The sequence below is a fragment of the Streptomyces sp. Tue6028 genome (assembly GCF_002300165.1).
GTDB lineage: Bacteria > Actinomycetota > Actinomycetes > Streptomycetales > Streptomycetaceae > Streptomyces > Streptomyces siamensis.
In genome coordinates, this window is the sequence record NZ_MLCE01000019.1 from 173015 (window position 1) to 229015 (window position 56001).

The following is a 56001-nucleotide window of genomic DNA, read 5'->3' on the forward strand; positions in this document are numbered from 1 at the left end:
CTCGCCCCCACCGTCCTGGCCGCCCAGGCCGATCCCGCGACGCTCCTCGAAGGCCTGCGGTCCATGGGGTTCGCGCCCGCCGCCGAGTCCGCGGAGGGCGATGTCGTGATCACCCGGGCGCACGCCCACCGCACCCCACCGCGCACCGCGCCCGAGCCCGTCCCGGATGGTCCCCCGGTCCCGGACGCCACGCTGATCGGCGCCGCGATCCGCGCGATCCGCGCCGGCGACATGGCGTCCACGGCCCCGCGCAAGCAGACCGACCCGGCCGCCGACCACGCTGGCGGCGACCTGCCGCGCACCGGCTCCGCCGAGACCCTCGCGACCATGCAGGCAGCGGTCCTGACCGGCGAGTCCCTGTGGATCGGCTACGTCAACGCCGAGGGCGCGGCCAGCCAGCGCGTCATCGCCCCGATCCGGGTCGAGGGCGGCTTCGTGACGGCGTACGACCACACGGCCGACGAGGTGCGCACCTACCCGCTGCACCGGGTGACGGGCGTGGCGGAGCTGGCGGACGAGGAGGCCTGAGAGACGGCCCGGCATGATCGCCCGGAGGTGCGGCACACTGGACGTTTGGCCGGTCGTCCGCGCGGGACGCCGGCACGCAGAAAGGGACGGGCGTGAACGGACCCCTCATCGTCCAGAGCGACAAGACACTGCTGCTCGAAGTCGATCACGAACTGGCGGACGCCTGCCGCCGGGCCATCGCGCCGTTCGCCGAGCTGGAGCGCGCGCCCGAGCACATCCACACCTACCGGGTGACGCCGCTCGGTCTGTGGAACGCACGCGCCGCCGGGCACGACGCCGAGCAGGTCGTCGACGCGCTCGTGGAGTTCAGCCGCTACCCCGTGCCGCACGCCCTGCTGGTGGACATCGCGGAGACGATGGACCGCTACGGGCGGCTCACCCTGAGCAAGCACCCCGCCCACGGTCTCGTCCTGACCACCACCGACCGGCCGGTGCTGGAAGAGATCCTGCGGTCCAAGCGGATCATCCCGCTCGTCGGCGCCCGGATCGACCCGGACACCGTCGCCGTGCACCCCTCGGAGCGCGGGCAGATCAAGCAGACGCTGCTGAAGCTGGGCTGGCCGGCCGAGGACCTCGCCGGGTACGTCGACGGCGAGGCGCACCCCATCGAGCTCGCCGAGGACGGCTGGGCGCTGCGGCCCTACCAGAAGCAGGCCGTGGAGAACTTCTGGCACGGCGGCAGCGGCGTGGTCGTCCTGCCCTGCGGTGCCGGAAAGACGCTGGTCGGCGCCGGGTCCATGGCGCAGGCCAAGGCCACCACCCTCATCCTCGTGACCAACACGGTCTCCGCCCGCCAGTGGAAGCACGAACTGGTCAAGCGGACCTCGCTGACGGAGGACGAGATCGGCGAGTACAGCGGTACGCGCAAGGAGATCCGGCCGGTCACCATCGCGACGTACCAGGTGCTGACGACGAAGCGGAAGGGTGTCTACCCGCACCTCGAACTCTTCGACTCCCGCGACTGGGGCCTCATCGTCTACGACGAGGTGCACCTGCTGCCCGCGCCCGTCTTCAAGTTCACCGCCGACCTCCAGGCCCGGCGGCGCCTCGGTCTGACCGCGACGCTGGTGCGCGAAGACGGCCGCGAGTCGGACGTCTTCTCGCTGATCGGGCCCAAGCGGTTCGACGCGCCGTGGAAGGAGATCGAGGCGCAGGGGTACATCGCCCCGGCGGACTGTGTGGAGGTGCGGGTCAACCTCACCGAGTCGGAGCGGCTCGCGTACGCCACCGCCGAGACCGAGGAGAAGTACCGCTTCTGCGCGACGACGGCGACCAAGCGGAAGGTGACCGAGGCGCTGGTGCGCCGCTTCGCCGGGCAGCAGATCCTCGTCATCGGCCAGTACATCGACCAGCTCGACGAACTGGGCGAGCACCTGAACGCGCCGGTCATCAAGGGCGAGACGAGCAACGCGCAGCGGGAGAAGCTGTTCGACGCCTTCCGTGAGGGCGAGATCAGCGTGCTCGTCGTGTCGAAGGTCGCGAACTTCTCCATCGACCTGCCGGAGGCGACCGTCGCCATCCAGGTGTCCGGGACGTTCGGGTCGCGCCAGGAGGAGGCCCAGCGGCTGGGCCGCGTCCTGCGGCCGAAGGCCGACGGCCACCAGGCGCACTTCTACTCGGTCGTCGCCCGCGACACCATCGACCAGGACTTCGCCGCGCACCGGCAGCGGTTCCTGGCGGAGCAGGGGTACGCCTACCGGATCGTCGACGCGGACGAACTGCTCGCGGAGGGCTGAGCCGCCGCCGGCCGCGCCAGCAGGGCCAGCAGGGCCAGAGCGAGCAGCGGGTAGGGCGAGGCGAGCGGCTGCTGCCACCAGGGGAGCCGGAGGTCCAGGTCCCCCTGGTGCGGCACCAGCCAGAGCGTGCGCGCCGTGAAGACGGCGGCGACCGCGCCCGCCGCACGCGGCCCGTGCCCCGCGTACAGCACGGCGATCAGCGGGACGCACCACACCCAGTGGTGCGACCAGCTGATCGGGCAGATCAGCAGGGCGGTGAGCGCGGTGACGAGGACGCCGCGGCGGTCGTCGCGCGCCCGGCGGGCCAGCCACAGTCCCGCCAGGGCGACCGCCAGCGCGGGCACCGCCCACAGCGGGCCGGGCGCCGGGTCCCCGAGGGCGCGGGCGATCATCCCCTGGAGCGACTGGTTGTCGACGATCCACGCCCTGCCCACGCGGCCCGTCTCGAACAGGCGCCGGGTCCAGAAGCCGACGCTCGCGTCGGGCAGCACCAGCGCGCCGAGCAGGACCGTGCCGGCGAAGGCCGTCGCGGCGGTGGCCGCCTCCCGGTGGCGGCGGGTGAGCAGCAGGTGGACGACGAAGACGGCCGGGGTCAGTTTCACCCCGGCCGCGACGCCGAGCGCGATGCCCTTGCCCCGGGCGCCGGGGGGCCGTGTCAGGTCCCACAGGATCAGGCAGACGACGGCGAGGTTGACCTGCCCGAAGAGGACCGTCTGGAAGACGGGTTCCAGCCACAGGGCGAGCGCGGTGGCCGCGCCGAGCAGGGGCAGCCGCGCCGGCAGCCCCGCGAGCCGGCAGGAGAGCCGCACCAGCACGGTCAGCAGCGCGAGGTTCCCGGCGACGAAGACCGCCTTCAGGACGCCGACGGGGAGCAGGGCGGCCGGGACGAACAGGAGCGCCGCGAAGGGCGGGTAGGTGGCGGGCAGCCGCCACTCGGTGACGGCGAACCCGTAGAGGTCCCGGCCGCCCAGCACGGCCGCGCCCTCGGCCCGGTAGACCAGCACGTCGGCCATGGGGGCGTGCGAGCCGACGCACAGCAGACAGAAGGCGAGGACCGAGCAGCCGGCGAGAAGGCCGGCGAGGGGACCGGCGGGCAGGTGCGGGACGCGCCGGGCGCGCGGCTCCGTCCGCGGAGACCCGGCGCCCACGGCCGTGCGAGCGGGCTCGGTGCCCTGCTCACGCACCTCGGACGAGCGGGCGGGCACGGCGCCGGGGTGCGGGCGCGGGGGGACGGGACGCACGGGAGCGGGGCTCGGGTGCGTGGGTACGGGCTCGGGGGCCGCGGCGGCGGCTCCGAACGGTCGTCGGGCGGTCACTTTCCGTAGCGGCACGAAGTGACCCTAGTGGGCCGAAGTCCCCGCCCCCGCCCGCGGCTCACCGCATCGGGCCACCCGCCCCGGCACGACCCCCTCACCGAAGCCGACGGGCGGCCCAGGGCCTCGGCTCACGGGCGCCGGGACACTCGCCCCGCCACCTCGGGCCACGCAAGCCCTCACGGGGCTCCCCACCGAAAACACGACCGGCACACGCCGGACGCCCGGCCGCGCGGCTCACCACGTCGGAACGCTCAGGCCCGGCGGCGGCTCACGCGCGCCGGGACACTCGGCCCGACGCCCGACTCACCGCGCGGGACCGCCCAAGCCCTCGCGGTGCTCCCCACCGGCACGCGCCCGCCGCGCCGGGCCGTCGGGCCCGCGGGCGGCTCACCGAGCCGCAGGCTCGGGCCGGCGCGCGCGGGTCATCGCACCGCAAGCACGAGCCCGCAGGCACGAAACCGCACCGCGGGCACGAGTCCGCGGGCACGAGTCCGCGGGCACGAGTCCGCGTGCAGGTCACCACACCGCAGGCAAGCCCCGCGTGCGGTTCACGTGCCGGGGGGCACGGGTCCGCGCGGCGGGTCACCGCCGTCGTACGCCCGCTTCCTCGCCGTACTCGCCGAGGAGCACCACTCCGAACGCCGCCTCCGCGAACACCTTCACGGCGCGCAGGGCGTCGCCGAGGCGGTGGCGGTGGTGTGTGCCGGAGGAGAGGGCGGTCGCGCCGCGGTGCGGACCGTGAGGGCCGGAGGCTGGGTTGAAGGTCGCTGCGCTCATGTATCCATGGTGGGTTCCCGGGCCCCGGATGGCCTCGGCCCATGGACCGAACCTGAACACTCCCCAGGTACACCCCCGGGGTACCCCTCGTACGCCTCGCGACGGACCCCGACCCCTAGGGACCCGGGGCCGGCGCCCCTGAGGCCGCGGCGACCGGCCCCGCCGCCGTGCACGCCGGGCCCCGAAAAAGCATTGGCCCAGGCCGCGCCCCCTCGCCTACAATCTCCGCTCTTGCCCGCCTCCCGTCGTGGAGTGCCGCCGCCCGGCCGGAAACCGGACGGCATCCAGGAGTCACCCACGAGGTACCACTCACGCAGCAGGTTTCCGGAGGCATCGCCTTGTCCACCCCGTCCGACCATCCGCTCGGCTCCGACGACCCCCTCTCCCGCGAGCGAAGCCACCTGACCCGGTCCCGTGCCGCGCTGCGCGCGATGCGCGAGGACGTGGAGAACCTCGACATCAGCGACGTCACCGCGAACTGGGTGAACGCCGAGGTTCTGCACCGGCAGATCGACGAACGCATCAAGGCCCTGGCCGATCTCAGTCACACACCCCTGTTCTTCGGGCGGCTCGACTACCTGCACGCCCCGGGCGCCGACCGGGCGGAGGGCGCCGAGGGCGAGCGCTTCTACATCGGGCGACGGCACGTGCACGACGCCGACGGCGACCCGATGGTGATCGACTGGCGCGCGCCGGTGTCGCAGCCGTTCTACCGCGCCTCGAAGAACGACCCGATGGACGTCGGCCTGCGCCGTCGTTTCGGCTACACCGCCGGCGACCTCACGGCGTACGAGGACGAGCACCTCTCCGACCCGGCCGAGGCCGCGACCACCAGCAAGCTGCTCCAGCAGGAGATCGAGCGCCCGCGCGTCGGCCCGATGCGCGACATCGTGGCGACCATCCAGCCCGAGCAGGACGAGATCGTCCGCAGCGGGCTGTCCGGGTCGGTCTGCGTGCAAGGAGGTCCCGGCACCGGGAAGACCGCCGTGGGCCTGCACCGGGTCGCCTACCTGCTGTACGCCCACCGGGAGCGGCTGGCCCGCACCGGCACCCTCGTCATCGGGCCGAACAAGTCCTTCCTGCACTACATCGAGCAGGTCCTGCCGGCCCTGGGTGAGCTGGAGGCGCGGCAGGCGACGGTCGACGACCTCGTCGCGCATGTCGAGGTGCGCGGGAGCGACGGCGCGGCGGCCGCCGTGATCAAGGGCGACGCCCGGATGGCCGAGGTGCTGCGCCGGGCCGTCCGCTCCCACGTGACCCTGCCGACGGAGCCGGTCGTGGTGGTGCGCGGCTCCCGGCGCTGGCGCCTGCCCGCGTACGAACTGGAGGAGATCGTCCGGGAGTTGCTGGACCGGGACATCCGGTACGGCGCCGCGCGGGACGCCCTTCCGCAGCGGATCGCGCACGCCGTGCTCGTCCAGATGGAGCGCTCGGGCGAGGCGCCGGACGACCGGGTGCAGGACGCGGTCGCCCGCAACACCGCGGTGAAGGCCGCGGTCAAGGCGGTGTGGCCGCCGGTCGACCCGGCCAAGCTGGTGCTGCGGCTGCTGTCGGACGCCGACTTCCTCGCCGCGCACGCGGAGGGGCTCCTCGACGAGGCCGAGCAGAAGGAGATCCTCTGGGAGAAGCCGGCGCGGAGCGTGAAGTCGGCCAAGTGGTCCCCGGCGGACGCGGTGCTGGTCGACGAGGCCACCGACCTCGTCGAGCGGACGCACTCCCTGGGGCATGTGGTGCTCGACGAGGCGCAGGACCTCTCCCCGATGCAGTACCGGGCCGTGGGGCGCCGCTGCACGACCGGTTCGGCGACGGTGCTCGGTGACCTCGCGCAGGGCACGACCCCCTGGGCGACGCGGAGTTGGGACGAGGCGCTGCGCCACCTCGGCAAGCAGGAGGCCGTGATCGAGGAGCTGACGGCGGGCTTCCGTGTGCCGACGGAGGTCATCACCTACGCGTCCCGGCTGCTGCCGCACATCGCGCCCGGGCTGGCGCCGGTGGCGTCGGTGCGTGAGAACCCGGGCTTCTTCGAGGTGCGGGCGAGTTCGGGGGACCCCGACGTCGTCCGTGCCGTCCGGGAGCTGCTCGGCCACGAGGGCTCGATCGGGCTGATCGCCGCCGACGCCCGGATCCCCTTCCTGGCCGAGGAGTTGGTGGCGGCGGGACTCACGTATCTCGGCCCGGGCGAGGAGACGACCGCCGAGACCCGGCTGACCTTGGTGCCGGCCTCGCTGGCCAAGGGCCTGGAGTACGACTACGTGGTGCTGGACGAGCCGCGGGCCGTCGTCGACGGGGAGCCGGACGAGCGGACGGGGCTGCGCCGGCTGTACGTGGCGCTGACCCGTGCGGTCTCGGGCCTGATCGTCACCCACGCCGCACCGCTGCCGCAGCAGCTGGGCTAGGGGGTTTCGTTCGGATCAGTCCGGGTCCGCCCTGATCCGAACGAAACCCCCTGGACACCGGTGGCCCCCGGCGCGTCGCGCCGGGGGCCACCGAGACCTGTGCGGGTGCCGCTACTTGAACTTGCGGCTGGTCGCCAGATAGACCTGCTTGGCGTTCTTGCCGAGGCGCGGTCCGGTGATGAACGACTTGCGGTCGCTGAGCGAGTTGTTGGAGACCAGATAGGTCCGGCCGTTGTGCGACATGAACCAGGGGCCGCCCGAGGCACCGCCGTTCATCGTGCAGCCGATCATGAACTGGGCGGGGACGTTGCGCGCCAGCACGAAGCGCTTGGTCGCGCCCCGGCAGTCGTACATCTTCGACCCGTCGTACGGCGCCTCGGCGGGGTAGCCGCGGACCTTCATGTTCTTGACCTTGTTGGCCGCCGGGGCGTTGAACCACACCGGCAGCGCCGAACCGAGGCGCTCCTGGAGGGACTTGCCGCCGTTCTCGGGCTTCACGTGCAGCACGGCGTAGTCGTAGCCGGCGGCCGCGTTGCCCTGGTGTCCGCCACCGGCGATCCACTGGGAGGACGTGGTCGCCCAGTTCGCCCACCAGATGCCGTACGGGGACACGGACTTGGCGCGCGGGTCGGTGATCTGCCGGTTGCTCAGCTTCGCGCCGTTGTTGAAGGAGGGGACGAAGGCGATGTTGCGGTACCAGCCGCCGCCCTTGCCGGCGTGCACACAGTGACCCGCGGTCCACACCATGTTCGACTTGCCCGGGTGCGCCGGGTCGGTGACGACCGCGGCGGAGCACACCATGCTGCCCTGGGGCGAGGTGAAGAACAGCTTGCCGACCGGCGGGGCGTAGTGGTGGTAGGTCGCCTTCACCTTGGTGGCGGCCTTCCGCTTCACCTTGCCGTCGGGCAGGTACGAGGTGGCGCTGCTGCCGGAACCGGAACTGGTGCTGCCCGCCTCGGCGACCGGCATGCCGGCCTTCGCCTGCGCCATCCGCTCCGGCGTCCAGAAGTCCTTGATGTACGGGTTGGCGAAGTCCTCGGCCTTGGAGGCCCAATCGCCGAAGTCCTTCCAGCCGCCGTTCTTCCACTTGTCCAGGGCGTCGCCGCTCAGGTCGGTGGGGATACCGGCGGGCAGCTTGTAGCCGCCGAGCGAGGTGGAACCGTCGTCGTCACCGGTGTCGACGTTCTTGTCCGCCTGGGCGGACGACGTGGGCTGCGAACCGGCCGCATCGTCGTCCTTCTTGCTGTCACAGGCCGTGGTGGTGACCATGATGGCCGCGATCACGGCTGCGGCGGCCGCGAGCGAGCGGCTGCGTATGGATGGCATGGAGCCTTTTCCCCCTGTTGCTGCGTGCGTCGTGCCGCGCGCACCCGTCCGGGCCGCGCGCCCCACGTACGTATTGTCATGACCCGGATCAGACCGGGGCGTCTTTACTATGCACGCACGGGGCCGCGCGGAGATCGCCGGGGAGCACTCAGCACACAACAACTACGCGGCGGATATGGATCCGTGACCTCGCACCGCCCGCCGGGGGACGACGAGGGCAGTGCCCTCGCCCGGGCCCGCTACGCGTCCAGGACCGTCCGCCACTGCCGGACCGCGTCCACCGAGACGGGTCCGCTCCAGCCGCCCGGACGCGCGGCGCCGCCGATGTGGAAGGCGTCGATGCCGGCGGCGCGCAGCCTCGGCACATGGTCGAGGCGCAGCCCGCCACCGACCATGATCCGCGGCTCGTAGCCCGGTTCGCCGCTCCGCGCGGCCTCGGCGACGAGGGTGGACAGCCCGTCGTCCACGCCCGCCGCGGAACCGGCGGTCAGATAGGCGTCCAGGCCCGGCAGGTCCGCGAGCTGCTTGCGCAGGGCGTCGCGGTCGGCGGCGCGGTCGATGGCGCGGTGGAAGGTCCAGTGGCAGCCGTCGAGTTCGGCGACGATCCGCTCCACGGCGGCCAGGTCGGCACCGCCGTGCTCGTCGAGGAAGCCGAGCACGAACTCGTCGGCCCCCGCGGAGCGCATCTCACCGGCGACGCGTACGAGCGTGTCGACGTCGCCCGCCGCGAAGCCGTCCGCCAGGCGGAGCATCACGCGCAGCGAGATGTCGACGGAGGCGCGAATGCCGGCGAAGGTCTTCACCGGCGGGGTGAGTCCGTCGGCGGCCATGTCGGTGACCAGCTCCAGCCGGTCCGCGCCTCCCGTCTGGGCGGCGACCGCGTCCTCCACGCCGAGGGCGATCACCTCCAGGACTGCGCTCTTGCGCTCGCTCATCGGACCTCTTCCCTCAGGCGGCTACAGGTCTAGTCCAATCCCAGAGTACGCGTCCGCGATGTTCTTCGTCCCCTCCGCCCCTGCCGAACCCCGGACCGGCCCGGGACCGGACGCGCAGCGGGAACGGCGGGGGCGGAGCCCGTTAGGCCCGGTCCGGGACCGGAACCCCGGCGGGCCCGGCCGCGACGGCCGCCGGGGTCAGCCGAAGAGGTTCAGTTCCTCCTCCTTCGCGCCCGCAAGCTCGTACCGCGCCCCGTCGACCGGCCGCCCGGAGCACAGCCGTACGAGCGTGGCGGAGTCGCCGAGATACCGGGCCGGCGGCCGGTCCCCCGGCACGCTCCCCAGCCGCAGCGGCTCGTCGACGTCGTCGAGGTCGGCGTGCAGCGGCACGCGCTCCTTCTCACGGCTGATCCGCACGAGCAGCGTCAGCGCGTACGGCAGCCCGGCGCCCCCGTAGGCCCCGGGCGCGCCGAACGTCTCGCGCACGTCCCCGGCGTGCACCCACTCGCCGAGCGCGATGCCGTCGAGGACGCCCCCGGCCTCGGCGATCACCGGTCCGGCCTCGGTCATGCCCCGTTCCAGTTCGTCGACGACCTCGCCCGTGGACCAGCCGGCGCGGTCGGCGATGTCGCGGTCGTTGGACTCGGGGCTGAACACCCCGGGCTCGAAGCGGCTCTCGACCACCCGCATCAGCGCGGCCGAGCAGTGCGCCAGCAGGTCCCGCACGCTCCAGCCCGGACACGCGGCCGTCGGCAGCGCGAAGTCCGCGTCCGGGCGGGCGCGCAGCAGCGGCAGCAGCGCGTCGCGCTCGGCGAGCAGGAGCCGTCCGGGAAGTTCGGGGTCCCTCACGTCGTACGCATCTTCAGAAACCATGGCTCCACGCTAGGCACCGCACCCGCACGACGGCGAGGACAATGACGACACGAACGGGCCGCGCCGGGACCGGCGAGGACCGGTGTGACGGACAGGACCGAGGAGTGGGGCGGGTTGGACGCGATGGACGAGACGGCGGCCGACGGGCGGCGGCACCCGGCCCACGAGGACCTGGAGAAGCGCTGGGAGGCGACGGTCCGGGCCGCCCGCGACACCGGGGGGCACGACCCCCTCGCCGGTGCCGCGCCCTCTCCGCACCCCTACGCGGCGAACCTGCTGGCCCGCTGGGCGGAACCCCAGCGCCGCTACCACACCACCGATCACCTCGTCGCGGTCCTCGGCCACATCGACGTCCTGGAGGAGTACGCCGAGGACCCGGCCGCAGTGCGGCTGGCGGCCTGGTTCCACGACGCCGTCTACCTCCCCGACCGCTCGGAGAACGAGGAGCGGTCCGCCCGGCTCGCCGAGCGCGCCCTGCGCGAACTGGGCGTCGGCCCGGCCCGCACGGACGAGGTCGTCCGGCTCGTCCGGCTCACCGTCACCCACTCCCCCGCGCCCGACGACGCCGACGGCGCCGTGCTGTGCGACGCCGACCTGGCCGTCCTGGCCGCTCCGCCGGAGGCGTACGCCGCGTACGCGGCGGCCGTGCGCGAGGAGTACGGATTCGTCCCGGACGACGCGTTCCGCGCGGGCCGCTCCGACGTCCTGCGGCAGCTCCTGGCGCTCCCGAAGCTGTTCAGGACGCCCTACGGGGAACGCGAGTGGGAGGAGCGGGCGCGCCGGAACATCGGCGCCGAGCTGGAACGCCTCGGCGCGTGACCGCCCGCCCCACCGGGTCCGGCGGGCCCGGTCCGGCGGACCCGACAGGACGGGCAGCGGAAAACCGGTTCGACGGCGAGCCCCGGACGACGTACGAAGGGGGCATGCCCCCGATACCCCGCCCGTCGGACCCCGAGCGAGCCGCCACCCCCGCTCCCGTCCCCGCGTCCGGCCCGGCTCCCGCCGCCCGCCGGCCTCGCATGCCGCTGGCCGTGTACGTCCTCGGTCTCTCCGTCTTCGCCCTCGGCACCAGCGAGTTCATGCTCTCCGGTCTGCTGCCGCCGATCGCGGACGATCTGCACGTCACGATCCCGCGGGCGGGCCTGCTGATCTCCGCGTTCGCGATCGGCATGGTCGTGGGGGCGCCGCTGCTCGCGGTGGCGACGCTGCGGCTGCCCCGCCGCACCACCCTCGTCGGTCTGCTCGCGCTCTTCGGGCTGGGCCAGGTCGCGGGCGCGCTCGCACCGACGTACGCGACGCTGTTCGTGTCGCGTGTCGTCAGCGCGCTCGCCTGCGCGGGGTTCTGGGCGGTCGGGGCGGCGGTGGCCGTCGCGATGGTCCCGCCGGGCAGCCGGGCCCGCGCGCTCTCCGTGATGATCGGCGGGCTGTCCATAGCCAACGTGCTGGGTGTGCCGGCCGGCGCGTTCCTCGGGGGCGGTCTGGGCTGGCGGGCCGCCTTCTGGGCCGTCGCCGCCGCTTCGGCGGTCGCCCTCGTCGGGGTCGTCACCCTCGTCCCGCGCATCCCGCTCCCCGAGAAGAGGCCGCGCCTGAGGCGGGAACTGCGGATCTTCCGCGACCGCCAGGTCTGGTTGTCCATCTGCGTGATCGCGCTCGCCGCGGCGGCGGTCTTCTGCGCGTTCAGCTATCTCGCCCCGCTCCTCACCGATGTCGCCGGGCTGGACGACGGCTGGGTGCCGACCGTGCTGGCCCTCTTCGGGGTCGGCGCGTTCATCGGTACGGCGATCGGGGGCCGCCTCGCCGACGCGCACCTCTTCGGCGTCCTGCTCGGCGGCCTCGCGGCCGACACGGTCGTCCTCGTCGCGCTCGCCCTCCTCGGACGGTGGGCGGTCGGCGCCGTCGTGCTCTCCTTCCTCCTCGGCATCGCCTGCTTCTGCACGGCGCCCGCGCTCAACGCCCGCATGTTCAACGTGGCCACGGCGGCCCCCACCCTGGCCGGTGCCACGACCACGGCCGCCTTCAACCTGGGCAACACCGGCGGTCCCTGGATCGGCGGCACGGTCATCGACGCGGGGTTCGGGTACGCGTCGACGGCGTGGGCGGGAGCGGCCCTGGCCGCGGCCGCCATCGGCGTGACCGCGCTCTCGCTGCGCCTGCACCGCCGCGCGGGGAACGGGAACTCACGGGTCGTGACCGCTGCCGGCACGGCGAACAATTCGGTACGTACGAAGGCGTGAGGGGACCTATCCTCGCCCGCATGGCAGACATGGGCGGGGATCAGGTGTCGGAGGCCGTCGAGGGAAGCGTGGCCGTGCTGCGCGCCGCGGCCGGGCTGGACTGGGAGGGGACCCCGGCGGGCCGTCTCGCATGGAACTGCCGACGGACGGCGGAGCACATCGCCGGTGACCTGATCGCGTACGCGGGGCAGTTGGCCGGGCGGGCCACCGAGGCGTACGTCCCGTTCGAGATCGTGATGGAGGACGGCACCGACCACGCGGGGGTCGTCGACGTGATCGGGACGACGGGCGCGCTGCTGGCCGCCGCCGTGCGCACCACGCCGCGCGAGGTGCGCGCGTTCCACCCGTACCCGTTCCGCAGCGCGAACCGCGAGGGCTTCGCCGCGATGGGCGTCGCCGAGGTCCTCCTGCACACCCATGACATCGCCGAGGGCCTCGGACTCGCCTACGAGCCCCCGGCCGCGCTCTGCGAGGCCGTGCTGACCCGGATCTTCCCGCACGTCCGGCCCGGTCCCGACCACTGGCGCACCCTGCTGTGGGCGACCGGCCGGGGTGACCTGCCCGGCCGCGCCCCGGTCACCGACTGGCGCTGGAGCAACAATCTGGTGATCGGCACCGAGCGGCTCACCCTCCAGGGGGTCACCCCGGCCGCCGCGGCCGATCTGAGCACGGGCGGCACGGGCGGCTTCGCGTGGATCGAGGGCGGCCCGTTCGAAGGCACCCGGGAGGCCGCCGGGATGGTCGTGAAGGCGTACGAGGGCGGGGTGCACCGGCCGGAGTGGGGCCTGTTCGTCCTGGTGCGCCGGGAGGACGGCCGTGCGGTCGGCGGGATGGGCTTCCACGGCGCACCCGACGAGGACGGCCGTGCGGAGGTCGGCTACGACCTCGCGGAGCACGCCCGCGGCCACGGCTACGCGACCGAGGCGCTGCGCGCCCTGGCCGCCGAGGCCCTGGCCCGCGACGACGTCACGACCCTCTTCGCCGCCATCGACCGGGCCAACGCCCCCTCCCAGGGCGTGATCTCCCGCGCCGGGTTCACGCGGGTGAGCGAGGATGTGGAGCAGTACGCGTACGAACTGCGCGGCCTGGACCGTTCCTTGCGGCTCTACGCCCGCGAGAGCTGACCCGGCCCCGCCCCGGGCCGGTGCCGCCCGGAGCCGCCCGCCGGGTCTGCGTCCATCGGCGCAGTCCCGTCCAGCGGGGTGGCGTACCTCAGGCGGATCCGTGGCGTTCCGCACCCCCCGCACCCGCGCCCGCTCCCGATAATGCCTTCACCGCGGCGTGCGCGCCGCGCCGTTGTCGTGGATCGGGGGAACACGATGAGCCGGCACGACCCACAGCCGCAACCGCAGCCGCCCGGACCGCCCGCGCCCCCGGACCCCGGCCATCTGCTGGCCCGCACAGGGGTGCGGTGGACCATCATCGGCGTACTGGTCAGCACCCTGCTGACGGTCGTCGGTCTGGTGGTGCAGGCGCGGCAGGGCCATGACGACACCGCCCGCGGGGGTTCGAGCGCGGGCGCCTCCGGCACGAACGGCGGCCCCGGCCCGTCCGAGGTGACACAGCCGGTGACGGCGCCGGCGACGGCGCCGGTGACCTCACCGCCCGACGACGGCAGCGGTCTGACGGCCGCCGAGCGCGCGCTGCGCGACTCGCTCAACAGCGACCAGTGGCGGCGCGAGAGCTGCGAGCGCGAGACGGCACCGGGCGCGACGGCCGCGCTGAAGTGCACGGTGACGACGTCCGACGCCGGCGCGGGGACCGTCACCACGAAGGCGGACATCGCGCTGTACCCGTCGAGGAGCAAGCTCCAGGAGGTGTACCGGAGTTATGCCGCGAACCTCCCGGAGGGCAACTGCGACCAGACCATGAACGTCCGCGGCACGTGGCACGAGAACGGCTCCTCCGCCCCCGCCGGGGACATGGCCTGCTACACCGCCGACACCACCCGGTACGTCATCTTCTGCACGTACTACGACCGCCCGGCCCTGTTCCAGGTCACCGGGGCGGACCCCGCCGCGCTGACCAGCTGGTGGCACACCCTCGACCCGGTGTTCACGGACTGAGGCTCCGGCGGGCCCGGTCCGCCCCGGACTCCCCGGTCACGTGCGCCGCTTGCGCCGGCGCAGCCCCGCCGCGTGCAGCAGCCGCACCACCTCGCGGCTGCTGACCTGCACCGCACCGGCCGCGACGGCGTCCGCGTAGCGGTGTTCGGGGATGTCGTAGTGGTCGCGCTCGAAGGCCCGCCGGGGTGCGCCCAACCCGTCCGCGAACGCGTGCAGTTCGTCGTAGGAGACGTCGCTGATCAGGTGGGACCACCATCGACCGTGCCCGGGCCAGGTGGGCGGGTCGATGTAGACCGTCACGAGGAGGGGCCTCCACCCGTCGCCGAGCCCAGCGAGCCCACCGAGGCCACCTTCACGCCCACCTTGTGGCACACCCAGTGCGGGTCGGGCCCCAACTCGGGCTCCACGTCGAGGGCGTGCGGATCGCCGGAGCCGCACACCGGGCACAGCGGCCACCGCCCGTACTTCTCCAGCAGCGCGTCCTGCACGTCCTGGGCGACCAGCCCCGCGACATAGCCCGCGCCCTCCGGCCACTGCTCGACCCACCAGCGGCGCTGCACCACCGACTCCTCCACGAGGCTGACGACGTCCGCCTCGGCGACCTCACCTGCGACCAGGTCGGCGAGTACGAGGGAGCGCGCGGCATGCAGGGCCTGCTCCAGGGGGCTGATGGGGTCCATGTCCCCATTGTGCGCACCCTTGACCGTATGCCCCAAAGGAAAATATCTTTCATCATGTGACCAATGACGTGAAGGAAATTTTCGCGGGAGAGGCACCGCCCGCCCCCGCCGCCCTCGCGGCCAAGGTGCGGACGCTCGCCCCCTCGATGACCCGCTCCATGCAGCGCGTCGCCGAGGCCGTCGCCGGCGACCCCGCCGGCTGCGCGGCCCTCACGGTCACGGGCCTCGCCGAGCTCACCGGCACCAGCGAGGCCACCGTCGTCCGCACCGCCCGTCTCCTGGGCTACCCCGGGTACCGCGACCTGCGGCTGGCACTCGCCGGGCTCGCCGCCCAGCAGCAGTCGGGCCGCGCGCCCGCCGTCACCGCCGACATCGCGGTCGACGACCCGATCGCCGACGTCGTCGCGAAACTGGCGTACGACGAGCAGCAGACCCTCGCCGACACCGCCGCCGGACTCGACACCGTCCAGCTCGGCGCCGCCGTCACCGCGCTCGCCGCGGCCCGCCGCGTCGACATCTACGGCGTCGGCGCCTCCGGCCTGGTCGCCCAGGACCTCGCCCAGAAGCTGCTGCGCATCGGACTCATAGCCCACTCGCACAGCGATCCGCACCTCGCCGTCACCAACGCGGTGCAACTGCGGGCCAAGGACGTGGCGATCGCCATCACGCACTCCGGCTCGACCGGCGACGTCATAGAGCCGCTCCGGGTCGCCTTCGAGCACGGGGCGACGACGGTCGCCGTCACCGGCCGGCCGGGCGGACCCGTCACGCAGTACGCGGACCACATCCTCACCACGTCCACCGCCCGCGAGAGCGAACTGCGTCCGGCGGCGATGTCGTCGCGCACCAGCCAGCTCCTCGTGGTGGACTGCCTGTTCGTGGGCGTCGCACAACGGACGTACGAGAAGGCGGCACCGGCACTGTCCGCCTCGTACGAGGCGCTGGCGCACCGCCACACCCCTCGCGGCGGCGGATCCCGCTAGCCGGGGAGGGCCGGCGCACCGGCGCCCGGCCGCCTCACCGCGCCTCTTGACCGACGGGGCCCTTCTTCACACAGCACCAGAAGTCGTCGTACCGCACTGGAAAGAGCCGCCCTCCATGACCTCAACCGCCGACGCCTCCTCCAACTACCGTGACCTGCGGGACCAGTTGGACTCGATGACCACCGAGGCGTTCCGCCCCGAACTCGCCGAGATCGACCAGCTGGCCACGCTGGAGATCGCCCGGATCATGAACGGTGAGGACGCGACGGTGCCGACGGCCGTCGCGGCTCAGCTGCCGCTCATCGCCGCCGCCATCGACGACATCGCGGACCGCATGTCCCGCGGCGGCCGTCTCGTCTACGCGGGCGCGGGCACCGCGGGGCGCCTCGGCGTCCTGGACGCCTCCGAGTGCCCGCCCACCTTCAACACCGACCCGTCCGAGGTGGTGGGCCTGATCGCGGGCGGCCCGACCGCCATGGTGACCTCGATCGAGGGTGCGGAGGACTCCAGGGAGCTGGCCGCGGCCGACCTGGAGGCACTGTCGCTGACCTCCGACGACACGGTGGTCGGCGTCTCCGCCTCCGGCCGCACCCCGTACGCCGTCGGTGCGGTCGAGCACGCCCGCGCGCGGGGCGCCCTGACGGTCGGCCTGTCCTGCAACGCGGGCAGCCCGCTCGCGGCGGCCGCGGACCACGGCATCGAGGTCGTGGTGGGCCCCGAACTGCTGACCGGTTCGACACGCCTGAAGTCGGGCACGGCCCAGAAGATCGTCCTCAACATGCTCTCGACGATCACGATGATCCGCCTGGGCAAGACCTACGGGAATCTGATGGTCGACGTACGCGCGTCGAACGAGAAGCTCCGGGCCCGCTCCCGCCGCATCGTCGCGCTGGCGACGGGCGCCCCGGACGAGGACATCGAGCGGGCGCTCGCCGCCACGGACGGCGAGGTGAAGAACGCGATCCTCACGATCCTCGGCGAGGTGGACGCTCCCACGGCCGCCCGCCTTCTGAAGGAGAGCAGCGGCCACCTGCGCGCCGCGCTGGCGACCGCGGCCGACTGACCAGCACTCTCGGAGGGTGCGCACACCGGACAGCCTCACCGCCGAAGCGATCCTGCCCCTCGTGGGCGGCCCCGCGAACGTCGTCTCCGTCGCCCACTGCATGACCCGCCTCCGGCTGGGCCTGCGGGACCGGAGCCTGGTCCAGGAGGCGGCGCTGCGGGCGCTGCCCGCCGTGCTCGGCGTCGTCGCCGACGACGCCACCTACCAGATCGTCCTGGGCCCGGGGACGGTCGCCCGGGTCACCCCCGAGTTCGAGGCCCTGCTGACCGCGGCGCCGGCCGGCGCCGCGAAGAGGCCGGCAGCCGGCGCACCCGGCCTCCTGGCCACCGCCCCGCCCGGCCCTCCGGCGGACAGCACCGCCGAACGGCTGGCGGCCAGGGGCGCGGAGCTGAAGGCCGACCGGCGCCGACGCAACTCCACACCCGTGCGGATCATGCTGCGCCGGATCGCGGACATCTTCGTCCCGCTGATCCCGGCCCTGATCGGCTGCGGAGTGGTCGCCGGCCTCAACGGCCTGCTGATCAACCTCGGATGGCTCCCGGGCATCACCCCGGCGCTGACCGCGATCGCCTCCGGCTTCATGGCGCTGATCCCCGTCTTCGTCGGTTACAACACGGCGAAGGAGTTCGGCGGGACGCCCGTCCTCGGCGGCGCGGTGGCGGCGATCGTGGTGTACGCGGGGGTGGCCAAGGTGACGGTGTCCGGCACGGCGCTGTCCCCCGGCCAGGGCGGCGTCCTGGGCGCCCTGGCCGCGGCGCTGCTGGGCACCTACGTGGAGAAGTGGATCCGCGGCCGGGTCCCGGACGCGCTGGACGTCCTCGTCACCCCGACGCTCACCGTCCTGATCACCGGCCTGGTGACGCTCTACGGCCTGATGTACGCGGCCGGTGAACTGGCCACGGCCATCGGCACGGCGGCGAACTGGCTCCTCGACCACACGGGCGCCCTCGCGGGCCTGGTCCTGGGCGGCCTGTTCCTCCCCCTGGTGATGCTGGGCCTGCACCAGGCGCTGATCCCCATCCACACCACCCTCATCGAACAGCAGGGCTACACGGTCCTGCTGCCCATCCTGGCGATGGCGGGCGCGGGCCAGGTCGGCGCCGCCCTCGCGGTCTACGTCCGGCTGCGCCACGACACGTCGCTGCGCACGACGATCAGGTCGGCCCTGCCCGCCGGCCTCCTCGGCGTCGGCGAACCCCTCATCTACGGCGTCTCCCTGCCGCTCGGCCGCCCCTTCGTCACCGCCTGCGCGGGCGGAGCCGCGGGCGGCGCCTTCGTCGGCTTCTTCTCGATGCTGGGCGACAAGGTCGGCTCCACGGCCATCGGCCCCTCGGGCTGGGCACTGTTCCCGCTCCTGAACGGCAGCCGGGGCCCGGTCCTCGCCGCGGCGGTCTACGCGGGCGGCCTGCTCACGGGGTACGTCGTCGGCTTCGCGGCCACCTATTTCTACGGCCTCGCCGGATTGTCGGTGACGCGTGCGAGGGTGGAGCCATGAACCACGCACAGCTGACCGCCCTCGGCCGGGCCCTTCGCCTGCTCGGTGAGCACGGCGACGCGCTCACCGCCGACACGCCCGACGCGAAGCTGCACGAGGTCAAGGCGGACCTGAAGCGGGCGCTGGACCTGCTCGACGAGACGGTGACGACCGCGGCACCCGCGACACGCTGCTCCGAGCATCCGAACGGGCCGGTGGACGAGGGCGCCCCCGATCTGTGCCTGCTCTGCGAGACCCGGCGCCGCACCGCCCGCCGCACCGAGGTCAACGACGCGTACGGACGCGCCCGCCGCCCGGACGAGTCCCCCGAGCGCGCCACGTCGCGTTACGGCGTGCGCGGCGACCGCCCCCAGCCCCAGCAGCGCTGGCTCCCGGAAGTGTGGAACGGCCAGGAATGGCAGCTGTGCGGCACCCCGCGCCGCGACCGCCACGAGGCCGAGCGCTATCTCGCCGCCGAGCGCAGGACGCCCCACCCGGGCATGGCCTACCGCCTGGTCCACGAGTTCACCGACTACGAGGTCCTGCGCATCTGGGGCACGCCCGTCCGGGTCGACATCGAGCCGATGGGGAATCTGTAACCCGCGCCCGGCGGCACTGCTTTTCCTCACTCCGAGTATCGGCGTTCACCACACAGCGTGGCCGACCGCTCTCTAACCTGGCCGAAGACGGCACCTCAACAACCCCTCCTGCGCGACAGGGAGTTGCCATGCCAGGACGCCCCAAGGACCTCGACCCGTCCTCGTCGCCCCGGGCCATGATCGGCGCGGAGCTGCGGCACGCCCGCGAGAACGCCGGCCTCAGCCAGGCCGAGCTGGGCGAACCGCTCTTCGTCAGCGGCTCGTTCATCGGCCAGCTGGAGGCCGGGACCCGCCGCCTCCACCTCGAATACGCCGTCCAGATGGACGAGATCCTGGGCACGAAGGGCTTCTTCGCCCGCAACTGCCGGGCGCTGGCCAAGTCCAAGTACCCCGACCACTTCGCGGAGGCGGCGGAGGCCGAGGCGATCGCCACGGCGATCAGGCAGTACGCGCAGTTGCTCATCCCCGGCCTGCTGCAGACCAAGGCCTATGCGGAAGCCGTCTTCCGCGCATACAGGCCGACGTCGACGGACGAAGAGATCGAGTCCCTGGTGGCCGCCCGCCTCGAACGGGCCCGCCTCCTCGACGATCCGACAACGCCACTGGTGTGGGCGGTCTTCGACGAGGCGGCACTGCGGAGGGAGGTCGGCGGCGGGGCGGTGATGGCGGAGGCACTGCGGCATGTGGCGGACTTGGCGCGCAAGCACCGGATCATCGTGCAGGTGGTCCCGTTCCCTGCGGGAGCACACGCGGCGATGGACGGTCCGCTGAAGCTCATGGAGTTCGCCGACGCACCACCGCTCTCCTTCGTCGAGGCCCCGGACATGGGGAAACTTCTCGACGACCCGGCCACCGTGGCCCGCCACGCACTGATGTTCAACTTCCTCCAGGCGGCGGCACTTTCACCCCAGGATTCACTGGCCCTGCTGGAGACGCTGGCGCAGGATTACGAGCATGGAGAACAGCACCCGTGAGGACGACCTGAGCACGGCCACCTGGTTCAAGTCCAGCTACAGCGGTGGCGAGGGCGGCGACTGCCTGGAGGCCGCCCGGTGGCGCAAGTCGACGTACAGCGGAGGGCAGGGCGGCGACTGCCTGGAGGTGGCCGACGGTCACCCCACCCTCGTACCGGTCCGGGACTCCAAGAACCCCCTCGGTCCGGCACTCCTCTTCCGGACCGAGGCGTGGACGGCCTTCGTCGAGAACCTGAAGCACTGACCGCCGGGATCAGCCGAACAGCGGGTCCCGCTTCAGCTCACGGAGTTCACCCGCACACGTCGGGGCGGCACCCGCGGCTCACGCGACGGGTGCCGCCCCTGGCGGCGCAGGGTCAGCTCAGCGAGCGCAGCGCCGACGCGTCGTACGGCGCCAGCTCCCCGAACCGTCCGTCGAGGACCTTCGCCGCCCACTCCGGGTCCTGGAGCAGCGCACGGCCGACGGCGACGAGGTCGAACTCGTCGCGCTCCAGGCGGTCCAGCAGGTTGTCGAGGCCGGCCACCGGGGCGCCCTCGCCCTGGAACGCCTTGATGAAGTCGCCGTCCAGGCCCACCGAGCCGACGGTGATGGTGGGCTTGCCGGTGAGCTTCTTCGTCCAGCCGGCCAGGTTCAGGTCGGAGCCGTCGAACTCCGGGAGCCAGTAACGGCGGGTGGAGGCGTGGAAGGCGTCCACGCCGGCCGCGGCGAGCGGCGTGAGGATCGCGTCCAGCTCCTCCGGCGTCTCGGCGAGACGCGCGTCGTACGCCTGCTGCTTCCACTGCGAGTAGCGGAAGATGACCGGGAAGTCCGGCGAGACGGCCGCGCGGACTGCGGCCACGATCTCGGCCGCGAACTTGGCGCGCGCCACCGGGTCGCCGCCGTACGCGTCCGTGCGGCGGTTGGTGCCCTCCCACAGGAACTGGTCGATGAGGTAGCCATGGGCGCCGTGCAGTTCGACACCGTCGAAGCCGATGCGCTCCGCGGCGGCGGCGGACTCGGCGAACGCCTCGACGACGTCGTCGAGGTCCTGCTGGGTCATGGCCTTGCCGGTGACGTCCGCGCCGGCCGAGGTGAGTCCGGAGGGGCCGACCGCGGGGGCGTCGGCGAACGGCGGCTCGCCCGCGTTGCGGACCATGCCGATGTGCCACAGCTGGGGCACGATCGTGCCACCCGCCGCGTGCACGGCGTCGGCGACCTTCGTCCAGCCCTCCAGCTGCTCCGCGCCGTGGAAGCGCGGCACCCGGTCGCTCTGCCCGGCCGAGTCGTGGCCCACGTAGGTGCCCTCGGTGACGATGAGGCCGACACCCGCGGCGGCGCGGCGGGCGTAGTAGCCGATGACGTCCTCGCCCGGGACTCCACCGGGGGAGAACATGCGGGTCATCGGGGCCATCACGATCCGGTTGGGGACGGTCAGCCCGTTCAGGGAAACGGGCCGGGACAGGATCTCTGCGGCGCGGGAGGCGGCGGTGTCGCTCACGGAGCGGTCTCCTCGGGTGGGGTCGGAGAGGCGTCACTCTGACGCCGAGCGGGACATTCCGGGTGGTATGTGCACATGCATCAACCACCCCTCCGGATCAACCCGTGAACCCCGGCCCCGCATTCCGCCGCACCCGCACGACACCTGTGATCCCGACCACGCCCCACCGGGGACACAGCCGGACCGCGCACCCGAAAACGCCCGAGGGCGGCACCCTGGAAAGGGTGCCGCCCTCGGTACGAAGGACGGTGATCGACCGGGGTCGATCAGAAGTCCATGTCACCGCCCGGCATGCCGCCCGGAGCGGCCGCGGCGGCCTTCTCCGGCTTGTCGGCGATGACGGCCTCGGTGGTGAGGAACAGCGCGGCGATGGAGGCGGCGTTCTGCAGGGCAGAGCGCGTCACCTTCGCCGGGTCGATGATGCCCTCGGCGATCATGTCGACGTACTCGCCGGTCGCGGCGTTCAGACCGTGGCCGACGGCCAGGTTGCGCACCTTCTCGACGACGACGCCGCCCTCGAGGCCGCCGTTGACGGCGATCTGCTTGAGCGGGGCCTCCAGCGCGAGCTTCACGGCGTTGGCGCCGGTCGCCTCGTCACCGTCGAGCTCCAGCTTCTCGAACACCTGGGAGGCCTGGAGCAGGGCCACGCCACCACCGGCGACGATGCCCTCCTCGACGGCCGCCTTCGCGTTGCGAACGGCGTCCTCGATGCGGTGCTTGCGCTCCTTGAGCTCGACCTCGGTGGCGGCACCGGCCTTGATGACGGCCACGCCGCCGGCCAGCTTCGCCAGACGCTCCTGGAGCTTCTCGCGGTCGTAGTCCGAGTCGGAGTTCTCGATCTCGGCACGGATCTGGTTGACCCGGCCGGCGACCTGGTCGGCAGAGCCGGCGCCGTCGACGATCGTGGTCTCGTCCTTGGTGATGACGACCTTGCGGGCGCGGCCCAGCAGGTCCAGACCCGCGTTCTCCAGCTTGAGGCCGACCTCCTCGGAGATGACCTCGCCGCCCGTGAGGATGGCGATGTCGCCGAGCATGGCCTTGCGGCGGTCACCGAAGCCCGGAGCCTTGACGGCGACGGACTTGAAGGTGCCACGGATCTTGTTGACGACCAGGGTCGACAGAGCCTCGCCCTCGACGTCCTCGGCGATGATCAGCAGCGGCTTGCCGCCCTGCATGACCTTCTCGAGGAGCGGGAGCAGGTCCTTGACGTTGCTGATCTTCGAGTTGGCGATCAGGATGTACGGGTCGTCGAGGACGGCCTCCATACGCTCCATGTCGGTGGCGAAGTACGCCGAGATGTAGCCCTTGTCGAAGCGCATACCCTCGGTGAGCTCCAGCTCCAGACCGAAGGTCTGGGACTCCTCGACGGTGATGACGCCTTCCTTGCCGACCTTGTCCATCGCCTCGGCGATGAGCTCGCCGATCTGGGTGTCGGCGGCGGAGATGGAGGCCGTGGAAGCGATCTGCTCCTTGGTCTCGACATCCTTCGCCTGCTCCAGCAGCGCGCCGGAGACGGCCTCGACGGCCTTCTCGATGCCGCGCTTGAGGGCCATCGGGTTGGCGCCGGCGGCGACATTGCGCAGGCCCTCGCGGACCAGGGCCTGGGCGAGGACGGTCGCGGTCGTCGTACCGTCACCGGCGACGTCGTCGGTCTTCTTCGCGACTTCCTTGACCAGCTCGGCGCCGATCTTCTCGTACGGGTCCTCCAGCTCGATCTCCTTGGCGATGGACACACCATCGTTGGTGATCGTGGGGGCGCCCCACTTCTTCTCAAGGACGACGTTGCGGCCCTTGGGGCCGAGGGTCACCTTGACGGCGTCGGCGAGCTGGTTCATACCGCGCTCAAGGCCGCGCCGTGCCTCCTCGTCGAACGCGATGATCTTGGCCATGTGAAGTGGTCCTCCCGGACTGGGGTGGAAAGCTCACAGGACCGCGCTGGCGCCCGCGACGGACGGCCTGCCTGCCTCGTGGTTCCTTGCCCCACCCGGCCTGCGGGCCTCACCGACCCGGTCCTTCATTGTCACTCTCACCTTCAGAGTGCTAACGCCAATGATTAGCACTCGCCCCTGTCGAGTGCAAGCGGCTCCAGCGGATCCCCAGGTGAACACAGGGGCGCACGGGAGCGGACCACGCGACGGCCCCGGACCGCGGACAGACCGAAGGGCTCGTACCCCATGGGGATACGAGCCCTTCGTCACGTCGAACAATCAGTCGGCGCGTGCTTCAGCCGGCAGCCAAACGGACCATGTCCGCCTGCGGCCCCTTCTGACCCTGCGAGATCTCGAACTCGACCCGCTGGCCCTCTTCAAGGGTGCGGTAGCCGTCCATCTGAATCGCGCTGTAGTGGACGAATACATCCGCACCACCGTCGACCGCGATGAAGCCGTACCCCTTCTCCGCGTTGAACCACTTGACGGTGCCCTGAGCCATGCCTAACTCCCCTATTACTGGCCCTTGCACAGATCCACACTTCGCGGATCCGGGTCAGACCTCACCCCCCAACGGTTGGGGGTGTGCGCCGGAACGCGTCGACCGCGGCTGAATGTATCTGCCCAACTGCCGTCTGCAACAGGTCAATCGGACGAGAATTCTGGGCATGGCCGATCGGGAATATGCGGAGAATGTGCGAAGATTCAGGGCAAGTCGGGCCCCGTAAATGCCATAAACGGCTCAAAAAGGCGGGGCACTTTGGCTACTTCTTGTCGGGTGCCGCACAGGTACTCATATGCGTCCGGCATGAAATGCCAAGCGGGTTCCCCAACTGTACCGTGCTCAACCATGCAGAATTGCCCCCTCCGTTTCTCTCACGGAGGGGGCAATTCGATGAACTCTCGGTGATGGGCATTACCCTCGGTAACGATCTCACTCCCGGTGACGGCCGTCCGCGGGCCTCGCGCCCGGCGGCCGGCACGTCACCGCTCGGGTGTCAGCCTCCGGCGACGGCCGGGATGATCGAGACGCCCGCACCGTCCGGCGTCGCCGTCTCGAGACCCTGCTCGAACCGCACGTCGTCGTCGTTGACATAGACGTTGACGAAGCGGCGCAGCTTGCCCTGGTCGTCCAGGACGCGCGCGGAGATGCCCGTGTGGTTCTTCTCCAGGTCGGCGATGACCTCGGCGAGGGTCGCGCCCTCGGCGCTCACCTCGGCCAGGCCGCCGGTGTAGGTGCGCAGGATGGTGGGGATGCGGACGTTGACGCTCATGATGCGAGGCCAGCCTCTCGGAAGGAGTCCAGGTTCGGGCGGATGGTCGCGGTCAGGCCGGTGTCCGAGGCCACCGCGTCCAGGGTCTTGAGGCCGTCGCCGGTGTTCAGCACGACCGTGGTCAGGGCCGGGTCGAGCAGACCGTTCTCGATCAGCTTGCGGGTGACGCCGACGGTCACACCACCGGCCGTCTCCGCGAAGATGCCCTCGGTGCGCGCCAGCAGCTTGATCGCGTCGACGATCTGCTCGTCGTTCACGTCCTCCACCGCACCACCGGTGCGCCGCGCGATGTCGAGCACGTACGGGCCGTCGGCCGGGTTGCCGATGGCCAGCGACTTGGCGATGGTGTCCGGCTTCTGCGGGCGGACGACGTCCTGCCCGGCCTTGTAGGCGACGGAGACCGGCGAGCAGCCCTCGGCCTGGGCGCCGAAGATCTTGTACGGCTTGTCCTCGACGAGGCCGAGCTTGATCAGCTCCTGGAGACCCTTGTCGATCTTCGTGAGCTGGGAGCCGGAGGCGATCGGGACGACCAGCTGGTCCGGGAGCTTCCAGCCGAGCTGCTCGCAGATCTCGTACGCGAGGGTCTTGGAGCCCTCCGCGTAGTACGGGCGCAGGTTGACGTTGACGAAGCCCCAACCCTCGCCGGCCGGGTCGCCGATCAGCTCGGAGCAGAAGCGGTTCACGTCGTCGTAGTTGCCCTGGATGCCGACGAGTTCGCCGCCGTAGACCGCGGCCATGACGACCTTGCCCTGCTCCAGGTCGTGCGGGATGAACACGCAGGAGCGGAAGCCGGCACGGGCCGCGGCGGCGCCGACGGCGCCGGCGAGGTTGCCGGTGGAGGAGCAGGACAGGGTGGTGAAGCCGAAGGCGCGGGCGGCCTCCAGGGCCTGCGCGACGACGCGGTCCTTGAAGGAGTGCGTCGGGTTGCCGGAGTCGTCCTTCACGTAGAGGCCGCCGGTCACGCCCAGTTCGCGGGCGAGGTTGTCGGCCTTGACGAGCTTGGTCCAGCCGGGGTTGATGTTCGGCTTCTCGGCGACGTCCGCGGGGACGGGCAGCAGGGGGGCGTAGCGCCAGATGTTCGCGGGGCCCGCTTCGATGCGCTTGCGGAGTTCTTCGGTGTCGTAGGCCGAGTAGTCGTACGCGATCTCCAGCGGGCCGAAACACTCCTCGCAGGCGAAGACCGGGCCGAGGGGCACGCGGTGGCCGCACTCCCGGCACGAGAGGGCGGCGGCGGGACCGAGGTCGACGGAGTTCGTGGTGGTTGCAACTGTCTGCGCAGCCATGGAGGCGAGGCCCTTTCTCCTCATCTTCCTCACGACGCATCTCGCCGTGAGACGGATTTGGCACCTTCCCAAGCCGGGAGCCTCGCGGTGCGATCGAGACGTCGATCGGTACGAGACCGGCTGGAGGGTTGCCGGGGCTTCATCGGGCCGTATCCCTCTGCCCCTCTGGATGAGCGGTATTTGATTGTTTGACTGTTGAACTGCTTACGCGCCGACGATCCAGGACATGCGATGGTCATGCGCGTTGTTCAAGACTGTAACCGACGGCCAGGACAGTTGAACCAGTCGTCCGAACCGCGAGACGGCCCTAGCCGATCAGCCGCTGCCACGGCGGGCATGCCGATGAGAGCATGTGATCAAACAGTGAGGAGCCGCAGACTGTGCTGGAAGAAGTTGAGCGCTGGCTGGGCACACGCTCCTGGTCCGTGTCCGATCGCCCGCTCCACAAGCTCATGGCCGCGAAACGCGCCACCGGTTCGACGGTCAGCGTGGTCCTGCCCGCCCTCGACGAGGAGGAGACGGTCGGCGACATCGTCGCGATCATCCGCCACGACCTGATGGAACAGGTCCCCCTCGTCGACGAGATCGTCGTCGTCGACTCGGGCTCCACGGACCGCACCTCCGAGGTCGCCGCCGCCGCGGGCGCGCGGGTCGTGCACCGCGACGACATCCTGCCGCGCATCCCGGCCGTGCCCGGCAAGGGCGAGGTGCTGTGGCGGTCGCTGCTCGTGACGAGCGGGGACATCATCTGCTTCATCGACGCCGATCTGAAGGAGTTCTCCTCGGACTTCGTCACCGGAATCGTCGGCCCGCTGCTCACCGAACCGGGTGTGGACCTCGTCAAGGCCATGTACGACCGGCCGCTGACCGTGTCCGACGGTTCCGCGTCCGGCGCGACGGCGGCCGGCCAGGGCGGCCGTGTCACCGAGCTCATGGCCCGCCCCCTGCTCAACATGCACTGGCCGCAGCTCGCGGGCTTCGTCCAGCCGCTGGGCGGCGAGTACGCGGCCCGCCGCTCCCTGCTCGAACAGCTGCCGTTCCCCGTCGGGTACGGCGTCGAACTGGGCATGCTCGTCGACGCGCTGCACCTGGTGGGCCTGGACGCCCTGGCCCAGGTCGACGTCGGCGTCCGCAAGCACCGCCACCAGGACGGCCAGGCGCTCGGCCGGATGGCCGCCGCCATCTACCGCACCGCACAGCTCCGGCTGGCCCGCGGGCACCTCGTCCGCCCGGCCCTCACCCAGTTCGAGCGGGGCGAGGACGGCTTCGAGCCGCGCACCTACTCCGTCGACACCGAGGAGCGGCCACCGATGGCGGACATCGCCGAATACCAGTCACGCAAAGTGGCATAGCCCCGGTCTGCGAAAACACGGAGTGACCGACTCCGCCGGTCGTATACGGCCTGTTCGTACCGTCGTCCGTACGTTTGAGCGTTTCCGGGCCGGGCTAGGTTGAGGCGTATGGCTTCCACGGCTTCTGCGCAGGGCGCTGCCCACCGCATTCTCGTCGCGTCCAACCGCGGCCCGGTCTCGTACGAGGTGCGCGAGGACGGTTCGCTGCACGCCCGGCGGGGAGGCGGCGGGCTGGTCTCCGGCCTCTCCGCGATCGGTCCGGACGCGGGCGCCCTGTGGGTGTGCTCGGCGCTCGGCGACGGCGACCGCGAGGCGGTGCGCCGCGGGGTCGCCGAGGAGGGCGTGCGCATGCTCGACATCGACGCCGAGGTGCACGCCGACGCCTACAACGGCATCGCGAACTCGGTCCTCTGGTTCGTGCACCACATGCTCTACCAGACGCCCCTGGAGCCGGTCTTCGACGCGGAGTTCCGGCGCCGGTGGGCCGCCTACGAGACGTACAACCGCGCGTTCGCCGAGGCCCTGGCCGACGACGCGGCCGAGGGTGCCGTGGTGATCGTGCAGGACTACCACCTGTGCCTGGTGCCCGGCATGCTGCGCGAGCTGCGCCCGGACCTGCGCATCGGCCACTTCTCGCACACGCCCTGGGCCCCGCCGGAGTACTTCCGGATGCTGCCGGACGACATCCGCGCGCAGCTGGTGTGGGGCATGCTCGGCGCCGACCGGCTCGGCTTCCTCACCTGGCGCTGGGCCCACGCCTTCATGATCTGCGCCGGACAGACCGACGGCGAGCGGATCTTCCCCAGCTGGCCGAGCGGCGACCCGCGCAGGGCCGTCGATCACACCCCGACCGGCCGCGCCCCGCTGCGGTCCACCGAGATCGGTGTGCACGGCCTCGGCGCGGACGCGGACTTCCTGCGCCGGCGCGCGCACGAACCGGACGTCGACGAGCGGATGGCCGCGCTGCGCGAGCAGATCGGCGAGGGTCGCAGGACCATCGTGCGGGTCGACCGGACCGAACTGTCGAAGAACATCGTGCGCGGACTGCTGGCGTACCGGCAGCTGCTCGACGACCACCCCGAGTGGCACGAGCGCGTGGTGCACGTCGCCTTCGCGTACCCCTCGCGCCAGGACCTGGCCGTCTACCGCGACTACACCGCCGAGGTGCAGCGGCTCGCCGAGGAGATCAACTCCCGGTACGGGAAGCCGGGATGGACCCCGGTCGTGCTGCACGTCAAGGACGACTTCGCCCGGTCGCTGGCCGCCTACCGGCTCGCCGACGTGGCCCTCGTCAACCCGATCCGCGACGGCATGAACCTCGTCGCCAAGGAGGTCCCCGTCGTCTCCGACGAGGGCTGCGCGCTGGTGCTGTCCCGGGAGGCCGGCGCCTTCGAGGAGCTGCGCGAGGACGCGATCGAGATCAATCCTTTCGACGTGACCGGCACCGCGCGGGCGCTGCACGAGGCGCTGACCATGCCGGCCCACGAGCGGGCGGAGCGCACCAAGCGGCTGGCCGCCGCGGCGACCGCGCTGCCGCCCTCCCGGTGGTTCCTGGAGCAGCTGCACGCGCTGGAGGCACTCGGCGGCACTCAGCCGAGCTGAGCCGCCAGCGCCGCCAGCAGACGTACGACGCCGCCCGGGCCGTCCACCACCGTGTCGGACCGGTCGGCCAGTTCGGCGACCTCTGAACTGCCGCTGCACACGAGAAGGCCGGGGACGCCGTCGGAGCGGAGCTTGTCGACCGCGGCGAACGCCGGGAGGTCGCCCAGGTCGTCACCCGCGTACAGGACGGACTCGGCGCCGATCTCACGGGCGTACTCCAGGAGCGCGACACCCTTGTCCATGCCCGGCGGGCGCAACTCCAGGACCATGCGGCCCGGTTCGACGATCAGGCCGTGCCGGGTCGCCAGGTCGGTCAGCGGCTCGCGCAGGGCCTCGAACGCGGCCTGCGGATCGCTCGCGCGGCGGGTGTGCACGGCGACGGCGCGGCCCTTCTCCTCGATCCAGGTGCCCTGCCAGGCGCCGACCCTGTCGAGCACCCCGGGCAGCTCGGCCCGGACGGCGGCGACGCCGGGGTGCGGTGCGGGGGCGGTGACCGTGCCGCTCACCGCGTCCCAGCGCTCCGCGCCGTAGTGGCCGAGGACCACCAGGTGCTCCAGGCCCGGCACGTCCGCGAAGCCGCCCTTGCGGACCGCGACCCCGGCCGGGCGGCCCGTGATCACGGCGACGGAGGCGACCTTGGGGGCGAGCGCCGCGAGCGCGGGGACCGCGTCCGGGTGGGCGCGGGCCTGGTCCGGGTCGGGGACGATCGGGGCGAGTGTCCCGTCGAAGTCGAGGGCGATCACGGCCCGGTCGGGCCGGGCGAGGATGGCGTCGAGGCCGTCGCGTCCCGCGGGGGTCGCGGGCGTCGGCAAGGAGTCCGGGGATTCCGTAGGGCTGCCCATGGGACGACCCTATCCACGGACGGGCGGGCTCACCCATGGCTGATCGCGACACGTCCGCCCCGGGCCCGGCCGTCGCGCCCCCCCACGTCCGCCCCCGGGCCCGGCCGTCGCGCCCCTCCCCACGTCCGCCCGCGGACCGGGGCCACGACCACCGGGGTCCTGTCCGGGCCGGGCCCGCGGGTTCAGCGCTCCGAGCGGCGGGAATCGCGCACCCGGCGGAGCCGGTTCACCGTGACCGGGTCGTGGGCCAGGGCGCGGGGGTCGTCCAGGAGGGCGTTGAGCAGCTGGTAGTAACGGACCGGGGCCAGGCCCAGCTGCTCCCGCACCGCCCGCTCCTTCGCGCCGGGACCGGAGAAACCGCGCCGCTCCATGGCGAGAATTCCCCGCTCGCGGGCGCTGAGCTCATCCATGCCGTCCATGCACAGCACCGTAGCCCCCGGCGCCGACACCGCCGGGGGATTGTGCCTAGCCCTGGCTCTGTGCCGCGCTGTCGGCCGTGGTCGCGGCGATCTGGAGCGAGCCGAGGATTCCGGCCGGGCTGCCCCCGGGGCTCACGGCCTTGGCGATCTGCTTCTTCACATCGGCGCTGACACCGGCCCAGGAGGTCTTGCCGACCGGGTAGAGCACGGCGGTGGGGAGCTCCTCCAGGAAGGGGGCGAGATCCGCGTCGTCCTTGTCCGCGGCCATGGCGTCGGACGCGGACGAGGTCACCGGCAGCAGGTCGTACTCGTGGGAGAAGGCGAGCACGTTCTTGTCGTCGTAGACGTAGTCGAGGAAGTCGCCGACCTGCTCGCCGTGGCCGTTCTTCTTGAAGGCCATCATCCAGTCGGCGACGCCCATGGTGGCCTTGGCCCTGCCGTCGACGCCGGGCATCGGCACCATGCCGAACTTCACGCCCTTCGCGGCGGCCGTCTTCATCAGCGTGGGGTGCCCGCTGAGCATGCCGACCTCACCGCGGGTGAAGGCCGCGAACGCGTCCGCGCGGTTCAGCTTGGCAGGTGCGACGGGTCCGGTCAGGTCCTTGCCGACCAGTTCGTCCTTGAGCCAGTCGAACGTGGAGACGTTCTGGGGGGAGTCGATGGAGTACGTGCCGACGTCGTCGGTGTAGCCGTCGCCGCCGCTCAGCAGCCACTGCATCGTCTCGGCCTGCGCCTCCTCGGGGCCGAGGGGCAGCGCGTACGGGAACTTCACGCCCTTGGCCTTGAGCGCCCTCGCGTCGGCCGCGAGCTCGTCCCAGGTCTCCGGGGGCGTGAGGCCGGCCTGCGAGAACAGCGTCTTGTTGTAGAAGAGCAGGCGCGTGGAGGCCGCGAAGGGCATGCCGTACTGGGTCCGGTCCATCTCGCCCGCGTCGGTGAGCTGCGACTCGAAGTTGGCCTGGACGGGTATGGAGAGCACGTCGTCGACCTTGTACAGCTGCCCCTTGGCGGCGTAGTCGGCGTACGCGCCGATCTGTGCCATGTCGGGCGCGTGGCCCGCCGCGACCATCTCCTTGACCTTGCGGTCCACGTCGGTCCAGGGGTAGATGCTGACCTCCACCTGGACCCCCGGGTGGCCGGCCTCGTACGCGTCGACCAGCTTGTCCCAGTACTTCTGGGAACTGTTGGCCTTGGAGTCGCCGTAGTCGGCGGCCACCAGTCTGAGCGTGACGTCCGAGGAGCCGCCCGGGCCGCCGCAGCCCGCGAGGGTCGCCGTCATGCCCAGGGCGGACGCCACCGCGATCAGTCCTGTCCTACGCCGCTGCACTGCGTTGCTCTCCCCGACCCCGGGGCCGTCGCCGGCCCTCGCTTTGCTTCTGCGTCCGTTGCATCCGTCTCGGAATGCGGATACAAGGTCTACACCACGTGAGTGGACTAGACCTCTCCTGGGGTAAGGGGCGACACTGTCCCCCGTGAGACACGTCATCGCCCTCGATGTGGGCGGCACCGGGATGAAGGCCGCCCTCGTCGGCGCCGACGGCGAGCTGCTCCACCAGGCCCGCCGCGCGACCGGCCGGGAACGCGGTCCGGAGGCGGTCGTCGAGTCGATCCTCGGCTTCGCCGCCGAACTGCGCGCCCACGGCGAGGAGCAGTTCGGCGATCCCGCGGTGGCCGCCGGAGTCGCCGTCCCCGGCATCGTCGACGCCCGCAACGGCATCGCCGCCTACTCCGCGAACCTCGGCTGGCGCGACGTGCCGCTGCGCCGTCTGCTCGGCGACCGCCTCGGCGGCGTGCCCGTCGCCCTCGGACACGACGTACGCACCGGCGGCCTCGCGGAGGGACGCATCGGCGCGGGCCAGGGCGCCGACCGATTCCTCTTCGTCCCGCTGGGCACCGGCATCGCCGGGGCCATCGGCATCGACGGCGGCGTCGAGGAGGGCGCGCACGGCTTCGCGGGCGAGATCGGCCACATCGTCGTACGCCCCGGAGGGACCCCGTGTCCCTGCGGGCAGCGCGGCTGCCTGGAACGGTTCGCCTCCGCGGCGGCCGTCAGCCAGGCCTGGGCCGAGGCGTCGGACGACCCGTCGGCGGACGCGGCCGGCTGCGCGAAGGCCGTGGAGGCGGGCGACGCCAGGGCGGTCGCCGTGTGGCAGGAGGCGGTAGACGCGCTCGCCGACGGCCTCGTCACCGCGCTCACCCTGCTGGACCCGCGCACACTGATCATCGGTGGCGGGCTCGCGGAGGCGGGGGAAACCTTGTTCACACCGCTGCGTGCCGCCGTCGAACGGCGCGTCACCTTCCAGAAACTGCCGTCCATCGTCCCGGCGGCCCTCGGCGACACCGCCGGCTGCCTGGGCGCGGGCCTGCTGGCCTGGGATCTCCTCGCCGCCGGCACGACCGACACCATCGACCGCTCGGAGGTAACCACCTGATGGCCCCTAGCAAGGTTCTCGCCGGCGCCCGGGTGGTACTGCCCACCGGGATCGTGGACGGCGGCCGCGTGATCGTGGACGGCGCGCGGATCGCCGGGAGCGCTCCCCCGCAGCACGAGCACCTGGACCTGTCCGGCCACTGGCTGGTCCCCGGCTTCGTCGACATCCACAACCACGGCGGCGGCGGCGCGTCCTTCACCTCGGGGACGGTCGAGGAGGTCCTCCGGGGCGTGCACACGCACCGCCTGCACGGCACCACGACGGTCGTCGCCTCGACCGTCACCGGTGACATGCACGGCCTCGCCCAGCGCGCCGGGATGCTCTCCGAACTGGCGGAGCAGGGCGACATCGCCGGCATCCACTTCGAGGGCCCGTTCATCTCCCCGTGCCGCAAGGGCGCGCACTCCGAGGAGCTGCTGCGCGACCCGGACCCCGCGGAGGTCCGCAAGCTGATCGACGCGGCGCGCGGCCGGGCGAAGATGGTCACCCTCGCCACCGAACTCCCGGGCGGCATCGACTCCGTACGCCTGCTGGCCGAGCACGGGGTGATCGCGGCGATCGGGCACACGGACGCGACGTACGAGCAGACGCGGGACGCCATCGACGCGGGCGCGACCGTGGCGACGCACCTGTTCAACGCGATGCCCGCGCTCGGTCACCGGTCGCCGGGCCCGATCGCGGCGCTCCTGGAGGACGAGCGGATCACGGTCGAGCTCATCAACGACGGCGTGCACCTGCACCCCGCCTCGCTGGAGCTGGCGTTCCATCACGCGGGCGCCGACCGGGTGGCGTTCATCACCGACGCGATGGACGCGGCGGGCTTCGGAGACGGCCGCTACATGCTCGGCCCGCTGGAGGTCGAGGTCGCCGACGGCGTCGCCCGTCTCGTGGAGGGCGGCTCGATCGCGGGCTCGACCCTCACCCTCGACCGCGCCTTCCAGCGCGCCGTCACGGTCGACAGGCTGCCCGTCGAGGGCGTCGTGGCGGCCCTGTCCGCCAACCCCGCCCGCCTGCTCGGCATGTACGACAAGGTGGGCTCGCTGGAGCCTGGCAAGGACGCCGACCTGGTCGTCCTCGACTCGGACTTCGCTCTCAAGGGCGTCATGCGCAGGGGTGAATGGGTGGTCGATCCCCAACTGGGATGATTCACGACATGGTTGCCGCACGGTGGTTGGCCCGGGGGTCTGGGCCGACCGCCGTTGTCTTTGGCATGATCGAACCGCCGGAACAACCGGCAGGCGCTCAGTCGGCGTCCATTCCATGAATTTCTTCGGGGGAGGTCGTCCCAGGTGATCCTCACGGTCACGCTGAACACCGCTCTCGACATCACCTATCGCGTGCCCTCCCTGCGACCGCACTCCTCGCACCGGGTGACCGAAGTGACCGAACGGCCCGGCGGCAAGGGCCTGAACGTGGCGCGGGTGCTCGCCGCCCTCGGCCACGAGGTGACGGTCACGGGCTTCGCCGGCGGCGCCACGGGCCACACGGTGCGCGAACTGCTCTCGCGGACGGCGGGTGTGGTGGACGCGCTCCTGCCGGTGACCGGCTCGACCCGCCGCACGATAGCCGTGGCCGACGCCGCCACCGGCGACACGACCCAGCTCAACGAACCCGGCCCGGCGATCACCCCCGCCGAGTGGTCGGCCTTCCAGGCGGCGTACGAGCAACTGCTGTGCTCCGCCTCCGCGGTGGCCCTGTGCGGCAGCCTGCCGCCCGGAGTGCCCGTCGGCGCGTACGCCCAACTCGTCCGCACCGCACGCGCGCTGGCGGTCCCGGTGCTGCTGGACACCGGCGGCGAGCCGCTGCGCCGCGGGGTCGCCGCCCGGCCCGACATAGTCAAGCCGAACGCCGACGAGCTCGCCGAACTCACCGGCTCCCACGAGCCGTTGCGCGCGACCCGGGACGCCCGTCGCCGCGGCGCCCACGCGGTGGTCGCCTCCCTCGGCCCGGACGGACTGCTCGCCCACACCCCGGACGGCCACTGGCGGGCGGCCCCGCCGGCCCGCGCCCGCGGCAACCCGAGCGGTGCGGGCGACTCGGCCGTCGCCGGCCTCCTGTCGGGCCTCGTCGAGGGCCTGCCCTGGCCGGCCCGGCTGAGCCGGGCCGTCGCCCTGTCCACGGCGACCGTGACGGCGCCCACGGCTGGCGATTTCGACCGCGCGGTCTTCGAGGACCTGCTCGGCCGGGTCACGGTGACCCCCGAGGTCAGCGCGGCGTGATCACCCCATACTCCGCAGCCGATCACGTGTTCGTTAAGATCGGCGGCGACCACGGATCACCTGACCAGTGATCCGCTTCCACATGGGGGTAATTCATGCACAGCGCAAGGAAGTTCGCCCGCCTCGCGGCCATCGGCGCCGCCTCGGTGGGCCTCGCCGTCTCGCTGAGCTCCGCGGCGACCGCGGACACGGGCGACGGCGTCACGCGCGCCGCGGCTGCCCAGGAATGGGGCGGCGGCTGGAACAACACCCGGGACACCACCATCCGGGAGAAGCCCAGCACCACGGCTCGCAAGGTGGGCACGCTCAAGAAGGGCAAGATCGTGAAGTGCTGGGTCGCCGGGTGCAGCGGCACGCACAACGGCGGCGCCTACAAGTGCTCCAGCAGCTCACCGACCGAGAAGGACTGGCACGAGGTCCAGTGGAACGGCAAGAAGGCCTGGGCCGCGAGCCGTTGCCTTGAGTGGGGCCGCGTGGAGTGACCTGACCACGTCGGTGGACGGACGGCGGCTGTGCCCCGCTCTCGCGGGGTGCGGCCGCCGCTTCATGTCACGTGCCGGAGACGGGCCTCACTTGTCGAGCGACAGCTGGTCCAGGACGGCATCGCACTGGTTGCCCTGGTTGCAGGCGATCTCGATGACGTTGGTGCCCTTGTTGAGGTTGACCGGGGCCCAGGTCGTCTGCCAGCCCTTCTCCCAGTCGCCCTTCGGGGCCTGCGCGCCGATGAAGTTCGCCATCTTCAGCGGGTTGGTGTTCGCCTTGCCGTTCACGACGAGCGTCGCGTTGGCGTCCACACCCGGGATGCCGTAGCGCACGTTCAGGCGGTAGGAGCCGCTCTTCTGGATGCCGTTGACGGTCCAGGTCACCTTTGCGCCGACCTGGTTGAATCCGGCGACGTAGACGCCGCCGTCGGACTTGGCGCCCTTGAATTCCGAGGTGACCGTGGCCCCGCCGTCCAGCCGCAGCGCCTTGGCGTCGATCTTCGGCAACTCACCGGTGCCGGGCACGGAGCTGGTGCTCGACGGCGTCGGGGACGCGTCCTGCGAGGACGACCCCGCCGGGGCGCCGTCGCCGTCGCCCTTGGCGTCGTCGTTCGAGTCGCCGCCCATCATGGCGATGCCGATGCCGATGACGACGGCCGCGACCACGGCGATCGCGCCGATGAGCAGGCCCTTGGTGTTGGGGCCGCGGCCACGCCCGCCGCCGTCGCCGGGCAGCGGCGTCCGGGTGGTGGGCGCGCCGCCGGGGACGGTCTCGGGGGCCGCGTAGTGCGGGTTCGGCTGACCGTAGCCCTGCTGCTGCGGGACCTGGCCGTACTGCGCGGTCGCGGCCTGCTGGCCGTACTGCGCGGTCTGTGCCTGCTGCCCGTACTGGCGCTGGCCCACCGGTCGCGTCCGGTTGACCGAGCCCGGGTAGCCGTAGCCGCCGCCCCCGGTGGGCGGGGTGGCTCCGTTGGCCTGACCGTCGGCGTACAGGTAGCCGAACGGGTCGTCGTCCTCGGGCGTGCTCGCGCCGTTGTCGCCGGGCGTCATCCCTTGGTCTCCTCAGCAGATGCGGTACACGGTGAATGGCGAGCCTACCCGCTCTCGCTGGACCAAACGGGGGGTCTTCACCGCATCGACCCACTGACCTGGGTTTTATCCGGCACGCCGATGTTGTTTGGGACGAGACCGTTTCTCGACGTACATCCGTTCGTCAGCGGATTTCAACACCTCGTCCGCCGTCATCCCGCAGTGTGCCCATCCGATGCCGAAACTGGCGCCCACGCGGACGGCCCGCCCGTCGATCCGGATCGGCGGGATGATCGCGTTCCGCAGCCGTACGGCGAGGTCCTGCGCGTCCGCCCGGCCGAGCCCGTCGGCGAGCACCACGAACTCGTCGCCGCCGAGCCGGGCGACCGTGTCACCGTCGCGGACGCCGCTGGTGAGCCGCCGTGCCACCTCGATGAGCACCGCGTCGCCCGCGTTGTGCCCGAACCGGTCGTTGATCGACTTGAAGCCGTCGAGGTCGCAGAAGAGCACCGCGAGCCCCTTGGTGCCGTCGTCGGTCTCGCCCTCGGGCGCCACCGTGTGCACATGGTGGTCGAAGGCGTCGTAGGCCTCGGGGCCGGAGCGGAAGTCGAAACCGTGGCCGTTGCCCTCGTAGGCGGGGTGGGCGTGCCCGTCGAAGGCACCGCTGCCGTCGTAGCCGGCGTTCGCGGCGGCCGGCAGCTCCGTGTACTGGCCGTGCCCGTACGCCGCGTCCAGGGAGGCGACAGCGCCGGGCGGGAGGGACTGCGGGCGCTGGCAGAGGCGGGCGCCGAGCCGGGAACGCAGCTCCGCGGAGTTGGGCAGGCCGGTCAGCGCGTCGTGCGAGGCGCGGTGGGCGAGCTGGAGCTCGCGGCGCTTGCGATCCTCGATGTCCTCGACGTGGGTGAGCAGGAAGCGGGGGCCGTCGGCGGCGTCCGCGACGACGGAGTTGCGCAGGTGGACCCAGACGTACGTGCCGTCGCGGCGGCCGAGGCGCAGCTCGGCCCGGCCGCCCTCGGCGGACGTCCTGAGCAGGGTGCCGATGTCCTCGGGGTGCACGAGGTCGGAGAAGGAGTAGCGGCGCATCGCGGAGGCCGGGCGGCCCAGCAGACGGCACAGCGCGTCGTTGGTGCGCAGGATGCGGCCGTGCTGGTCGCCGCCCATCTCGGCGATCGCCATGCCGCTGGGCGCGTACTCGAAGGCCTGGCGGAAGGACTCCTCGCTGGCGCGCAGGGCCTGCTGCTCACGCTCCAGGCGGACCAGGGCGCGCTGCATGTTCGCCCGCAGCCGGGCGTTGCTGATCGCGATGGCGGCCTGGAAGGCGTACATCTGGAGCGCCTCACGCCCCCAGGCACCGGGGCGCCGACCGTTGCGCGGCCGGTCCACGGACAGCACGCCGATCAGCTCGCCGCCGCCGGTGGAGCCGGAGGCGCCGGGCGAGTACATCGGCGCGAAGAGACGGTCGGAGGGGTGCCACTCGTCCTCGAAGCGGGGCGCGGGTCCGTCGGTGTACCACTGCGGGACGTCGTCCTCGTCCAGGACCCAGCCCTCGGTGTGCGGTATGAACCGGAGGTCGCCCCAGGCCTCGCCCATGGTGAGCCGGCGGTCCCAGGAGGCGCGGGACCCGACGCGGCCGGTGATCAGGGCCTCGGCGGCGGAGTTCCCGGCGAGCGCGGCGACGACCAGGTCGCCGTCCTGGCGCACGAGGTTGACGCACGCGAGCTCGAAGCCGAGACCGGTGACCACGCCGTCCGCGACGGTCTGCAGCGTGTCGGCCAGGCTGCGGGCGGTGTTCATGTCCGCCATCACCTGATGCAGCTGCCGCAGGGTCGCCAGACGGACGTAGGGCTCCGACTCGGTCTCCATTCGCCCTCCCCCCTCGTCGAGACCTCGCAGCAACTCCAGGGTTCTCTCGGCGTACCAGGTGCTCTTCGTGCCTTCGCGCTTACGACTGGGTGTACCGCTCGGTGGACTGCCGGGTGCTTTCCCACGTACTGCTTGGTAGCTTCGTGCTCAGCTTCCCCGCCACTGAATCACAGCGCGCTCCCCACTCGGTACACAGGGTCAACAAAATATGGCCCCTGTGACTCAAGTCACAGCTGAAGATGAACAATTGAGTGGGGTTTCTGCATTTTCATCGTGCGTTTACTGAACGCATGGTGGGGAGCTGTGCGGACACTGTGAGCGATTGTGGCCGGACGCCACGCGAACGTGTGCGGTCGCGATCTCCGTCTCCGGTCCTAGGACCTGTCTCGGGCCGGGGGCCGATGCGCCGCCCGGGAAGCGGCGACTAGCGTTTCGGCGTGCTGAAGACTTCCCCTGCCGCTCCATCCTCCGCATCCGGGCATGCTGAGGGGGTGAGCAACGACGAGTTCCGCGCCGCCATGACCCGGCTGGCCGCCGGCGTGGTCCTGGTGACCGCGCACGAGCCCGCACTGGACCCGGGCGGACCGCGCGGCGAGGACGTCGGCATGACCGCGACGGCCTTCATGTCCGTCTCACTGGACCCGCCCCTGGTCCTGGTCGGTCTGCGCGAGGGCTCCCGCATGGACGACCTGCTCGCCGAACAGCCGATGTGGGCCGTCTCCGTGCTCTCCGAGAGCCAGCGCCACATCGCCGGCCGCTTCGCCATGAAGGGCCGCATCAGCGACCGGCTGCTCTTCGAGGACATCCCGTACGTGCGCGGCAAGGAGGCCGGGGCACCGCTGGTGGGCGGCGCCCTGGCGACCCTGGAGTGCCGCACCGAGCAGCGGGTGGCCGCCGGGGACCACACCCTCGTCATCGGCCGCGTCCTCACGGCCGAGGTGCCGAGCGCCGACGGAGGACCGCTGACGTACTTCAAGGGCCGCTACCGGCAGCTGGGTTAGCGCCCGCACCGCGGACGGCCGCGGCGTCGCCCCCGCGCGGGCGGGACGGTCAGCGCTCCAGGACGGTGACGTCGAGCGCGGCCAGCCGCTCCGGGTCGTTGAGGATGTCGATCACGGCGATCCGGCCGTGTACGACTGTGAAGGCGAGAACACTGGTCAGGTGCCCGCCGGTGATGCCGACGACACCCGCGGCGCCGTTGACGAGGGCGGGCCGCGCGGAGTGCGCGAGATGGGCGAAACCGATGGCGCCCGAGGCCACGGCGACCGCCCCGGTCGTCACTCCGGCCTCCGAGCGCGCCACGACGTCCGGGTCGAGCACCGCGACGAGCGCGTCGAAGTCGCCCCCGCGCGCCGCCGCCAGGAACGCGTCGACGGCCTCCCGCTGCTGCGCGAGATCGGCGTCGGGCGCGGGCGCCCCGCCCTGCACCCGGCGCCGGGCCCGGCTGGCGAGCTGCCGGGACGCCGCCGGCGTACGGCCCACGAGGAGCGCGATCTCCTCGAACGGCACCGCGAACAGGTCGTGCAGCACGAAGGCGAGCCGCTCGGCCGGCGTCAGCGTCTCCAGCACCACCAGCAGGGCGATGCCCACCGAGTCGGCGATCAGCGCCTGCTGTTCCGGGTCGACGCCGCTGACGGGACTGAGCACCGGCTCCGGCATGCGCACCCCGGGCCGGTCCTCCAGGGGCTCCTCGCCGCGGGCCCGGCGGGAGCGCAGCATGTCCAGGCAGACCCGTCCGACGACGGTCGTCAGCCAGCCGCCGAGGTTGTCGACGTGACTCGCGTCGGCCCGGCTGAGCTTCAGCCAGGCCTCCTGCACGGCGTCGTCGGCCTCGGTGAGCGAGCCGAGCATGCGGTAGGCGACCGCGCGCAGATGACCGCGGTGCGCCTCGAACCGCTCGGCGAGGAACTCGTTCTCTCCGGGGGCCGGCCCGGCCGGCTCGCCGGCTTCGCTCATCTCGCTCATGGGTCCCATCTCCTCGCAGCGGTCCGTCACAGCCATGACGGATCGCGGGACGCGAATGTGACGCGGGACCATGACGGATCGCGGGACGCGAACGTGACGCGGGCTGTCGGGTCGTGCGTCCGGGACCTGGCGGGGGTCAGGACCAGTCGCGCCCGGAGCGCCCGCGCTTGGTGTCCGAGCGCTGCTTCTTCTCGCGCAGCCGCCGCTCGTTGATGCCGCGGGGGATGCGGGTGGCGCGGCGGGGCCGGGGCGGCGGAGCGGTGGCCTCGGCGAGCAGGGCCGCGAGCCGCACGGCGGCGGCCTCGCGGTTGCGCCACTGGGACCGGTGCTCGGAGGCCCGGACGCTGACGACCCCGTCGACGAGCCGCCCGGCCAGCCTGGCGAGGGCGCGCTCCTTCCACACGGGCGGCAGCGCCTCGGTCCTGGCCAGGTCGAAGCGCAGTTCGACCTGGGAGTCAGTGGTGTTGACGTGCTGTCCTCCGGGCCCGCCGGAGCGCGAGAAACGCCACATGAGCTCGGCCTCGGGAAGGGAGACGGAGCCGCGAACGACATAGGGACCGGACATGAGGTTCATGGTCGCGCGGATGTCCGGTCCGCGTCACCCGTTTTTCCGCCCGCCTGCGCCGTCGGAGCGAATCGAAGGTAAAGAAAGTAAAGAGAGCTGGAACCTTCCGTACCCCTCTCGGCGTTCATAGGGGTAGCTGTAGCTTCGTGACCGTACGAAGCCGTTCGAAGCCCATACGTACGAGGCACAAGCACCGCGTACGCAACGAGGGAAGGGACTCCCAACAATGGCTGTAAGCCTGTCCAAGGGTGGCAACGTCTCGCTCACCAAGGAGGCTCCGGGCCTGACCGCCGTCACCGTGGGCCTCGGCTGGGACGTCCGCACCACCACGGGTACCGACTTCGACCTCGACGCCTCGGCCATCGCGGTCAACACGCAGGGCAAGGTCTACTCGGACGCCCACTTCGTCTTCTTCAACAACAAGCAGACCCCGGACAACACCATCGTCCACACCGGCGACAACCGCACGGGCGAGGGCGCCGGCGACGACGAGGCGATCAACGTCAACCTGGCGGCTCTCCCCGCCGACATCGACAAGATCGTCTTCCCGGTCTCGATCTACGACGCCGAGACCCGTACGCAGAACTTCGGCCAGGTCCGCAACGCGTACATCCGCATCATCAACCAGGCCGGCGGCGCCGAGATCGCGCGCTACGACCTCTCCGAGGACGCCGCGACCGAGACCGCGATGGTCTTCGGCGAGCTCTACCGCAACGGCGCCGAGTGGAAGTTCCGCGCCGTGGGCCAGGGGTACGCCTCGGGCCTCGTCGGCATCGCCCAGGACTTCGGCGTCAACGTCTGATCCGCCGTCTCCCGCACCACCTGACGGAGCCCCCGGCCCATTCGGGCCGGGGGCTCCGTCAGTTGTTCCTCCCCGTCACGTCCGGGCGGCTCCTCGCCCGGCTCAGGCGGCGAGTTCCGCGTCCTCGGCCGCGGTCTCGGCGGCCGGTGCCGCGGCGGCCTGGACCCGCCCGCCGCGCATGACCACGGTGGCCAGCAGTGCCGCGGCGAGGACACCGATCGCGCTGACGGTGAAGGTGGTCGCCATCGAGGCGGTGAAGGCCTCGCGGGCGGCGCGCACCAGACCGCTGTCCCCGTGGGCGACCGCCAGCGCTCCGGCGATCGAGTGCCTGGCCTCCTCGGGCGCGCCGGCGGGCATCTCCCGGGCGAAGCCGCTCGACAGGAGCGAGCCGAGGATCGCGATGCCGAGTGCGGTTCCGGCCTGCTGGATGGTGTCGTTCAGGGCGGAGCCGACGCCCGCCTTCTCCGGAGGGATGGTCCCCATCAGCGCGCCGACCGCGGCCGGCATCGCGAGACCGGCGCCGAGACCGAGCAGACCGAGCGCGACCGCCGGGACCGTGAAGCCCGAGTCGGCGGAGACGGTGGTCAGCAGGGCGAAGCAGGCGACCATCACGAGCATTCCGGCGAGGACCAGGAAGCGGTGTCCGAGCTTCGCGGTGAGCGCGGCTCCGGCGAAGTTGCCGATCAGCGCGGTGACGGCGAGGGGCACGAAGGCGAGGCCCGCCTCGACCGGCGAATAGCCGAGCACGAACTGCAGGTACTGGGTGAGGACCAGCAGCAGGCCGCCGTTGCCGATCTGCACGAGGGACAGCGAGAGCGAACCGCCGCTGAAGTCGCGGTGCTTGAACAGCACCAGCGGGACCATCGGTGCGGGGGTGACGTTCTCCCAGATCACGAATCCGGCCAGGGCGACGACCGCGACGGCCAGGGTGACCGTGGAACGCCCGCCGAAGGCGCCGTGCTGCGGAAGCTCGATGATCCACCAGACCAGGGCGGTCATACCGACGGCGGACAGCACCGCACCGAGCGGGTCGGGCTTCTGCCAGGGCCCCTTGGACTCCGGCATGAGCGTGAGACCCGCGACGACCGCCAGCGCGACGACCGGCACATTGATGAGGAAGATCGAGTGCCAGGAGAAGTGGTCGATCAGCACACCGCCGAGCACGGGGCTGCCGACCAGCCCCAGCATCGAGACCGAACTCCACGCCGCCATCGCCCGGCCGCGCTCCTCCTCGTCGAAGACGGTGATGAGGATGGACAGCGTCGAGGGCATGACCAGCGCTCCGCCGACCCCCATCGCGACGCGTACGGCGATGACCTCGCCGGGGTCGGTGCACACGGTCGCGGCCAGTGACGCGAGTCCGAAGAACAGCAGGCCGATGATCATGACCTTCCGGCGCCCGAACCGGTCGCCGAGGCTGCCGGAGGTGAGCAGGAGCCCGGCGAAGACCAGGATGTAGGAGTCCAGGATCCACTGGGTGTCCTGGGCGTTCGCACCGATGTCCTCGGTCATCCGGGGCATCGCGACGGTCAGCGCCATGCTGTCGACCACCAGGACCAGCGAGCTGAGGCACAGCACGATCAGGATCCACCAGCGGCGTGGATTGCGGCTTTCCATGAAGTTTCCCTTCGGCTGCTGCGCACACTGTTTCTTCGGTGCGAACACTGTACGCATGACGGAACAGTGTGCGCAATCCCCTTTCCTGTACGCTCGATGAGAACGATGTACGCAGGACGCACTGACGCAGCATCAAGGAGCGCCATGGCCGCCAAGGCGAAGACGAACCCGATCCCGTCCGTGTGGGCCCGGCAGCAGCGCGAGCCCGCCCAGCCCGCGCTGAGCCAGGCCGCGATCGTCGGCGAGGCCGTCGCCATGCTGGACGCCGAGGGCATCGAGGCGCTCAGCATGCGCAAGCTCGGCGCCCGGCTGAACGCCGGCGCGACCTCGCTCTACCGGCACGTGGCGACCAAGGACGAGCTGATGGAGCTCGCGGTCGACGCGGTCGCGGCGGAGATCGTGGTCCCGGCCGCCGACAGCCCGGACTGGCGTGCGGCCGTCACCGAGGCCGCCGTCTCGTTCCGCGCCACGGCCCTGCGGCACCCCTGGCTGTCCTCTGTCCTCGGGCAGGCGGGCCTCGCCTACCTCGGCCCCAACCTCATGTCGTTCTCCGAGCGCCTGGCCGCCCTGTTCACGGCCGCCGGCTTCCCCGAGCCGAGCGGCGCGATCGACACCGTGCTGTCGTACGTCATCGGCATGAGCACCACGGAGGCCGCCTGGCTCACCACGGTCGCGCGCTCCGGCGAGACCGAGGCCGGCTTCATCGCCCGGCTCATGCCCGCGGCCCGGCAGGCCGCGGCCGGTCACGACCACCTGGCCGAGGCCTATGCCGCCGGCGCCGAGGACATCGACCCCGTACGGATCCGGGACGACAAGTTCGCCTACGGTCTCGACGTCGTCCTCGACGGGCTGTCCCTGCGGCTCCCGCGCTGACGGACCGGACTCCCGGCCTCTCCGTCGCGGTTTCGCGGGCGTGCCCTACCCGGCACGGCTTCGCGGTCCCGGCCCCCTGTCACGGCTTCGCGGGCTTGCCCTCGCCGTACAGCCAGTCCTTCCAGATGACTCCGAAGTCCTCGTGCGGCGCCTTCTTCTCGACGAAGGCGGTGAACTCGTCGGTGTCCGCGTTGCCGTGACGGTGGGCGGCGGCCCAGCCCTGGACGATGTCGTAGAAGGTGTCGTCGCCGACCTTCTGCCGGATCTTGTGCAGCACCATGGCGCCGCGGTCGTAGACGGGCGGGTCGGAGATCTCCGCGGCACTCGGGGGATCGCCCGGCGGGAACGCCCAGAGGGCCTCGTTGCCCGCGCCGCTCTTGTAGTAGTCGCCCGCGTAGAGGGCGTCGAAGACGTCCTGGACGCTGTCCCCGCCGTGGTCCTCCTGCCACAGCCACTCCGCATAGGTCGCGAAGCCCTCGTTGAGCCACATGTCGCGCCAGGACTTCGGGGTCACGGAGTCGCCGAACCACTGGTGGGCCAGTTCGTGGACGAGCATCGGGGTCTCGGTGGTGCCCGGGAAGACGGGGCGGTTCTGGGTCTCCAGCGCATACCCCGCGTCGCCCGGGCGTTCGACGATCGCGCCGGTGGAGGAGAAGGGGTACGGGCCGAAGTTGTACTCCGCCCAGTCGAGGATCTCCGCGATCCTGTCCGGCACCTTCCTGCCCGCCTCCGCCTGCGTGGGGTCGACGGCGACGTACACCGGCAGGCCCTTCCCGGTCGTCGAGCGCGAGATGTCGTACCTGCCGATCGCGACCGTCGCCACGTAACTGGCCATCGGCTCGGCGGTGTGCCACGCGAACGTCGTACGGCCGTCCTTGGTCGTCTCGCTCGTCAACTCCCCGTTGGAGACCGCGTGCAGGCCCTTCGGCACGGTGACCGTGATGTCGTACGACGCCTTGTCGGAGGGGTGGTTGTTGCCGGGGAACCACGTCATCGAGCCGGTCGGCTCGCCCAGCGCGAGCGAGCCGTCCGCGGTGCGCAGCCAGCCCTCCTGCGAGCCGTCCACGTCGGTGATCGTCTCGGGGGTGCCCGAGTAGCGGACCGTCACGCGGAACGTCTCCCCCGCGTCGAGGCCGCCCCGCGGGTGCACGGTCAGCTCCTGGCCCGCGCGGTTCCAGCGGGCCTCCCGGCCCTCGACGCTGACGCCGTGCACCTCCAGCCCCTTCAGGTCGAGGTCGAAGGCGCTGAGGTCCGAGGTGGCCCGGGCCGTGATCACCGCCGTCCCCCGCAGCTGCCGGCCGGACGGCTCGTAGTCGAGGGTCAGGCCGTAGTGCGTGACGTCGTAGCCGCCGTTGCCCAGCTTCGGGAAGTACGGGTCGCGGACACCGGCCGCTCCTGGCTTCCCGTGCACCCCGCCCCCGTCGCATCCGGCCAGGACGAGGGCGAACGCGAGAGCAAAGGGGACGGCGACGGAAGATCGGGACACATCCACGATCCTACGAGCCGATGACATCACCCGGACGCGATCGCCCGAACCCCACCACACGCTCCTCCCGCCCCCGGAGCCCCCGGCCGACGTCGGATCCGGCGACAGGCCGCGCCCTGGCCGACCCGGCCACGTGCGGGCCCGGCCCAGTACGGGCTTCCTTCCCCGCCGGACGCCACCCTGCACCCGACAGCCCGCCCGCTGCCGGCCTCCGCCGATGCGCCCACGCCCACCGCGGGACCCACCCCGTGCCGGCCCCGCCCGCCGTGGCCCGGCGCCGTCGGCGGGAGCGGGCCCGCGCGGAGGCCGCGCGGTGCGCGACCGTCGCGCGTCGGCCGGGTCGACGGCGTGACACCATCGGCTACGTGCTCGACATCGGCTACGCCCTCTCCAACCGCTTCCCCGACCCCCCGCAGACCGACTACCGCGGCGCGGACGTGCACGCGCTGCGGCACGACCTCTTCTGCGGAGACGTCTACCTCGCCGACACCAAGGCCGACCGGGAGCTGTCGACGGCCTGGGGCTGGGTGCCGGTCCTGGACTTCGCGTGGGCGCTGTGCGACATCGTGGAGCAGCTCGACCGGGACCCGCTCGGCAGCCGGGCCTCCCGCCCCCAGCAGGCCGAACTGGACTTCACCGAGTCGAGCGATCGCATGCTCTTCGAGCGCCGCTTCGGCTGGGTGGACATCGAGGCCGACTGGATGCCCGGCGACGAGGAGCCGCTGACCTTCTCGCACTCCGAACTGCGCCGCGAGGCCCGCGACTTCCTGCACGATCTGCTCGCCGACCTCACCGACCTGCACGACGACCTCGCCGAGAATCCGGCGATCTGGACGCTCCAGGCCCGCTTCCCCCGCGTCTCGTAGTCCCGGAGCCCCGGAGTCCCGGAGTCCCGGAGCCCCCAGGAGCCCGCGCCCCGCGCCGACCAGGCACAGGCGCGGCTCACCACCGCGTCGCTTCCCCCGGCTCCCGCCGCTCCGGGGCCCTCAGTCCTCCACCGCCCCGCCGTCCACGCGGATCCCCATCTCGGCCGCCAGCACCGGTGCCAGATCGAGCAGTTGGGTCGGGCTGACCACCGCGCCCGACAGCCGGTCCACGCCCCGCGCGATGTCCAGCTCGGCCGCCGCGCGCAGGTCCACGTCCACGAGGGTCGCCCCCGTGAGGTCCGCCCCTTTCAGGACGCAGTCCACGAACTCCACCCGCTCCAGGCGGGCGCCCCCGAAGTCCGGCTCGACCAGCACGCAGCCCTGGAAGACGACGTCCTTGAGACGCGCCGCGCGCAGATTCAGATAGTCGATCTTGCCGCCGCGCACCAGGACCCGCTCCAGGACGGCGCCGTGCAGCTGCACCCCGCCCAGGCGGGCGTCCACCAACTCGACGTCGCGCAGCGTCGACTCGGCGAGATCCGTGCCCACACCCCGGGCGCCCGTCAGGACCGAGTCCAGCACGCGCGCGTGGTGCAGCCGGGTCTCGTCCAGCGCGCAGCCCGTCAGCGCGCAGTCCATGAAACGGGCGCCCCCGCCGTCCTGGCCGGCGAAGTCCGCCTGGAGGAACTCCAGCCCGTCGTAGTCCCCGTCGGGCTCCAACTCCCCGCCGCCGAAAGGCTCCAGCGGGGGCAGCCGGACCTCCGGCCGCCGCGCCGCCTTCACACCGGTCCCGGCACCCTCGCCGGCCCCCCGCGTCCCGCCCTTGCCGCCCGTCGCTCTCCTCGCCATGGCCCCATCCTGCACGGCGCCACCGACAATCGCCCTGACCTGCGAAGACTCCACCTATGTCACATTCCGGGGTGCTCGATCGGTCGTATGCACAGAAGAGGAGCACCGGACAGCCGGCAGCGGACGACGACGCGAGGGAGACCCCCAGTCATGCATCACATCACCGTCATCGGCGGCGGTTTCGCCGGACTCACCGCGGCCATCACCGCCGCCGAGGCGGGCGCCGAGGTCACCGTGTACGAGGCGCATCACACGCTCGGCGGCCGGGCCCGCACCGCCGAGGGCCCGTACCGGACCAACGAGGGGCCGCACGCCCTCTACAGCGGCGGCCCGCACTGGACCTGGCTCAAGCAGCGCGACCTGATCGGGCCGCTCGCGCCGATCCCGCCCCTGGAGGCCGCGCGGCTGCGGCTGCACCATAAGGGCGCCCTGCGGCGCACCCCGCCCTTCGCGATGCTCAAGCTGCTGCGCCGCGCCTCTCGGCAGGCGCCCGTGGACGTCGACTTCATGACCTGGGCCACGGCGGAGGCGGGCGAGGAGGGCGCGCGGGCCGCCGCGAACTACTCCGCCGTGGCCCTCTTCCACCACGACCCCGGAGCGCTGTCCGCCGCGTTCGTGCAGGAACGGCTGCGCCGCGCCATGAGGCTGCCCCCGGAGGCGCACTACCCGCGCGGCGGCTGGGCGAGCGTCATCGACCGGATGGCGGCGCGGGCGTGGAACCTCGGTGTGCGCATGGAGACGCTGTCCCGCGTGGACGAGGTCCCCGTGAACCGTGGTCCGGTCGTCGTCGCCACCTCCCTCGACTCGGCGCGGCGTCTCCTCGGCGACCCGTCGCTGACCTGGACCGGCGGTCGCACCGCGCTCGTCGACCTGGCCCTGCGCACCCGCCGCGGCGACGCGTTCGCGGTCTCCGACCTGGACGCGCCCGGCTGGATCGAGCGGTTCACCGCGCAGGACCGCACTCTCGCCCCGGCCGGGGAGCAACTGCTCCAGGGACAGATCCCCATCGCACCGCACGAGTCCAGGGCCGACGGCGTGGCCCGTGCCGAGCACCTGCTCGACCTCGCCTTCGACGGCTGGCGCGAGCGGCTCGTGTGGCGACGCGAGGCCGTGGCGAACGGCCGGACAGGCGCGGTGGATCTGCCCGGGACCAGCTGGCGCGACCGGCCGCGGATCGACCGCGGCGACGGCGTGTACCTGGCGGGCGACCAGGTCGCGGCCCCCGGGGTGCTCTCGGAGGTGTCCTTCAACAGTGCCCTCGAAGCCGTGGCCCTCGCCCTGCGGATCCGGCAGCGCCTTGACCTCAAGCATGCTTGAGGTTGAAGGCTGGCGTGTACAGAAACCGACGCGGGGCGCCCGACGACGAGGCGCCCGGGAGGAGCCCACCATGCACGCCGTCCGCCTGCACGCCTTCGGTCCGGCCGAGAACCTCACGTACGAGAAGGCCGAGGACCCCGAGCCGGGCCCCGGCCAGGTCCGTATCGCCGTCGCCGCGGCGGGTGTCCACCTCCTCGACGCGGCCCTGCGCGAAGGCGCGCAGGGCCCTGCCCCCGAGCCCACCCCGCTGCCGACGATTCCGGGCCGTGAGGTCGCGGGCACCGTCGAGTCCATCGGCGAGGGCGTCGCCGCGCTCTGGCTGGGCAAGCGCGTCGTCGCCCACCTCGGCTTCGCACCCGGCGGCTACGCGGAGCTCGCCGTCACGGACGCCGACCGCCTCCACGAGATCCCGCAGAACCTGGACTTCGCCCAGGCTGTCGCCATGATCGGAACGGGCCGCACGGCCATGGGGATCGTGCAGTTCGCCGACCTCGGCCCCGGTTCCGTGGCCGTCGTGCCCGCGGCGGCGGGCGGCATCGGCACGCTCCTCGTGCAGTACGCACGGCATGCGGGAGCCACCGTGATCGGCCTCGCGGGCGGGCCCGAGAAGGTGGCCCGGGTCCGTGCGAACGGCGCCGACCTGGCCGTCGACTACACGGACGCCGCCTGGCCCGGGCACGTGCGCGCCTTCCTCGGCACCCGCACGGCGACGGTCGTCTTCGACGGGGTCGGCGGCGACGTCGCCCGCGCCGCCGTCGCCCTCCTCGGCCCGCGCGGCCGGCACATCGTCTTCGGCTGGTCCGGCGAAGGCATCAAGGACGGCTCCGCCTATCTCGTCGACGGCGTCTCCGAGCAGGTCCTCGGTCCGGCGATGCTGCGGAAGGCGGGTGGTCCGAGCCCCGTACGCACCCTGGAACTGCGCGCCCTCGCCGAAGCCGCCGCGGGCCGCCTCGTCCCTGCCGTCACCCGCTTCCCGCTCGCCGAGGCGGCCGCCGCGCACCGGGCCCTGGAGTCCCGGGGCACGATCGGAAAGGTGGTGCTGGAGCCGTGATCAAGCACCGGACCGGAGGTGCGACCCCTACCGATCCATGGTCTTCTGGGCAAGTGAGCCGCACCCGAACAGGTGAATCAGCCGCTCCCACAGGTGCCCCGGGCACCGATCCCCACCGCTGGTGGGGCCTGGTGATCATCGCCCTCGCACAGCTGATGGTGGTGCTGGACGCCACCATCGTGAACATCGCGCTCCCCTCCGCACAGCACGACCTGGGCATGTCCGACGGCAACAGGCAGTGGGTCATCACGGCGTACACCCTGGCGTTCGGCGGTCTGCTGCTGCTCGGCGGCCGGATCGCGGACCTGGTCGGCCGCAGACGCACCTTCGTCGTCGGGCTCATCGGCTTCGCGGGCGCGTCCGCGCTGGGTGGCGCCGCCACCGGCCCCGGCATGCTCTTCGGCGCCCGCGCTCTCCAGGGCGCCTTCGCCGCCGTGCTGGCCCCCTCGGCGCTCAGCCTGCTGACCACCACGTTCACCGACCCGAGGGAACGCGGGAAGGCCTTCGGCATCTACGGCGCGCTGGCGGGCTCGGGCTCGGCGATCGGCTTCATCGCGGGCGGCCTGCTGACCGAGTACCTGAACTGGCGCTGGTGCCTGTACGTCAACATCCCGATCGCCGTCGCCGCGGTCCTCGGCGCGTACGCGCTGCTGCGCGACAGCCCGGCACAGAAGGGCGCCCGGCTCGACGTCCTCGGCGCGGTACTGGGCTGCGGCGGGCTGGTCTCCCTCGTCTACGGCTTCAGCGAGGCGGAACCGCGCGGCTGGACGGACCCGCTGGTGCTGTCGCTGTTCGCGCTCGCCGTCGTGCTGCTGGCCGCCTTCGTCCGCTGGCAGACGAAGGCCCCGAGCCCGCTGCTGCCGCTGCACATCGTCAAGGACCGCAACCGGGCCGGCTGCTTCCTGACGATGACCCTCGCCGTCACCGGCATGTTCGGCATGTTCCTGTTCCTGACCTACTACCTCCAGGTCGTCCTGGGCTACTCGCCCGTGCGGACGGGCCTGGCCTTCCTGCCCCTGACGATCGCGATCATCATCGGCTCGACGCAGATATCGGCCCGGCTGCTGCCCCGTGTGGCGCCCCGCGTGCTGATGGTCCCCGGCACGGTCCTCGCGGCCGGCGGCATGTTCGTCTTCACCCGGATCACGGTCGACTCCGCGTACGCGAGCCGGCTGCTGCCCGGACTGATCCTGATGGGCCTCGGCATGGGCCTGATCTTCATGCCGGTCTTCGCCACCGCGACCGCCGGGGTGGCCCCGCGGGACTCCGGCGTGACCTCCGCGACCGTCAACACCTCTCAGCAGGTCGGCGGTTCGATCGGCACCGCGCTGCTGAACACCATCGCCACCACCAGCGGCACGGCGTTCGTCGCCGCCCACCTCGGCGATGCCGCACACCGGGAGCTGATCGTGCGGGAGGGCATCGTGCACGGCTACACCGTCGCCATCTGGTGGGCCGTCGGCATCATGCTCCTGGCCGGGCTGGTCGCGGGCCTCATGGTCACCGTGAAGCCCGCCGCACGCCTCCCCTCGAACGCGCCGGTGCCGGAATCGGTGGGGTGACGGCACCCCGGCGGGGCGGCCGCGGCCCGGCTCCGGCCGGTCAGTGCCGCCCGGCCACCCGGTCCGCCACCTGCGCCAGACGCGACGACCGCGCGCTGTGCGTGGTCAGTTCGCGGCGGTCAGCCGTACGGTACGTCGCGTACATCCCGTGCACACCGATCCAGCGCAGCGGCTCCGGCTCCCACTTGCGGACCTTGTGGCCGACCCACGGCAGCCCGGTCAGGTCGGTCGCGCCCGACTGGCCCGAGTCCTGCTGGACCAGGTCGCGCAGGGTGCGCGCGGCGAGGTTGGTGGTGGCGACCCCGGAGCCGACGTAGCCGCCGGCCCAGCCGAGGCCCGTGGAGCGGTCCAGGGTCACGGTGGCGCACCAGTCGCGGGGCACACCGAGCACCCCCGACCAGGCGTGCTCCACCCGCACGCCCGCCAGCGTCGGGAAGAAGCGCACCAGGATCTCGCGCAGGGCCTCGACGGTCGCCGGCTGGGTGCGCCCGTCGTTGTCGGTGCGCGAGCCGAAGCGGTACGGGACCCCGCGCCCGCCCAGCGCGATGCGGTCGTCGGCGGTGCGCTGCGCGTACATGTACGCGTGCGCCATATCGCCGAGCGTCTCGCGGCCCTCCCAGCCGATGGCCTCCCACTGTTCCGGCGCCAGGCGCTCCGTCGCGATCATCGAGGAGTTCATGGGCAGCCAGGTGCGCTTCTGGCCCCTGAGGCTCGCGGTGAAGCCCTCCGTGCAGCGCAGCACGTACGGCGCGCGGACGGTCCCGTACGGCGTCACCGCGTGCTGGGGCCGGATCTCCGTCACGGGTGTCTGCTCGTGGATGGCGACCCCGAGCTCCTCGACGGCCGCCGCGAGCCCCTTCACCAGCTTCACCGGGTGCAACCGGGCCCCGTGCGGGGTCCATGTCGAGCCGACCGCGTCCGCGACCCGCACCCGCGCGGCGGTCTCCCGGGCGCCGTACAGTTCGCGGTCCTTCTCGCCGTACGACAGCTCGTGCTCGTGGAAGGCCTTCAGCCGTGCCAGCTGGGCGGGCGTGTAGGCCACTTCGAGGACGCCGCCCTGGTGGATGTCGGCGTCGATGCCCTCCTGTGAGGCGACGCGCACCACCTCGGCGACGGTGTCGTTCATCGCCCGCTGCAGGCGTACGGCCGCCTCGTGACCGTGCAGCTTCGCGTACCGGTCGCGGCCCGCGATGCCGTTGTAGAGCCAGCCGCCGTTGCGCCCCGAGGCCCCGTACCCGCAGAACTTCTGCTCCAGCACGGTGACGCGGAGGAAGGGCGCCGCCTTCTTCAGGTAGTACGCGGTCCACAGACCGGTGTATCCGCCGCCGACGATGACGACGTCGGCGGTCGCGTCTCCGGGGAGGGGCTCCCGCGTCATGGGGAGGCCGTCGTCCGCGTACCAGAAGGAGATGCCGCCGTTGACGACACCGCTGACTGCGCTGCTCATGGCCGGGACGTTAACGCCTGAGCGCGGCCAGTGTCTCCTTCGGATTCCATGCTTTTCCGCGGCCCAGGGTCAGCGGGCGGCACGCCAGACCGATCAGCACCGCGATGAAATGCCCGAAATCGGTGAAGGTGGGGCTGACCGTGAGCGGAGCGGCGTAGCCGAGCAGGACGACACCCGCGTACACGTACCGCCATGGCGGGGCGATCCGGTACGTCAGGACGGCGATCACCCCCGCCAGCGCGTAACTCACCCCGATATCGAGCGTGTTGAGCGACGAGTACGGGGCGATCCCCTCGTTGACCGCCCGCAGCAGGGCGCCCTCGCTGGCGAGCGTCGCCAGGACGTGCGCGGCGACGCACACGACGAGCCAGCGCGCGGTGCCGAGCCAGCGTTCGGCCTGCGCGTGGAAGACCGTGTAGAGGGCGGCGTACGGCAGCCAGTGCCCGCTGTCGATCCACATCGCGCTGGAGATCAGCACCCGCAGCGGATCGTTCGACAGCTCGTGGATGTTCGTCGAGCGCTGCCGCAGGAAGTCCTCCTCGAAATCCGGCGACATACGGTGCAGGGCGACCGTGGTGACGAACAGGACCAGCAGCCAGATGTACGTCCCCGGGGCGCTGCGGACGTAGACGCGCGCTCTCCCCAGGCCGGTGCGGGCGTGGGCGCGCACTCTTCCCAGGCCACCGCGGACGTGGGCGCGCACTCCCGCCGGGCCGCCCCGTTCCGCGCCACGGCCCCGGCTCCTCGTGCGCGCGACCCGGTTCACACCCGCAAGTATGGTCGGCAAGGTGATCGACGTGCCCGACGAGCTGGCGGCCGCGCAGGAGAAGTTCAACGGCGCCGCGGGCCGCGCGTTCGTCGCCGGCCTGCCCCGGCGGGCGGCCCACTTCCTCGGCCTGTGGGGTCTGAGCATCGACGGGCCCGCCATGCACGGGGTGAGCGCGCTGGTCCTTCCGGTGGTACGCCACAGGCCCCTCCCGGGCGGGCAGCACGACGGTCCGGCACGGGCCGCGCTCAAGCTCCAGCTCCTCGACGAGGAGAGCGCCGGCGAGCCCGTCGCCCTGCGTCTGTGGGACGGCGACGGATCGGTGCGGCTCCTGGAACACGACACGGCCACCTGCACGCTCCTGCTCGAACGGCTCGACGAGACACGCCTGCTGACCGGCCTTCCGGACGCCCGCGAGGCCGTCCTCGTCATCGCCGGACTGCTCGCCCGCCTCACCGCCGTACCCGCTCCCGCCGGACTGCGCCGACTGGGGGACGTCGCCCACGCCATGCTGGAACAGGTCCCGTGGGCGCTGGCACGCGTCCCCGACCCGGCCGACCGTCGGCTGGTCCGGGACTGCGCCGCCGCGGTGCGCGAGGTGCTGCCCGAGCCCGGCGACCGGCTCCTCCACTGGGACCTGCACTTCGACAACGTCCTCGGCTCCGACCGCGCCGACTGGCTGGCCATCGACCCGAAACCGCTGGCGGGCGACCCGGGCTTCGACCTGCTGCCGGCCCTCGACAACCGCTACGACCCCGGCGAGGTGCGCTGGCGCTTCGACGCGCTGACCGGCGTCCTCGGCCTCGACCGCGAGCGCGCCCGCGCCTGGACGCTGGCCCGGGTGCTGCAGAACTGCCTGTGGGAGATCGAGGACGGGCGCCCGCTGGACGCCGTGCAACTGGAGATCGGGCGCCTGCTGCGCCGGTGACCCCGGGACGCGAACCTGACCACTCCGACGCTCGTCCGTACCGCATGTGACGTTCGAGCATGCAGGTGCGCTGTCCAGACCAGGGCGAGGTTCGCCGGCCGGGTGCCCCAGGTCGGCGCCCGCCCGACCGACCGGCTCACGGTGATCCAGCGGCAGGAGAGCCCCGTACACGATCAAGTCGGTCACCGGTCCCTGACTGGCTTCGACTGCCCTGCTGCTCCCGCTCGGCGGGTTCCCACGCTTCCCTCTGTGAAGGAGATACATGCGCAAGCGCGCTGCCTTTGCTCTGTTCAGTGCCGTCGCCGCACTGGCCGGCTTCGCCACCCCCGGTGCCTACGGGGACGAGACCCAGACCGACGTCCAGATGAGCGACGTCACCTTCGACGGTGGCAAGAACATCGTGGTCGGTCTCTACGCCAAGACGATCACGGTTTCAGGGACCTTCACCCACCCGTCGGGCATCCAGGACGCGGACTTCGTCCTGTGGCGTGGACCGGATGGTGCGAACCCCTACGAGACCTACGACGACCGCATCGTGTCGGACCAGTACTACTCCCATGCGGACTGCGTCGCCTCGAGTGCCACCACCTCCACCTGCTCGCAGACGATCTCCCTCGAACCGGACTGGAAGTACGGCGGCACCGCGCTCACCAACGCCCACGCCGGCACCTGGAAGGTCAGTGCGCAGGGGGTGGCCAATGACGACAGCTGGACCCAGTCGGCGAGCTACACCACGACCCGTCTGCAGCGGGACTCCAAACTCACCGTGAACGCAGGCCCCGAACCGATCGCCAAGGGAAAGACCCTCACTGTCACCGGCAAGCTCACCCGGGCCGACTGGGACAACCTCGATTACCGGGGTTACACCAACCAGCCGGTCAAGCTCCAGTTCCGCAAGGCCGGCACCACGACCTACACGACCGTCAAGACCGTGTACACCTCCAGCACCGGCAACCTGACGACCACGCTCCCCGCGTCCGAGGACGGCTACTGGCGCTGGAACTTCGCAGGCACCTCCACCACCCCGGCCGTCAAGGCGACCGGCGACTTCGTGGACGTCCAATAACCCGGACGTCGCTCCCGACAGCCCACGCTCGCACGGCGATCACATCCATGTGCCCTCGCTCTTTCGCAGGGGAGTGAGGGCAGCGGGAGCGGGCACGGCTCCGGAGCGATTGCGCCTGCCGACCACGTCGGTGGGCGCAATCGCTGTCCCCACCGACCGGTGTTCATGGCCGCAGGAATCGTCCTCACCCGCGCCCCTTGGACAGGCGATCTTCCCAGCTGTTTCATGGGCGCTACAGGTGCCTCACTGAACGCAGTGGGCACCCAACACAGCCTGTGGGGGGCACAGTTGAATACAGCACACCGTCCCGGACGCCTGGCGGCCACGTTGCTCGCCGCCACGCTCACCGGAGCCGGCCTGACCGTCGCCGTGGCGCCCGCGGCCCACGCGGCGACCTCCGACGCGGTGGTCAAACTGCCGTTCTCGTCGTACTCGGCGATCGCCGTCGACTCCGTGCACCAGCGCGTGTTCGTCGCCGACAGCAGCACCGACTACTACCTCAACAAGGGCACCATCGTCGTCTACGACTTCCAGGGCGAGCGCCTCACCACCATCCAGACCCCGGCACACGTCTCGGGCCTGGCCCTCAGCGCCGACAACACCAAGCTCTACGCCGGCCTGCGTGAATACATCCAGACGTACGACACCACCACCTTCGAACCGGCCCTCCTCGCCTACGCC

The 56001-nt window shown here is 72.1% G+C and carries 53 protein-coding genes and 1 riboswitch (2 of these 54 only partly in view); of the genes, 29 read left to right on the forward strand and 24 right to left on the reverse strand.

What is annotated here, in order from left to right; translation table 11 throughout:
• Nucleotides 1–528, forward strand: partial view of a helicase C-terminal domain-containing protein gene (locus tag BKI49_RS16775; protein WP_095935094.1) — the 3' end only. Its footprint begins 2016 nt before the window's first position; the window shows 528 of its 2544 coding nt (coding positions 2017–2544); the start codon falls outside the window, past its left edge; its stop codon occupies nucleotides 526–528.
• A 92-nt stretch (nucleotides 529–620) separates the two neighbouring features.
• A complete protein-coding gene (locus BKI49_RS16780; RefSeq protein ID WP_095935095.1) occupies nucleotides 621–2264 on the forward strand; it encodes a DNA repair helicase XPB in 1644 nt (547 codons plus the stop codon).
• Here the strand turns inward: BKI49_RS16780 and BKI49_RS16785 are convergent.
• Both BKI49_RS16785 and BKI49_RS16790 read right to left on the reverse strand, forming a co-directional pair.
• Nucleotides 2222–3505, reverse strand: coding sequence for a glycosyltransferase 87 family protein (locus BKI49_RS16785; protein ID WP_373557556.1), 1284 nt, complete (start codon nucleotides 3503–3505; stop codon nucleotides 2222–2224). The genes BKI49_RS16780 and BKI49_RS16785 overlap by 43 nt on opposite strands.
• A 657-nt stretch (nucleotides 3506–4162) precedes the next feature.
• A complete protein-coding gene (locus BKI49_RS16790; RefSeq protein WP_095935096.1) occupies nucleotides 4163–4357 on the reverse strand; it encodes a hypothetical protein in 195 nt (64 codons plus the stop codon).
• Between the two features lie 338 nt (nucleotides 4358–4695).
• On the opposite strand from BKI49_RS16790, the gene BKI49_RS16795 reads away from it, so the two are divergent.
• Nucleotides 4696–6753 (forward strand): HelD family protein, encoded by a 2058-nt coding sequence (locus BKI49_RS16795; protein ID WP_095935097.1) that lies wholly within the window; start codon nucleotides 4696–4698, stop codon nucleotides 6751–6753.
• A gap of 111 nt (nucleotides 6754–6864) precedes the next feature.
• Here BKI49_RS16795 and BKI49_RS16800 read toward each other — a convergent pair whose 3' ends face one another.
• The 3 genes from BKI49_RS16800 to BKI49_RS16810 form a co-directional block, all read right to left on the reverse strand.
• Nucleotides 6865–8079, reverse strand: coding sequence for a trypsin-like serine peptidase (locus BKI49_RS16800; protein ID WP_095935098.1), 1215 nt, complete (start codon nucleotides 8077–8079; stop codon nucleotides 6865–6867).
• A gap of 239 nt (nucleotides 8080–8318) precedes the next feature.
• A complete protein-coding gene (locus tag BKI49_RS16805) occupies nucleotides 8319–9014 on the reverse strand; it encodes a copper homeostasis protein CutC (protein WP_095935099.1) in 696 nt (231 codons plus the stop codon).
• Between the two features lie 198 nt (nucleotides 9015–9212).
• Nucleotides 9213–9887 carry a maleylpyruvate isomerase family mycothiol-dependent enzyme gene (locus BKI49_RS16810; protein WP_095935100.1) on the reverse strand — a complete coding sequence of 225 codons (675 nt, stop codon included), beginning with the start codon at nucleotides 9885–9887 and terminating at the stop codon, nucleotides 9213–9215.
• A gap of 123 nt (nucleotides 9888–10010) precedes the next feature.
• Here BKI49_RS16810 and BKI49_RS16815 point away from each other — a divergent pair, with 123 nt between their 5' ends.
• From BKI49_RS16815 to BKI49_RS16830, 4 genes are all read left to right on the forward strand, one after another.
• Nucleotides 10011–10706 carry an HD domain-containing protein gene (locus tag BKI49_RS16815; RefSeq protein WP_095935101.1) on the forward strand — a complete coding sequence of 232 codons (696 nt, stop codon included), beginning with the start codon at nucleotides 10011–10013 and terminating at the stop codon, nucleotides 10704–10706.
• 200 nt (nucleotides 10707–10906) lie between these two features.
• Nucleotides 10907–12121 carry a Cmx/CmrA family chloramphenicol efflux MFS transporter gene (locus BKI49_RS16820; protein WP_095935102.1) on the forward strand — a complete coding sequence of 405 codons (1215 nt, stop codon included), beginning with the start codon at nucleotides 10907–10909 and terminating at the stop codon, nucleotides 12119–12121.
• Between the two features lie 20 nt (nucleotides 12122–12141).
• Nucleotides 12142–13245 (forward strand): GNAT family N-acetyltransferase, encoded by a 1104-nt coding sequence (locus BKI49_RS16825; protein ID WP_095935103.1) that lies wholly within the window; start codon nucleotides 12142–12144, stop codon nucleotides 13243–13245.
• Nucleotides 13246–13440: 195 nt separating this feature from the next.
• Nucleotides 13441–14187: a hypothetical protein gene (locus tag BKI49_RS16830; protein ID WP_143658458.1), complete on the forward strand. Its 747-nt coding sequence runs from the start codon at nucleotides 13441–13443 to the stop codon at nucleotides 14185–14187.
• Nucleotides 14188–14223: 36 nt separating this feature from the next.
• On the opposite strand, the gene BKI49_RS16835 is transcribed toward BKI49_RS16830, so the two are convergent.
• Nucleotides 14224–14487 (reverse strand): DUF4031 domain-containing protein, encoded by a 264-nt coding sequence (locus tag BKI49_RS16835; RefSeq protein ID WP_095935105.1) that lies wholly within the window; start codon nucleotides 14485–14487, stop codon nucleotides 14224–14226.
• Complete coding sequence (locus BKI49_RS16840) at nucleotides 14484–14867, reverse strand: hypothetical protein (RefSeq protein WP_095935106.1); 384 nt, start codon at nucleotides 14865–14867, stop codon at nucleotides 14484–14486. The genes BKI49_RS16835 and BKI49_RS16840 overlap by 4 nt, the downstream gene beginning before the upstream one ends.
• 56 nt (nucleotides 14868–14923) lie before the next feature.
• Between BKI49_RS16840 and BKI49_RS16845 the strand changes: the two genes are divergently transcribed.
• The 6 genes from BKI49_RS16845 (at nucleotide 14924) to BKI49_RS16870 (ending at nucleotide 20204) form a co-directional block, all read left to right on the forward strand.
• Nucleotides 14924–15850, forward strand: a complete 927-nt coding sequence (locus BKI49_RS16845) for a MurR/RpiR family transcriptional regulator (RefSeq protein WP_095935107.1) — start codon at nucleotides 14924–14926, stop codon at nucleotides 15848–15850.
• A gap of 115 nt (nucleotides 15851–15965) precedes the next feature.
• A complete protein-coding gene (gene murQ, locus BKI49_RS16850) occupies nucleotides 15966–16913 on the forward strand; it encodes an N-acetylmuramic acid 6-phosphate etherase (RefSeq protein WP_095935108.1) in 948 nt (315 codons plus the stop codon).
• Nucleotides 16914–16929: 16 nt separating this feature from the next.
• On the forward strand, nucleotides 16930–18408 hold the full coding sequence (locus tag BKI49_RS16855; protein ID WP_095935109.1) for a PTS transporter subunit EIIC: 1479 nt from the start codon (nucleotides 16930–16932) through the stop codon (nucleotides 18406–18408).
• Entirely contained in the window at nucleotides 18405–18986 is a 582-nt protein-coding gene (locus BKI49_RS16860; RefSeq protein WP_095935110.1) for a hypothetical protein, read from the forward strand. The genes BKI49_RS16855 and BKI49_RS16860 overlap by 4 nt, the downstream gene beginning before the upstream one ends.
• 128 nt (nucleotides 18987–19114) lie before the next feature.
• Complete coding sequence (locus BKI49_RS16865; RefSeq protein ID WP_095935111.1) at nucleotides 19115–19960, forward strand: helix-turn-helix domain-containing protein; 846 nt, start codon at nucleotides 19115–19117, stop codon at nucleotides 19958–19960.
• Entirely contained in the window at nucleotides 19941–20204 is a 264-nt protein-coding gene (locus BKI49_RS16870) for a DUF397 domain-containing protein (RefSeq protein ID WP_095935112.1), read from the forward strand. The genes BKI49_RS16865 and BKI49_RS16870 overlap by 20 nt, the downstream gene beginning before the upstream one ends.
• A 112-nt stretch (nucleotides 20205–20316) precedes the next feature.
• Here BKI49_RS16870 and BKI49_RS16875 read toward each other — a convergent pair whose 3' ends face one another.
• The 5 genes from BKI49_RS16875 to thrC all read right to left on the reverse strand — a co-directional run bounded on the left by BKI49_RS16875 (nucleotide 20317) and on the right by thrC (nucleotide 25923).
• On the reverse strand, nucleotides 20317–21438 hold the full coding sequence (locus tag BKI49_RS16875) for an NADH:flavin oxidoreductase (protein ID WP_095935113.1): 1122 nt from the start codon (nucleotides 21436–21438) through the stop codon (nucleotides 20317–20319).
• A gap of 266 nt (nucleotides 21439–21704) precedes the next feature.
• Entirely contained in the window at nucleotides 21705–23327 is a 1623-nt protein-coding gene (gene groL, locus BKI49_RS16880; protein ID WP_028802875.1) for a chaperonin GroEL, read from the reverse strand.
• Between the two features lie 334 nt (nucleotides 23328–23661).
• Nucleotides 23662–23868 (reverse strand): cold-shock protein, encoded by a 207-nt coding sequence (locus BKI49_RS16885; RefSeq protein WP_005486335.1) that lies wholly within the window; start codon nucleotides 23866–23868, stop codon nucleotides 23662–23664.
• A gap of 496 nt (nucleotides 23869–24364) precedes the next feature.
• The gene (locus tag BKI49_RS16890) at nucleotides 24365–24640 is read right to left on the reverse strand and encodes a MoaD/ThiS family protein (protein WP_095935114.1); all 276 of its coding nucleotides are present in this window, start codon (nucleotides 24638–24640) and stop codon (nucleotides 24365–24367) included.
• The gene (gene thrC, locus BKI49_RS16895; RefSeq protein ID WP_095935115.1) at nucleotides 24637–25923 is read right to left on the reverse strand and encodes a threonine synthase; all 1287 of its coding nucleotides are present in this window, start codon (nucleotides 25921–25923) and stop codon (nucleotides 24637–24639) included. Before thrC ends, BKI49_RS16890 begins: the two co-directional genes overlap by 4 nt.
• A gap of 17 nt (nucleotides 25924–25940) precedes the next feature.
• Nucleotides 25941–26099: riboswitch (SAM riboswitch) on the reverse strand.
• Nucleotides 26100–26303: 204 nt separating this feature from the next.
• On the opposite strand from thrC, the gene BKI49_RS16900 reads away from it, so the two are divergent.
• Together BKI49_RS16900 and BKI49_RS16905 are read left to right on the forward strand one after the other, a co-directional pair.
• On the forward strand, nucleotides 26304–27275 hold the full coding sequence (locus BKI49_RS16900; protein ID WP_095935116.1) for a glucosyl-3-phosphoglycerate synthase: 972 nt from the start codon (nucleotides 26304–26306) through the stop codon (nucleotides 27273–27275).
• 108 nt (nucleotides 27276–27383) lie between these two features.
• Nucleotides 27384–28877: an alpha,alpha-trehalose-phosphate synthase (UDP-forming) gene (locus BKI49_RS16905; RefSeq protein WP_095935117.1), complete on the forward strand. Its 1494-nt coding sequence runs from the start codon at nucleotides 27384–27386 to the stop codon at nucleotides 28875–28877.
• On the opposite strand, the gene otsB is transcribed toward BKI49_RS16905, so the two are convergent.
• From otsB to BKI49_RS16920, 3 genes are all read right to left on the reverse strand, one after another.
• Nucleotides 28865–29719, reverse strand: coding sequence for a trehalose-phosphatase (gene otsB / locus BKI49_RS16910; RefSeq protein ID WP_095935118.1), 855 nt, complete (start codon nucleotides 29717–29719; stop codon nucleotides 28865–28867). The genes BKI49_RS16905 and otsB overlap by 13 nt on opposite strands.
• Nucleotides 29720–29901: 182 nt before the next feature.
• Nucleotides 29902–30129, reverse strand: coding sequence for a DUF3263 domain-containing protein (locus BKI49_RS16915; protein ID WP_095935276.1), 228 nt, complete (start codon nucleotides 30127–30129; stop codon nucleotides 29902–29904).
• Between the two features lie 55 nt (nucleotides 30130–30184).
• The gene (locus BKI49_RS16920) at nucleotides 30185–31462 is read right to left on the reverse strand and encodes an ABC transporter substrate-binding protein (RefSeq protein ID WP_441350889.1); all 1278 of its coding nucleotides are present in this window, start codon (nucleotides 31460–31462) and stop codon (nucleotides 30185–30187) included.
• Nucleotides 31463–31607: 145 nt separating this feature from the next.
• On the opposite strand from BKI49_RS16920, the gene BKI49_RS16925 reads away from it, so the two are divergent.
• From BKI49_RS16925 to BKI49_RS16940, 4 genes are all read left to right on the forward strand, one after another.
• A complete protein-coding gene (locus BKI49_RS16925; protein WP_095935119.1) occupies nucleotides 31608–32567 on the forward strand; it encodes an ROK family protein in 960 nt (319 codons plus the stop codon).
• Complete coding sequence (gene nagA, locus BKI49_RS16930) at nucleotides 32567–33712, forward strand: N-acetylglucosamine-6-phosphate deacetylase (RefSeq protein WP_095935120.1); 1146 nt, start codon at nucleotides 32567–32569, stop codon at nucleotides 33710–33712. The genes BKI49_RS16925 and nagA overlap by 1 nt, the downstream gene beginning before the upstream one ends.
• Nucleotides 33713–33856: 144 nt before the next feature.
• Complete coding sequence (locus BKI49_RS16935) at nucleotides 33857–34786, forward strand: 1-phosphofructokinase family hexose kinase (protein WP_095935121.1); 930 nt, start codon at nucleotides 33857–33859, stop codon at nucleotides 34784–34786.
• 95 nt (nucleotides 34787–34881) lie between these two features.
• Nucleotides 34882–35268, forward strand: a complete 387-nt coding sequence (locus BKI49_RS16940) for an SH3 domain-containing protein (RefSeq protein WP_095935122.1) — start codon at nucleotides 34882–34884, stop codon at nucleotides 35266–35268.
• Between the two features lie 87 nt (nucleotides 35269–35355).
• Here the strand turns inward: BKI49_RS16940 and BKI49_RS16945 are convergent, their stop codons facing one another.
• Complete coding sequence (locus tag BKI49_RS16945) at nucleotides 35356–36318, reverse strand: CBM35 domain-containing protein (RefSeq protein ID WP_095935123.1); 963 nt, start codon at nucleotides 36316–36318, stop codon at nucleotides 35356–35358.
• Between the two features lie 105 nt (nucleotides 36319–36423).
• Nucleotides 36424–38160, reverse strand: a complete 1737-nt coding sequence (cdgB, locus tag BKI49_RS16950; RefSeq protein ID WP_095935124.1) for a diguanylate cyclase CdgB — start codon at nucleotides 38158–38160, stop codon at nucleotides 36424–36426.
• A gap of 518 nt (nucleotides 38161–38678) precedes the next feature.
• Here cdgB and BKI49_RS16955 point away from each other — a divergent pair.
• Complete coding sequence (locus tag BKI49_RS16955; protein WP_257004848.1) at nucleotides 38679–39161, forward strand: flavin reductase family protein; 483 nt, start codon at nucleotides 38679–38681, stop codon at nucleotides 39159–39161.
• A gap of 49 nt (nucleotides 39162–39210) precedes the next feature.
• On the opposite strand, the gene BKI49_RS16960 is transcribed toward BKI49_RS16955, so the two are convergent.
• Together BKI49_RS16960 and arfB are read right to left on the reverse strand one after the other, a co-directional pair.
• Nucleotides 39211–40125 carry a sigma-70 family RNA polymerase sigma factor gene (locus BKI49_RS16960; RefSeq protein ID WP_257004829.1) on the reverse strand — a complete coding sequence of 305 codons (915 nt, stop codon included), beginning with the start codon at nucleotides 40123–40125 and terminating at the stop codon, nucleotides 39211–39213.
• Between the two features lie 136 nt (nucleotides 40126–40261).
• Nucleotides 40262–40699 carry an alternative ribosome rescue aminoacyl-tRNA hydrolase ArfB gene (gene arfB / locus BKI49_RS16965; protein WP_095935126.1) on the reverse strand — a complete coding sequence of 146 codons (438 nt, stop codon included), beginning with the start codon at nucleotides 40697–40699 and terminating at the stop codon, nucleotides 40262–40264.
• Between the two features lie 217 nt (nucleotides 40700–40916).
• On the opposite strand from arfB, the gene BKI49_RS16970 reads away from it, so the two are divergent.
• Nucleotides 40917–41492: a TerD family protein gene (locus BKI49_RS16970; protein ID WP_095935127.1), complete on the forward strand. Its 576-nt coding sequence runs from the start codon at nucleotides 40917–40919 to the stop codon at nucleotides 41490–41492.
• Nucleotides 41493–41594: 102 nt separating this feature from the next.
• Here the strand turns inward: BKI49_RS16970 and BKI49_RS16975 are convergent, their stop codons facing one another.
• Complete coding sequence (locus BKI49_RS16975; protein WP_095935279.1) at nucleotides 41595–43109, reverse strand: MFS transporter; 1515 nt, start codon at nucleotides 43107–43109, stop codon at nucleotides 41595–41597.
• A gap of 144 nt (nucleotides 43110–43253) precedes the next feature.
• Between BKI49_RS16975 and BKI49_RS16980 the strand changes: the two genes are divergently transcribed.
• Nucleotides 43254–43982 (forward strand): TetR/AcrR family transcriptional regulator, encoded by a 729-nt coding sequence (locus tag BKI49_RS16980; RefSeq protein WP_095935128.1) that lies wholly within the window; start codon nucleotides 43254–43256, stop codon nucleotides 43980–43982.
• Nucleotides 43983–44061: 79 nt separating this feature from the next.
• On the opposite strand, the gene BKI49_RS16985 is transcribed toward BKI49_RS16980, so the two are convergent.
• Nucleotides 44062–45468, reverse strand: coding sequence for a M1 family metallopeptidase (locus tag BKI49_RS16985; protein ID WP_257004830.1), 1407 nt, complete (start codon nucleotides 45466–45468; stop codon nucleotides 44062–44064).
• 365 nt (nucleotides 45469–45833) lie between these two features.
• On the opposite strand from BKI49_RS16985, the gene BKI49_RS16990 reads away from it, so the two are divergent.
• The gene (locus BKI49_RS16990) at nucleotides 45834–46334 is read left to right on the forward strand and encodes a hypothetical protein (protein ID WP_095935280.1); all 501 of its coding nucleotides are present in this window, start codon (nucleotides 45834–45836) and stop codon (nucleotides 46332–46334) included.
• A 120-nt stretch (nucleotides 46335–46454) separates the two neighbouring features.
• On the opposite strand, the gene BKI49_RS16995 is transcribed toward BKI49_RS16990, so the two are convergent.
• Nucleotides 46455–47183, reverse strand: a complete 729-nt coding sequence (locus BKI49_RS16995; RefSeq protein ID WP_095935130.1) for a pentapeptide repeat-containing protein — start codon at nucleotides 47181–47183, stop codon at nucleotides 46455–46457.
• A 150-nt stretch (nucleotides 47184–47333) separates the two neighbouring features.
• On the opposite strand from BKI49_RS16995, the gene BKI49_RS17000 reads away from it, so the two are divergent.
• The 3 genes from BKI49_RS17000 (at nucleotide 47334) to BKI49_RS17010 (ending at nucleotide 51113) form a co-directional block, all read left to right on the forward strand.
• Nucleotides 47334–48500: an FAD-dependent oxidoreductase gene (locus tag BKI49_RS17000; protein WP_095935131.1), complete on the forward strand. Its 1167-nt coding sequence runs from the start codon at nucleotides 47334–47336 to the stop codon at nucleotides 48498–48500.
• A gap of 70 nt (nucleotides 48501–48570) precedes the next feature.
• The gene (locus BKI49_RS17005; protein WP_095935132.1) at nucleotides 48571–49551 is read left to right on the forward strand and encodes a zinc-binding dehydrogenase; all 981 of its coding nucleotides are present in this window, start codon (nucleotides 48571–48573) and stop codon (nucleotides 49549–49551) included.
• Nucleotides 49552–49604: 53 nt separating this feature from the next.
• On the forward strand, nucleotides 49605–51113 hold the full coding sequence (locus BKI49_RS17010) for an MFS transporter (RefSeq protein WP_095935133.1): 1509 nt from the start codon (nucleotides 49605–49607) through the stop codon (nucleotides 51111–51113).
• 40 nt (nucleotides 51114–51153) lie between these two features.
• Here the strand turns inward: BKI49_RS17010 and BKI49_RS17015 are convergent, their stop codons facing one another.
• Nucleotides 51154–52560, reverse strand: coding sequence for an NAD(P)/FAD-dependent oxidoreductase (locus BKI49_RS17015; RefSeq protein ID WP_095935134.1), 1407 nt, complete (start codon nucleotides 52558–52560; stop codon nucleotides 51154–51156).
• Between the two features lie 10 nt (nucleotides 52561–52570).
• Nucleotides 52571–53230 (reverse strand): rhomboid-like protein, encoded by a 660-nt coding sequence (locus tag BKI49_RS17020; protein WP_095935135.1) that lies wholly within the window; start codon nucleotides 53228–53230, stop codon nucleotides 52571–52573.
• A gap of 106 nt (nucleotides 53231–53336) precedes the next feature.
• Between BKI49_RS17020 and BKI49_RS17025 the strand changes: the two genes are divergently transcribed.
• The 3 genes from BKI49_RS17025 to BKI49_RS17035 form a co-directional block, all read left to right on the forward strand.
• Nucleotides 53337–54254, forward strand: coding sequence for an aminoglycoside phosphotransferase family protein (locus BKI49_RS17025; protein ID WP_095935136.1), 918 nt, complete (start codon nucleotides 53337–53339; stop codon nucleotides 54252–54254).
• A 262-nt stretch (nucleotides 54255–54516) separates the two neighbouring features.
• Entirely contained in the window at nucleotides 54517–55320 is an 804-nt protein-coding gene (locus BKI49_RS17030; RefSeq protein ID WP_095935137.1) for a calcium-binding protein, read from the forward strand.
• A gap of 288 nt (nucleotides 55321–55608) precedes the next feature.
• Nucleotides 55609–56001, forward strand: partial view of a YncE family protein gene (locus BKI49_RS17035; RefSeq protein ID WP_179332472.1) — the start only. It continues 1335 nt past the right edge of the window; only the first 393 of its 1728 coding nucleotides appear in the window; its start codon is at nucleotides 55609–55611; the stop codon falls past the right edge of the window.

Excerpts from the sequence above, each read along its gene's own strand:
- BKI49_RS16870 (WP_095935112.1), top strand. The coding sequence starts at position 19,941 with ATGGAGAACAGCACCCGTGAGGACGACCTGAGCACGGCCACCTGGTTC.
- BKI49_RS16830 (WP_143658458.1), top strand. The coding sequence starts at position 13,441 with ATGAGCCGGCACGACCCACAGCCGCAACCGCAGCCGCCCGGACCGCCC.
- BKI49_RS16945 (WP_095935123.1), bottom strand. The coding sequence starts at position 36,318 with ATGACGCCCGGCGACAACGGCGCGAGCACGCCCGAGGACGACGACCCG.
- BKI49_RS17005 (WP_095935132.1), top strand. The coding sequence starts at position 48,571 with ATGCACGCCGTCCGCCTGCACGCCTTCGGTCCGGCCGAGAACCTCACG.
- BKI49_RS17000 (WP_095935131.1), top strand. The coding sequence starts at position 47,334 with ATGCATCACATCACCGTCATCGGCGGCGGTTTCGCCGGACTCACCGCG.
- groL (WP_028802875.1), bottom strand. The coding sequence starts at position 23,327 with ATGGCCAAGATCATCGCGTTCGACGAGGAGGCACGGCGCGGCCTTGAG.
- BKI49_RS16915 (WP_095935276.1), bottom strand. The coding sequence starts at position 30,129 with ATGGATGAGCTCAGCGCCCGCGAGCGGGGAATTCTCGCCATGGAGCGG.
- BKI49_RS16955 (WP_257004848.1), top strand. The coding sequence starts at position 38,679 with ATGACCCGGCTGGCCGCCGGCGTGGTCCTGGTGACCGCGCACGAGCCC.
- BKI49_RS16815 (WP_095935101.1), top strand. The coding sequence starts at position 10,011 with ATGGACGAGACGGCGGCCGACGGGCGGCGGCACCCGGCCCACGAGGAC.
- BKI49_RS17030 (WP_095935137.1), top strand. The coding sequence starts at position 54,517 with ATGCGCAAGCGCGCTGCCTTTGCTCTGTTCAGTGCCGTCGCCGCACTG.
- BKI49_RS16790 (WP_095935096.1), bottom strand. The coding sequence starts at position 4,357 with ATGAGCGCAGCGACCTTCAACCCAGCCTCCGGCCCTCACGGTCCGCAC.
- BKI49_RS16885 (WP_005486335.1), bottom strand. The coding sequence starts at position 23,868 with ATGGCTCAGGGCACCGTCAAGTGGTTCAACGCGGAGAAGGGGTACGGC.
- BKI49_RS16860 (WP_095935110.1), top strand. The coding sequence starts at position 18,405 with ATGAACCACGCACAGCTGACCGCCCTCGGCCGGGCCCTTCGCCTGCTC.
- BKI49_RS16980 (WP_095935128.1), top strand. The coding sequence starts at position 43,254 with ATGGCCGCCAAGGCGAAGACGAACCCGATCCCGTCCGTGTGGGCCCGG.
- cdgB (WP_095935124.1), bottom strand. The coding sequence starts at position 38,160 with ATGGAGACCGAGTCGGAGCCCTACGTCCGTCTGGCGACCCTGCGGCAG.
- thrC (WP_095935115.1), bottom strand. The coding sequence starts at position 25,923 with ATGGCTGCGCAGACAGTTGCAACCACCACGAACTCCGTCGACCTCGGT.
- BKI49_RS17025 (WP_095935136.1), top strand. The coding sequence starts at position 53,337 with ATGGTCGGCAAGGTGATCGACGTGCCCGACGAGCTGGCGGCCGCGCAG.
- murQ (WP_095935108.1), top strand. The coding sequence starts at position 15,966 with ATGACCTCAACCGCCGACGCCTCCTCCAACTACCGTGACCTGCGGGAC.
- BKI49_RS16840 (WP_095935106.1), bottom strand. The coding sequence starts at position 14,867 with ATGGACCCCATCAGCCCCCTGGAGCAGGCCCTGCATGCCGCGCGCTCC.
- BKI49_RS16890 (WP_095935114.1), bottom strand. The coding sequence starts at position 24,640 with ATGAGCGTCAACGTCCGCATCCCCACCATCCTGCGCACCTACACCGGC.
- BKI49_RS16960 (WP_257004829.1), bottom strand. The coding sequence starts at position 40,125 with ATGAGCGAGATGAGCGAAGCCGGCGAGCCGGCCGGGCCGGCCCCCGGA.
- BKI49_RS16940 (WP_095935122.1), top strand. The coding sequence starts at position 34,882 with ATGCACAGCGCAAGGAAGTTCGCCCGCCTCGCGGCCATCGGCGCCGCC.
- BKI49_RS16975 (WP_095935279.1), bottom strand. The coding sequence starts at position 43,109 with ATGGAAAGCCGCAATCCACGCCGCTGGTGGATCCTGATCGTGCTGTGC.
- BKI49_RS16970 (WP_095935127.1), top strand. The coding sequence starts at position 40,917 with ATGGCTGTAAGCCTGTCCAAGGGTGGCAACGTCTCGCTCACCAAGGAG.
- BKI49_RS17015 (WP_095935134.1), bottom strand. The coding sequence starts at position 52,560 with ATGAGCAGCGCAGTCAGCGGTGTCGTCAACGGCGGCATCTCCTTCTGG.
- BKI49_RS16820 (WP_095935102.1), top strand. The coding sequence starts at position 10,907 with ATGCCGCTGGCCGTGTACGTCCTCGGTCTCTCCGTCTTCGCCCTCGGC.
- nagA (WP_095935120.1), top strand. The coding sequence starts at position 32,567 with ATGGCCCCTAGCAAGGTTCTCGCCGGCGCCCGGGTGGTACTGCCCACC.
- BKI49_RS16805 (WP_095935099.1), bottom strand. The coding sequence starts at position 9,014 with ATGAGCGAGCGCAAGAGCGCAGTCCTGGAGGTGATCGCCCTCGGCGTG.
- BKI49_RS16800 (WP_095935098.1), bottom strand. The coding sequence starts at position 8,079 with ATGCCATCCATACGCAGCCGCTCGCTCGCGGCCGCCGCAGCCGTGATC.
- arfB (WP_095935126.1), bottom strand. The coding sequence starts at position 40,699 with ATGAACCTCATGTCCGGTCCCTATGTCGTTCGCGGCTCCGTCTCCCTT.
- BKI49_RS16995 (WP_095935130.1), bottom strand. The coding sequence starts at position 47,183 with ATGGCGAGGAGAGCGACGGGCGGCAAGGGCGGGACGCGGGGGGCCGGC.
- BKI49_RS16865 (WP_095935111.1), top strand. The coding sequence starts at position 19,115 with ATGCCAGGACGCCCCAAGGACCTCGACCCGTCCTCGTCGCCCCGGGCC.
- BKI49_RS16810 (WP_095935100.1), bottom strand. The coding sequence starts at position 9,887 with ATGGTTTCTGAAGATGCGTACGACGTGAGGGACCCCGAACTTCCCGGA.
- BKI49_RS16825 (WP_095935103.1), top strand. The coding sequence starts at position 12,142 with ATGGCAGACATGGGCGGGGATCAGGTGTCGGAGGCCGTCGAGGGAAGC.
- otsB (WP_095935118.1), bottom strand. The coding sequence starts at position 29,719 with ATGGGCAGCCCTACGGAATCCCCGGACTCCTTGCCGACGCCCGCGACC.
- BKI49_RS16905 (WP_095935117.1), top strand. The coding sequence starts at position 27,384 with ATGGCTTCCACGGCTTCTGCGCAGGGCGCTGCCCACCGCATTCTCGTC.